At 53.6% G+C, this 57,671-nt stretch carries 53 protein-coding genes and 6 tRNA genes (1 of these 59 running past the window's edge); 14 read left to right on the top strand and 45 right to left on the bottom strand.

Annotated features, from left to right (window positions below; all coding sequences use genetic code 11):
* A protein-coding gene (gene yigL / locus M2374_RS20975) for a sugar/pyridoxal phosphate phosphatase YigL (RefSeq protein ID WP_181688602.1) crosses the window boundary here: on the bottom strand, positions 1 to 101 show its start. The gene continues 700 nt to the left of window position 1, outside the view; the window shows 101 of its 801 coding nt (coding positions 1-101); its start codon is at positions 99 to 101; its stop codon lies off the left edge, out of view.
* Positions 102 to 115: 14 nt separating this feature from the next.
* Positions 116 to 1,132 (bottom strand): lysophospholipase L2, encoded by a 1,017-nt coding sequence (gene pldB, locus M2374_RS20970; protein WP_096758917.1) that lies wholly within the window; start codon positions 1,130 to 1,132, stop codon positions 116 to 118.
* Between the two features lie 111 nt (positions 1,133 to 1,243).
* On the opposite strand from pldB, the gene rhtB reads away from it, so the two are divergent.
* A complete protein-coding gene (gene rhtB, locus M2374_RS20965; RefSeq protein ID WP_096758918.1) occupies positions 1,244 to 1,864 on the top strand; it encodes a homoserine/homoserine lactone efflux protein in 621 nt (206 codons plus the stop codon).
* A 45-nt stretch (positions 1,865 to 1,909) separates the two neighbouring features.
* Here rhtB and rhtC read toward each other — a convergent pair whose 3' ends face one another.
* From rhtC to pldA, 3 genes are all read right to left on the bottom strand, one after another.
* Positions 1,910 to 2,530, bottom strand: a complete 621-nt coding sequence (gene rhtC / locus M2374_RS20960) for a threonine export protein RhtC (protein WP_096758919.1) — start codon at positions 2,528 to 2,530, stop codon at positions 1,910 to 1,912.
* Between the two features lie 62 nt (positions 2,531 to 2,592).
* Entirely contained in the window at positions 2,593 to 4,422 is a 1,830-nt protein-coding gene (recQ, locus tag M2374_RS20955) for an ATP-dependent DNA helicase RecQ (protein ID WP_115259840.1), read from the bottom strand.
* Positions 4,423 to 4,510: 88 nt separating this feature from the next.
* Positions 4,511 to 5,380 (bottom strand): phospholipase A, encoded by an 870-nt coding sequence (gene pldA / locus M2374_RS20950; protein ID WP_096758921.1) that lies wholly within the window; start codon positions 5,378 to 5,380, stop codon positions 4,511 to 4,513.
* Positions 5,381 to 5,545: 165 nt separating this feature from the next.
* Here pldA and yigI point away from each other — a divergent pair, with 165 nt between their 5' ends.
* Both yigI and rarD read left to right on the top strand, forming a co-directional pair.
* The gene (gene yigI / locus M2374_RS20945; protein WP_005133301.1) at positions 5,546 to 6,013 is read left to right on the top strand and encodes an acyl-CoA thioesterase YigI; all 468 of its coding nucleotides are present in this window, start codon (positions 5,546 to 5,548) and stop codon (positions 6,011 to 6,013) included.
* A 51-nt stretch (positions 6,014 to 6,064) separates the two neighbouring features.
* The gene (gene rarD / locus M2374_RS20940; protein WP_096758922.1) at positions 6,065 to 6,961 is read left to right on the top strand and encodes an EamA family transporter RarD; all 897 of its coding nucleotides are present in this window, start codon (positions 6,065 to 6,067) and stop codon (positions 6,959 to 6,961) included.
* A 117-nt stretch (positions 6,962 to 7,078) separates the two neighbouring features.
* Here the strand turns inward: rarD and corA are convergent, their stop codons facing one another.
* The 8 genes from corA to M2374_RS20900 all read right to left on the bottom strand — a co-directional run bounded on the left by corA (position 7,079) and on the right by M2374_RS20900 (position 14,098).
* Positions 7,079 to 8,029: a magnesium/cobalt transporter CorA gene (gene corA / locus M2374_RS20935; protein WP_096758923.1), complete on the bottom strand. Its 951-nt coding sequence runs from the start codon at positions 8,027 to 8,029 to the stop codon at positions 7,079 to 7,081.
* Positions 8,030 to 8,183: 154 nt separating this feature from the next.
* Positions 8,184 to 8,240, bottom strand: a complete 57-nt coding sequence (gene ysgD, locus M2374_RS20930; protein ID WP_212723238.1) for a YsgD/CorL family protein — start codon at positions 8,238 to 8,240, stop codon at positions 8,184 to 8,186.
* Positions 8,241 to 8,487: 247 nt separating this feature from the next.
* Positions 8,488 to 10,650: a DNA helicase II gene (gene uvrD, locus M2374_RS20925; RefSeq protein WP_096758924.1), complete on the bottom strand. Its 2,163-nt coding sequence runs from the start codon at positions 10,648 to 10,650 to the stop codon at positions 8,488 to 8,490.
* A gap of 64 nt (positions 10,651 to 10,714) precedes the next feature.
* Entirely contained in the window at positions 10,715 to 11,431 is a 717-nt protein-coding gene (yigB, locus tag M2374_RS20920) for a 5-amino-6-(5-phospho-D-ribitylamino)uracil phosphatase YigB (protein ID WP_117343796.1), read from the bottom strand.
* Positions 11,431 to 12,333: a tyrosine recombinase XerC gene (gene xerC / locus M2374_RS20915; protein WP_115259842.1), complete on the bottom strand. Its 903-nt coding sequence runs from the start codon at positions 12,331 to 12,333 to the stop codon at positions 11,431 to 11,433. Before xerC ends, yigB begins: the two co-directional genes overlap by 1 nt.
* Positions 12,330 to 13,037 carry a DUF484 domain-containing protein gene (locus M2374_RS20910; protein WP_181688603.1) on the bottom strand — a complete coding sequence of 236 codons (708 nt, stop codon included), beginning with the start codon at positions 13,035 to 13,037 and terminating at the stop codon, positions 12,330 to 12,332. The genes xerC and M2374_RS20910 overlap by 4 nt, the downstream gene beginning before the upstream one ends.
* The gene (gene dapF, locus M2374_RS20905; protein WP_003017933.1) at positions 13,034 to 13,858 is read right to left on the bottom strand and encodes a diaminopimelate epimerase; all 825 of its coding nucleotides are present in this window, start codon (positions 13,856 to 13,858) and stop codon (positions 13,034 to 13,036) included. The genes M2374_RS20910 and dapF overlap by 4 nt, the downstream gene beginning before the upstream one ends.
* Positions 13,859 to 13,894: 36 nt before the next feature.
* Positions 13,895 to 14,098, bottom strand: coding sequence for an LPS translocon maturation chaperone LptM (locus M2374_RS20900; protein ID WP_115259844.1), 204 nt, complete (start codon positions 14,096 to 14,098; stop codon positions 13,895 to 13,897).
* A 139-nt stretch (positions 14,099 to 14,237) separates the two neighbouring features.
* On the opposite strand from M2374_RS20900, the gene cyaY reads away from it, so the two are divergent.
* The gene (cyaY, locus tag M2374_RS20895; protein ID WP_096758930.1) at positions 14,238 to 14,558 is read left to right on the top strand and encodes an iron donor protein CyaY; all 321 of its coding nucleotides are present in this window, start codon (positions 14,238 to 14,240) and stop codon (positions 14,556 to 14,558) included.
* A gap of 95 nt (positions 14,559 to 14,653) precedes the next feature.
* On the opposite strand, the gene cyaA is transcribed toward cyaY, so the two are convergent.
* Positions 14,654 to 17,200, bottom strand: a complete 2,547-nt coding sequence (gene cyaA, locus M2374_RS20890) for a class I adenylate cyclase (protein WP_096758931.1) — start codon at positions 17,198 to 17,200, stop codon at positions 14,654 to 14,656.
* A 394-nt stretch (positions 17,201 to 17,594) separates the two neighbouring features.
* On the opposite strand from cyaA, the gene hemC reads away from it, so the two are divergent.
* From hemC to hemY, 4 genes are read left to right on the top strand one after another with little or no spacing between them, the layout of a single operon-like run.
* Positions 17,595 to 18,536 carry a hydroxymethylbilane synthase gene (gene hemC / locus M2374_RS20885; RefSeq protein ID WP_135912796.1) on the top strand — a complete coding sequence of 314 codons (942 nt, stop codon included), beginning with the start codon at positions 17,595 to 17,597 and terminating at the stop codon, positions 18,534 to 18,536.
* On the top strand, positions 18,533 to 19,273 hold the full coding sequence (gene hemD, locus M2374_RS20880; protein WP_115259847.1) for a uroporphyrinogen-III synthase: 741 nt from the start codon (positions 18,533 to 18,535) through the stop codon (positions 19,271 to 19,273). Before hemC ends, hemD begins: the two co-directional genes overlap by 4 nt.
* Positions 19,274 to 19,294: 21 nt before the next feature.
* The gene (gene hemX / locus M2374_RS20875; RefSeq protein ID WP_137363613.1) at positions 19,295 to 20,488 is read left to right on the top strand and encodes a uroporphyrinogen-III C-methyltransferase; all 1,194 of its coding nucleotides are present in this window, start codon (positions 19,295 to 19,297) and stop codon (positions 20,486 to 20,488) included.
* Positions 20,489 to 20,490: 2 nt separating this feature from the next.
* On the top strand, positions 20,491 to 21,690 hold the full coding sequence (gene hemY / locus M2374_RS20870) for a protoheme IX biogenesis protein HemY (RefSeq protein ID WP_181689149.1): 1,200 nt from the start codon (positions 20,491 to 20,493) through the stop codon (positions 21,688 to 21,690).
* Positions 21,691 to 22,324: 634 nt separating this feature from the next.
* Here the strand turns inward: hemY and M2374_RS20865 are convergent.
* From M2374_RS20865 to trxA, 20 genes are all read right to left on the bottom strand, one after another.
* Positions 22,325 to 22,401: transfer RNA gene (locus tag M2374_RS20865), tRNA-Pro, on the bottom strand.
* A 41-nt stretch (positions 22,402 to 22,442) separates the two neighbouring features.
* A tRNA-Leu gene (locus M2374_RS20860) sits at positions 22,443 to 22,528 on the bottom strand.
* Between the two features lie 20 nt (positions 22,529 to 22,548).
* Positions 22,549 to 22,624 (bottom strand) — tRNA-His (locus M2374_RS20855).
* A gap of 56 nt (positions 22,625 to 22,680) precedes the next feature.
* Positions 22,681 to 22,757, bottom strand: a tRNA-Arg gene (locus M2374_RS20850).
* Positions 22,758 to 22,859: 102 nt separating this feature from the next.
* Complete coding sequence (locus M2374_RS20845; RefSeq protein WP_181688604.1) at positions 22,860 to 24,245, bottom strand: amino acid permease; 1,386 nt, start codon at positions 24,243 to 24,245, stop codon at positions 22,860 to 22,862.
* Between the two features lie 278 nt (positions 24,246 to 24,523).
* The gene (gene wecG / locus M2374_RS20840) at positions 24,524 to 25,264 is read right to left on the bottom strand and encodes a lipopolysaccharide N-acetylmannosaminouronosyltransferase (RefSeq protein ID WP_096758936.1); all 741 of its coding nucleotides are present in this window, start codon (positions 25,262 to 25,264) and stop codon (positions 24,524 to 24,526) included.
* A 2-nt stretch (positions 25,265 to 25,266) separates the two neighbouring features.
* Positions 25,267 to 26,619, bottom strand: coding sequence for an ECA oligosaccharide polymerase (wzyE, locus tag M2374_RS20835; RefSeq protein WP_096758937.1), 1,353 nt, complete (start codon positions 26,617 to 26,619; stop codon positions 25,267 to 25,269).
* Complete coding sequence (locus tag M2374_RS20830; protein WP_115259852.1) at positions 26,616 to 27,695, bottom strand: TDP-N-acetylfucosamine:lipid II N-acetylfucosaminyltransferase; 1,080 nt, start codon at positions 27,693 to 27,695, stop codon at positions 26,616 to 26,618. Before M2374_RS20830 ends, wzyE begins: the two co-directional genes overlap by 4 nt.
* Positions 27,692 to 28,942, bottom strand: coding sequence for a lipid III flippase WzxE (gene wzxE / locus M2374_RS20825; protein WP_117343790.1), 1,251 nt, complete (start codon positions 28,940 to 28,942; stop codon positions 27,692 to 27,694). The genes M2374_RS20830 and wzxE overlap by 4 nt, the downstream gene beginning before the upstream one ends.
* A 1-nt stretch (position 28,943) precedes the next feature.
* Positions 28,944 to 30,074, bottom strand: coding sequence for a dTDP-4-amino-4,6-dideoxygalactose transaminase (rffA, locus tag M2374_RS20820; protein WP_096758940.1), 1,131 nt, complete (start codon positions 30,072 to 30,074; stop codon positions 28,944 to 28,946).
* A gap of 4 nt (positions 30,075 to 30,078) precedes the next feature.
* A complete protein-coding gene (rffC, locus tag M2374_RS20815; protein ID WP_181688605.1) occupies positions 30,079 to 30,756 on the bottom strand; it encodes a dTDP-4-amino-4,6-dideoxy-D-galactose acyltransferase in 678 nt (225 codons plus the stop codon).
* On the bottom strand, positions 30,734 to 31,615 hold the full coding sequence (gene rfbA, locus M2374_RS20810; protein ID WP_096758942.1) for a glucose-1-phosphate thymidylyltransferase RfbA: 882 nt from the start codon (positions 31,613 to 31,615) through the stop codon (positions 30,734 to 30,736). The genes rffC and rfbA overlap by 23 nt, the downstream gene beginning before the upstream one ends.
* A gap of 18 nt (positions 31,616 to 31,633) precedes the next feature.
* Positions 31,634 to 32,701, bottom strand: a complete 1,068-nt coding sequence (gene rffG, locus M2374_RS20805) for a dTDP-glucose 4,6-dehydratase (RefSeq protein ID WP_135912803.1) — start codon at positions 32,699 to 32,701, stop codon at positions 31,634 to 31,636.
* Entirely contained in the window at positions 32,701 to 33,963 is a 1,263-nt protein-coding gene (gene wecC / locus M2374_RS20800; protein ID WP_146716620.1) for a UDP-N-acetyl-D-mannosamine dehydrogenase, read from the bottom strand. Before wecC ends, rffG begins: the two co-directional genes overlap by 1 nt.
* Positions 33,960 to 35,090 (bottom strand): non-hydrolyzing UDP-N-acetylglucosamine 2-epimerase, encoded by a 1,131-nt coding sequence (gene wecB, locus M2374_RS20795; protein ID WP_174361537.1) that lies wholly within the window; start codon positions 35,088 to 35,090, stop codon positions 33,960 to 33,962. The genes wecC and wecB overlap by 4 nt, the downstream gene beginning before the upstream one ends.
* 55 nt (positions 35,091 to 35,145) lie before the next feature.
* Positions 35,146 to 36,192 (bottom strand): ECA polysaccharide chain length modulation protein, encoded by a 1,047-nt coding sequence (gene wzzE / locus M2374_RS20790; RefSeq protein ID WP_174361538.1) that lies wholly within the window; start codon positions 36,190 to 36,192, stop codon positions 35,146 to 35,148.
* A gap of 11 nt (positions 36,193 to 36,203) precedes the next feature.
* Positions 36,204 to 37,334 (bottom strand): UDP-N-acetylglucosamine--undecaprenyl-phosphate N-acetylglucosaminephosphotransferase, encoded by a 1,131-nt coding sequence (gene wecA / locus M2374_RS20785; protein WP_217439117.1) that lies wholly within the window; start codon positions 37,332 to 37,334, stop codon positions 36,204 to 36,206.
* A 191-nt stretch (positions 37,335 to 37,525) separates the two neighbouring features.
* On the bottom strand, positions 37,526 to 38,785 hold the full coding sequence (rho, locus tag M2374_RS20780) for a transcription termination factor Rho (RefSeq protein ID WP_096758948.1): 1,260 nt from the start codon (positions 38,783 to 38,785) through the stop codon (positions 37,526 to 37,528).
* A gap of 78 nt (positions 38,786 to 38,863) precedes the next feature.
* Positions 38,864 to 38,992: a rho operon leader peptide gene (locus M2374_RS20775; RefSeq protein ID WP_102191218.1), complete on the bottom strand. Its 129-nt coding sequence runs from the start codon at positions 38,990 to 38,992 to the stop codon at positions 38,864 to 38,866.
* 132 nt (positions 38,993 to 39,124) lie between these two features.
* The gene (gene trxA / locus M2374_RS20770) at positions 39,125 to 39,454 is read right to left on the bottom strand and encodes a thioredoxin TrxA (protein ID WP_001280776.1); all 330 of its coding nucleotides are present in this window, start codon (positions 39,452 to 39,454) and stop codon (positions 39,125 to 39,127) included.
* A gap of 117 nt (positions 39,455 to 39,571) precedes the next feature.
* Here trxA and rhlB point away from each other — a divergent pair, with 117 nt between their 5' ends.
* Positions 39,572 to 40,840, top strand: coding sequence for an ATP-dependent RNA helicase RhlB (gene rhlB, locus M2374_RS20765; RefSeq protein ID WP_096758950.1), 1,269 nt, complete (start codon positions 39,572 to 39,574; stop codon positions 40,838 to 40,840).
* Positions 40,841 to 40,931: 91 nt separating this feature from the next.
* Positions 40,932 to 42,413 carry a guanosine-5'-triphosphate,3'-diphosphate diphosphatase gene (gppA, locus tag M2374_RS20760; protein WP_115259859.1) on the top strand — a complete coding sequence of 494 codons (1,482 nt, stop codon included), beginning with the start codon at positions 40,932 to 40,934 and terminating at the stop codon, positions 42,411 to 42,413.
* A gap of 47 nt (positions 42,414 to 42,460) precedes the next feature.
* Here gppA and rep read toward each other — a convergent pair whose 3' ends face one another.
* Positions 42,461 to 44,482 carry a DNA helicase Rep gene (gene rep / locus M2374_RS20755; protein ID WP_117343783.1) on the bottom strand — a complete coding sequence of 674 codons (2,022 nt, stop codon included), beginning with the start codon at positions 44,480 to 44,482 and terminating at the stop codon, positions 42,461 to 42,463.
* Between the two features lie 84 nt (positions 44,483 to 44,566).
* On the opposite strand from rep, the gene ppiC reads away from it, so the two are divergent.
* Positions 44,567 to 44,848: a peptidylprolyl isomerase PpiC gene (gene ppiC, locus M2374_RS20750; RefSeq protein ID WP_015960967.1), complete on the top strand. Its 282-nt coding sequence runs from the start codon at positions 44,567 to 44,569 to the stop codon at positions 44,846 to 44,848.
* Between the two features lie 210 nt (positions 44,849 to 45,058).
* On the opposite strand, the gene ilvC is transcribed toward ppiC, so the two are convergent.
* A complete protein-coding gene (ilvC, locus tag M2374_RS20745; protein WP_096758953.1) occupies positions 45,059 to 46,534 on the bottom strand; it encodes a ketol-acid reductoisomerase in 1,476 nt (491 codons plus the stop codon).
* Positions 46,535 to 46,685: 151 nt separating this feature from the next.
* Between ilvC and ilvY the strand changes: the two genes are divergently transcribed.
* Positions 46,686 to 47,576 carry an HTH-type transcriptional activator IlvY gene (gene ilvY / locus M2374_RS20740; RefSeq protein ID WP_115259861.1) on the top strand — a complete coding sequence of 297 codons (891 nt, stop codon included), beginning with the start codon at positions 46,686 to 46,688 and terminating at the stop codon, positions 47,574 to 47,576.
* A 32-nt stretch (positions 47,577 to 47,608) separates the two neighbouring features.
* On the opposite strand, the gene ilvA is transcribed toward ilvY, so the two are convergent.
* From ilvA to ilvL, 6 genes are all read right to left on the bottom strand, one after another.
* A complete protein-coding gene (ilvA, locus tag M2374_RS20735; RefSeq protein WP_096758955.1) occupies positions 47,609 to 49,153 on the bottom strand; it encodes a threonine ammonia-lyase, biosynthetic in 1,545 nt (514 codons plus the stop codon).
* A gap of 4 nt (positions 49,154 to 49,157) precedes the next feature.
* Complete coding sequence (ilvD, locus tag M2374_RS20730) at positions 49,158 to 51,008, bottom strand: dihydroxy-acid dehydratase (protein WP_115259863.1); 1,851 nt, start codon at positions 51,006 to 51,008, stop codon at positions 49,158 to 49,160.
* Positions 51,009 to 51,069: 61 nt separating this feature from the next.
* On the bottom strand, positions 51,070 to 51,999 hold the full coding sequence (locus tag M2374_RS20725; RefSeq protein WP_096758957.1) for a branched-chain amino acid transaminase: 930 nt from the start codon (positions 51,997 to 51,999) through the stop codon (positions 51,070 to 51,072).
* A gap of 17 nt (positions 52,000 to 52,016) precedes the next feature.
* On the bottom strand, positions 52,017 to 52,280 hold the full coding sequence (gene ilvM, locus M2374_RS20720; protein ID WP_096758958.1) for an acetolactate synthase 2 small subunit: 264 nt from the start codon (positions 52,278 to 52,280) through the stop codon (positions 52,017 to 52,019).
* The gene (ilvG, locus tag M2374_RS20715; RefSeq protein WP_181688606.1) at positions 52,277 to 53,923 is read right to left on the bottom strand and encodes an acetolactate synthase 2 catalytic subunit; all 1,647 of its coding nucleotides are present in this window, start codon (positions 53,921 to 53,923) and stop codon (positions 52,277 to 52,279) included. The genes ilvM and ilvG overlap by 4 nt, the downstream gene beginning before the upstream one ends.
* Positions 53,924 to 54,062: 139 nt before the next feature.
* Entirely contained in the window at positions 54,063 to 54,161 is a 99-nt protein-coding gene (gene ilvL / locus M2374_RS20710) for an ilv operon leader peptide (RefSeq protein WP_001311244.1), read from the bottom strand.
* Between the two features lie 353 nt (positions 54,162 to 54,514).
* Here ilvL and M2374_RS20705 point away from each other — a divergent pair, with 353 nt between their 5' ends.
* Positions 54,515 to 56,035, top strand: a complete 1,521-nt coding sequence (locus M2374_RS20705) for a YifB family Mg chelatase-like AAA ATPase (RefSeq protein ID WP_115259865.1) — start codon at positions 54,515 to 54,517, stop codon at positions 56,033 to 56,035.
* Between the two features lie 25 nt (positions 56,036 to 56,060).
* On the opposite strand, the gene maoP is transcribed toward M2374_RS20705, so the two are convergent.
* On the bottom strand, positions 56,061 to 56,399 hold the full coding sequence (maoP, locus tag M2374_RS20700) for a macrodomain Ori organization protein MaoP (protein ID WP_096758961.1): 339 nt from the start codon (positions 56,397 to 56,399) through the stop codon (positions 56,061 to 56,063).
* A gap of 118 nt (positions 56,400 to 56,517) precedes the next feature.
* On the opposite strand from maoP, the gene hdfR reads away from it, so the two are divergent.
* Positions 56,518 to 57,351 (top strand): HTH-type transcriptional regulator HdfR, encoded by an 834-nt coding sequence (gene hdfR, locus M2374_RS20695; RefSeq protein WP_117343779.1) that lies wholly within the window; start codon positions 56,518 to 56,520, stop codon positions 57,349 to 57,351.
* Positions 57,352 to 57,454: 103 nt separating this feature from the next.
* On the opposite strand, the gene M2374_RS20690 is transcribed toward hdfR, so the two are convergent.
* Both M2374_RS20690 and M2374_RS20685 read right to left on the bottom strand, forming a co-directional pair.
* Positions 57,455 to 57,530: transfer RNA gene (locus M2374_RS20690), tRNA-Trp, on the bottom strand.
* Between the two features lie 52 nt (positions 57,531 to 57,582).
* A tRNA-Asp gene (locus M2374_RS20685) sits at positions 57,583 to 57,659 on the bottom strand.
* Between the last annotated feature and the right edge of the window lie 12 nt (positions 57,660 to 57,671).

Below are 57,671 nucleotides of genomic sequence, written 5' to 3'. Positions count from 1 at the left end.
CGAGCCGTCAGCAGTTTCAGCGTCTCTTTGGCATACGGGGACAGGGTATGGTCGGGGGAAAGCAGCGTACCGTCTAAATCAGATGCAACTACCTGATACATAAAAAATTAAACCTCTAAGCAAAGCGGTGTCCGCTGGATGAGTTATGCCTGTCGAAAAATTCAACAATGGCGTTGAGCGCGACTGAGCGCATTGCGTCCTTTTCAAAAAGGATCTCATGGTAGGCGCCTTTTATGACCAGCGGTTGACCTCCTTCTACAGGATGGCCCGCTGCAGCGCGGAGTTCACAAAAACGATAGTGCATGCGGTTATCCACCACACGCTCTTCTTCAGCCTGAATAAGCAACGTCGGGGTCGCATCATCTCCGGCCCCGGCCAACACCTGCTCACCCGCCAGAATGCCTTCACGCACCCAATGATAGGTCGGGCCGCCTACGCGCAACTGCGGATCATCAGCATAGAAGCGCAGATTACGCCGATAGCGCTGTCGGCTATGGGTGAGCGCATTCATCCCAAACGGCAACGCCCGCCAGCGACCGGTCCCCATGGCATAGCCTTCGCGAATGCGCGGATACCCTTCAGCCCAGTCAAGAATATGGCGCACCATCCAGTCAGGAAAGCGCATCACGATCCCGAACATCGGGGCGCTGAGGGCAATAGCATCACACTGATTAGGGTGGCGCTGCAGGAACAGCGTGGCAATAGCGCCTCCCATGGAATGCGCCAGTATATAGCGTTTTCTCCATGGACCTGGCTGCACTTCCTGCTGCCAGAAGGCGGTCAAATCGTCGACATAGTCATTAAAGTTATCCACATGGCCACGGTGCGGATCCGAGAGCATCCGCCCGGAACGCCCCTGGCCACGATGGTCGATAATGAGGACGTCAAAACCAGAATAAAACAGGTCATACGCCAGTTCAGCGTATTTTACGTAGCTTTCTATGCGCCCGGGACAGACGACGATGACGCGATCGTTTTTTTCTGCACGAAAGCGAACAAAGCGTACGGGAACATTATCTACGCCAGTGAATTCCGCTTCCTCCCGCTGACGCCAGAAATCTGTCAGTGGCCCCATGGAAAAAGCGGCAAACGCGTTTTCTCTTGTTTCCCAGTCTTTTTGCTGCTGAAACATCGGGTATCCAGCCTCGTTGACCAAGTAAAATCGTTTTTTTTTGCCGAGCCTGTTACAACGCATCGGCAGTAGCGTATTGTGGCATAAAAATAGACAAGTCGGGAGTTTCTCATGACCTTTGAATGGTGGTTCGCCTACCTGCTGACGTCCATTGTTTTGAGCTTGTCGCCAGGTTCAGGGGCGATCAACACCATGACAACCGCCATCAGCCATGGTTATCGGGGAGCAGCGGCGTCGATTGCCGGTTTGCAGACCGGGCTTGGCATTCATATCGTGCTGGTCGGTGTTGGGCTAGGAACGCTATTCTCACGGTCAGTGATCGCCTTTGAGGTACTGAAGTGGGCGGGGGCAGCCTATCTTATCTGGTTGGGCATTCAGCAATGGCGCGCGGCGGGTGCCATCGACCTGAACACCATCGCCAATACGCAATCACGCAGTCGCCTGTTCAAGCGCGCCGTCTTCGTCAACCTGACCAACCCAAAGAGCATTGTATTTCTCGCCGCCCTGTTCCCGCAGTTCATCATGCCGCAGGAGCCGCAGTTGATGCAGTATGTGGTGCTGGGCGTGACCACCATCGTGGTCGATATTATTGTGATGATCGGTTATGCGACGCTGGCCACCCGCATTGCGGGCTGGATTAAAGGGCCAAAGCAAATGAAGGCGCTGAACAAAGTGTTTGGTTCGCTGTTTATGCTGATAGGTGCCCTGCTGGCGTCAGCACGGCATGCCTGAGATCAGTGCCGGATGACGCTACCGCTTATCCGGCCTACTGGTAAGTTAACGCGAAATAATCAGATGAATGCCGAAGCCCGCGAATAACGCGCCGGCAAAGCCGTCAATCCACTTCGCCAGACGCTGATAGCCACGACGCATTTTCGGCAGCGCAAACAGGCTGGCAACCACGGTAAACCACGCCAGCGTCTCGACGATAATCAGCGCGAAAATACCCCAACGGGCAGCGGTACCGACGTTGTCGCCGACAAACAGCGAAAAGACGGAGCCAAAATAGATAATGGCTTTGGGATTCGCCAGGTTGGTCAGCAGACCTTTTAAAAAACTGCGACCGCTCTGCGCCAGCTCAACCTGCGGCGCGGGTGCCGCAACGTCCTGTTTTTTAAACGCGCCGCGCAGCATCTGATACCCCATCCAGCACAGATACAGACCACCGCCGACCATAATAATAGTGTGCAGCCAGGCCATTTTTTCGATGATCAGATGCAGACCGAGCAGTGCCACGCCCGCCCAGACCATGACGCCGCAGGTAATACCCAGCACACCCATCATCGCCTCTTTGCGCGAGCGGCTAACGGCCGTTTGCGAAACAAAGAAAAAATCGGGGCCAGGACTCATCAGCGCTACGATGTGTACCAACGCAACGGTAAAAAATAGCGTTAACATAAAATGACTCGCGGGGAAATAGTTCAGAGAGTCACCATCCTGGCACTTTTTTGCCTGGCTGACTACTCTTCGTCGTCACCATCAACATGTGCGCGGATAAGTGCCATAAACTCTTTGCCAAAACGCTCAAGTTTACGCATTCCCACGCCGTTGACGCTCAGCATTTCGCTCGGTGACACCGGCATTTGCTCGGCCATTTCAATCAGCGTGGCGTCGTTAAAGACCACATACGGCGGGATATTCTCTTCATCGGCAATGGCTTTACGCAGCTTACGCAGTTTGGCAAACAGCTTACGATCGTAGTTACCGCCAAAGGATTTCTGCATTGCGCGTGGTTTAAGCGCCACAATACGCGGCACGGCAAGCTGTAGCGGCACAACGCCGCGCAGTACCGGACGCGCAGCTTCGGTTAACTGCAACGCGGAGTGGTGGGCAATATTCTGCGTCACCAGTCCGAGGTGAATCAGCTGGCGAATGACGCTAACCCAATGTTCGTGGCTCTGTTCACGACCAATACCGTAGACCGGCAGCTTGTCATGCGCCATCTCACGAATGCGCTGGTTATTCGCCCCGCGCAGAACCTCGACGACATAGCCCATACCAAAACGTTGGTTAACGCGGTAGATCGTCGACAGCGCTTTACGCGCATCCATTAAGCCGTCGTACTGTTTTGGCGGATCGAGACAAATATCGCAGTTGCCGCACGGCTCCTGACGCCCTTCGCCAAAATAGTTCAACAGCACCAGACGGCGACAGGTTTGCGCCTCGGCAAAGGCCCCCATCGCATTGAGCTTGTGACGCTCGATATCCAGCAGCTGTCCGGCGGGTTTCTCTTCGAGACAACGGCGGAGCCACGCCATATCGGCCGGATCGTAAAACAGCATCGCTTCTGCGGGCAGGCCATCACGCCCGGCACGCCCAGTTTCCTGATAGTAGGACTCGATATTACGCGGGATATCAAAATGCACCACGAAGCGCACGTTGGGTTTGTTAATTCCCATGCCAAACGCCACGGTCGCGACAACGATTTGCAGGTCGTCGCGCTGGAATTTCTCCTGCACGTCGGCGCGCACGTTGTTGTCCAACCCGGCATGATAGGCCCCAGCGCTGATCCCACGGCTTTGCAGACGCGCCGCGGTGTCTTCAACCTTCGCGCGGCTGTTACAGTAAATAATGCCGGACTTTCCGCGTTGTTCCTGCACGTAGCGCATCAGCTGATCGAGCGGCTTAAACTTCTCCATTAGCATGTAGCGGATATTGGGACGGTCAAAGCTGCTGATCTGAATGAGGGGATCGTTAAGCCCGAGCAGACGCACAATATCCAGCCGGGTGGTGTCATCGGCGGTGGCAGTGAGCGCCACAAACGGCAGCGCAGGGAAACGCTGACGCAGCTGACCCAGCGCGGCATATTCCGGACGGAAATCATGCCCCCACTGGGAAATACAGTGCGCTTCATCTACCGCCAGCAGTACCGGGTTCCAGTGCGCCAGATTATCAAGGAAGTTATCCAGCATCAGGCGCTCGGGCGCAATGTACAGCAGGCGGATTTGCCCGCTACGGCAGCCTGCCATCACCTCTTGCTGCTGTTCACGGCTCTGGGTGGAGTTCAGACACGCCGCCGCTACACCGTTTGCCAGCAGCTGATCGACCTGGTCTTTCATCAGGGAAATCAGCGGCGAGACAACAACGGTGAGGCCGTTCAGCAATAATGCGGGAATTTGATAACACAGGGATTTACCACCACCGGTTGGCATAACGACCAGGCAGTCGCGGCCAGAGAGCACGGTGTCGATGATTTCTTCCTGACCAGGGCGAAACTGTTGGTAGCCAAAGGTTTCCTGCAAAACCTGTTTAGCGCCCATTTCCAGATTCAACACTTCCGCCTGCGCCACATTAACCCCGTTAACCTTAAATAAAAACAGGCGCTATTTTCAGCGCCTGAGAGAGAAACTGCAATGATTAAAATACTCTCAATGCCGATCAGAAGATATCGTTGAGCATTACGCCCACGCCAACGCGCGTCTGATTAAAGTTATAGTCAATCAGCGACTCGCCATAACCACTGTAGACCTGGGTATAAAGACGAACATGTTTGGTGATGGGGTAGCTGACACCCAACTCAGCGCCGCCGTAGCCGGTATTCCAGTTGTACTGACCTTTCGCGCTTAACACGGCGTCACCGAGGTGGTAACCCAGTTTGAGCTGATAGTAGCCCATATATTTAGTGATATCAGGGTTATCGTCAGTGCTGCCGATGACGTACCACGGCTTCACTTCTACCAGCCAGTTACCGTTTTCTGCCATCAGGCGGGTATACAGGCGGTTCCAGCTGCGCGAGGTCGGTTCGGAACGACCGTTAGAGTCGTGGTTATATCCCATTTCTACATCACGTAGCGTCCAGCCGGCAACGCGGTAATCGGTGGCGAAACCGAGGAACAGTTGTGGTTCGTAGTTAGTTTCGCGAAACGGTGCCGATTCTTCGCTATTAGAAAGCTGCCACCAGGATTTCTGGGTATAGGAACCACCAAGCACGGAGTTCGGGCCTAAAATCCCGCGCCACAGCGGAAACGCCAGGCTCAGCTGAAACTTCACCTCATCTTTACGCGCATTTTCAGACCAGCTATAGCTGCTGATGGCCTCTTTATTCATGTCGCTGGTATTGGTGTAGATGAGGTAGTTGGTGTCATAAGGGTAAAGCGTGAAAGGATTGTCATGCTCTTGCAGCATGTTGGCAATAATACTGCCGCGCACAGCGGGTGCATCATGAATCTCTTTCACTGTCGCTTCCTGCGCATACACGGTCAACGGCAGCATAACTGCTGGTAGTAACCATCCCAGAATCGCCCGCATCGGTCATGTTCTCCTGAACTAAAATATTGATGAATTGTAAGATTTTATTGATAGCATTTTACATACTTAGTGCGCTCTTCGTTAGTTATCCCGTCCCAAAGTAGAAAACAACAATTAAGAAGCATAATATCAACACCTCATTAACTATCGAGAGTTAGGGATTGTATGTCTGCCGTACTGACTGCTGAGCAAGCACTGAAATTAGTGGGCGAAATGTTTGTCTACCATATGCCGTTTAACCGGGCGCTGGGGCTGGAGCTGGAACGTTACGAAAAAGAGTTTGCCCAACTGGCCTTTAATAACCAACCGATGATGGTCGGCAACTGGGCGCAAAGCATCCTGCATGGCGGCGTGATTGCCTCAGCATTGGACGTAGCAGCCGGACTGGTGTGCGTGGGCAGTACGCTGACCCGTCATGAAACCATCAGCGAGGACGAGCTGCGCCAGCGGATGTCGCGCATGGGAACCATCGATCTCCGCGTCGATTATCTGCGCCCAGGCAGGGGGAATCGCTTCACGGCTACCAGCAGTTTGCTGCGGGCAGGCAATAAAGTTGCCGTTGCACGCGTGGAGCTGCATAACGAAGAGCAGCTTTATATCGCCAGCGCCACCGCAACGTATATGGTGGGGTAAGCGCCTGAAACAAGGTAAACTGCCGTTACATTTCTGAAATGAGTTTTCCCGATGGATGCTAAGCAAACGCGGCAGGGCGTATTACTCGCTCTTGCTGCCTATTTTATTTGGGGCATTGCACCCGCATATTTCAAGTTGATTTACTACGTCCCCGCAGACGAGATCCTGACGCACCGTGTGATTTGGTCATTTTTCTTTATGGTGGTGTTGATGAGCATCAGCCGCCAATGGTCAGGGGTCAAAACGCTGCTGCAAACGCCAAAGAAGGTTTTCCTGCTGGCGCTTTCCGCGGTGCTCATCGGCGGAAACTGGCTGCTATTCATTTGGGCGGTCAACAACCACCATATGCTGGAAGCCAGCCTCGGCTACTTTATTAACCCCCTGGTGAATATTGTATTGGGCATGATTTTCCTCGGTGAGCGCTTTCGCCGCATGCAGTGGCTGGCCGTGCTGCTCGCCGCCTGCGGCGTGCTGGTACAGTTGTGGACGTTTGGATCACTGCCAATCATTGCGCTGGGACTGGCCTTCAGCTTTGCTTTTTATGGCCTGGTGCGTAAGAAGATCGCCGTCGAGGCGCAAACCGGCATGCTGATCGAAACCTTGTGGCTGTTACCGATTGCGGCAATCTATCTGTTTGGTATTGCCGACAGCCCAACCAGCCATATGGGACAGAACCCCATGTCGCTCAATCTGTTGCTGATTGCAGCAGGGGTCGTGACCACCATTCCACTGCTGTGCTTTACCGGTGCAGCGACCCGTCTGCGTCTGTCCACGCTGGGCTTTTTCCAGTATATCGGACCGACGCTGATGTTCCTGCTGGCGGTAACATTCTACGGTGAAGTACCGGGCGCAGATAAGATGGTGACGTTCGCCTTTATCTGGGTCGCGCTGGCGATATTCGTGATGGATGCGATTTATACCCTACGCAGAACGCGAAGGGGGTTGTGATTGCGCCTGATGGCACTGATTTTGTAGGCCGGATAAGACGGTTACGTCGCCATCCGGCATCTTTCTGCCTGATGGCGCTGCGCTTATCAGGCCTACGGGAGCGTTAATAATTCTCTGCTACAGCCAGTTCTTGCGCTTAAAGTACAAATACGGTGCCAGGCCCGCGAGCATCATAAAGACAATCGCTCCGGGATAACCGAAGCTCCAGTGCAGTTCCGGCATGAACTCAAAGTTCATGCCGTAGCTGGATGCCACCAGCGTCGGCGGCAGGAACACCACGGAAACCACCGAGAAGATCTTGATGATGCGGTTCTGTTCGATGTTGATAAAGCCCATCGCCGCCTGCATCAGGAAGTTAACCTTCTGGAACAGGGATTCATTGTGCGGCAGCAGGGATTCGATATCGCGCAGGATCTCGCGCGCCTGCTCCAGCTGACCGCCCGGCAGTCGCGCCTTACGCACCAGGAAGTTTAATGCGCGCTGGGTATCCATCAGACACAGACGAACTTTCCAGCCGATATCTTCCAGTTCCGCCAGCGTGGAGAGCGCTTCGTCATATTCATCGCCCTGACGCCCTTCCATAATCACGCGGCTGAGTTTTTCCAGATCGCTGTAGATATTCTCTATTTCATCCGCCAGCTGTTCAATTTTCGTTTCGAACAGGTCGAGTAGCAACTCGTAAGCGTTGCCGTCGACCATCGACTGGCTGCGCGCACGCATACGGTACAGGCGAAACGCCGGCAGTTCGCGCTCGCGCAGGGTAAACAGACGACCTTCGCGAATGGTGAATGCCACGGTTGAGTTGCCCGCATGATCGTCGGCATCTTCATAGAAGAAGAAGGAGTGGATGTGCAGGCCGTCTTCGTCTTCAAAAAAACGTGCGGATGCTTCGATGTCTTCCAGTTCAGGGCGCGTAGCCAGGTTCTGGCCCAAGTCCTTTTGCACACGGTTTCGTTCATCGTCATCCGGCTCGACTAAATCGACCCAAACCGAACTGGCGAGATGATCAATTTCATCCGCCTCAAGACGTATTAAACGATTGTTTTCCAGTTGAAATGCGCTCAGCATGACCGGGACTCCCAATGCAAAAAATTATCGGACAGTTCGGTGGGCACACAGAAACAAATTGGGTTTCAGACCATTAAACAGCCTGACTCGGCGCGACGAGAAAAAACAGAAGGTCGCTGACAACCGCGAAGGCTATCAGCAAAAAGGGATAGCCTTAGGAGTTGATCCTGGATGACAGGATAATGAGCCAGTATCTACTGGGTGTGTCCAAGGCGAATGTCCTCTTAGCGTAATCGTGCGCGCATGTTACGCCAGCAAAATTTTGACGTCAACACGCAACAGATGGCGAAAAAGTAATAATTTCCCCTCATGCTGCAAGGTTAGCAGAACGGGGGGATTTATCTATGATTTCAGAATATTAACCGAAAGATTGCCGGATGGTGGCTTCGCCTTATCCGGCCTACAAATCATAATATTAAGCGACATGCAGGCCTGATAAGCGTAGCGCCATCAGGCGATCAAACGGTTTCTAGCCTGGCGTAGGCGGCAACCAGCCATTTGATCCCTTGCCCCTGGAACGCGACCTGCAAACGACTGTGTTCACCGCTACCTTCCAGGTTGACGATGGTGCCCTCGCCAAATTTGGCGTGACGCACACGCTGACCGAGCTTATAGCCGGTGTCGTTCTCCGCCATCGGCGTACCCATCCGTTGATGACTTACCGGACGGCTGACCGTGGCGCGCAGGCGAACCTCTTCCACGCAGGTCTCTGGTAATTCACCAATAAACCGGGATGGACGGTGGTAAACCTCTTTGCCGTACAGGCGACGCGTTTCGGCGTAGGTCAACGTCAGTTTCTGCATCGCACGGGTAACGCCCACATAGGCCAGGCGGCGTTCCTCTTCGAGGCGCCCACCTTCATCGAGTGACATCTGGCTGGGGAACATGCCCTCTTCCATTCCGACGATAAACACCTGCGGGAACTCCAGACCTTTGGCCGAGTGCAAGGTCATTAGCTGGACCGCATCCTGCCAGGTATCCGCCTGCCCTTCGCCCGCTTCCAGCGCCGCGTGGGAGAGGAACGCCTGTAGCGGCATCAAGTCTTCGTCTTCTTCGTTGTAGCTGAACTGGCGCGTTGCCGTCACCAGTTCCTCTAAGTTTTCGATACGCGTCTGGCCCTTCTCACCTTTTTCCTGCTCGTACATCATGCGCAGGCCGGAGTCTTTTATTACCCGGTCGGTCTGCACGTGCAGCGGCATATCGGCGGTTTCCTGCGCCAGTGCGTCGATAAGTTCCATAAAGCGCTGTAGTGCGCTGGCGGCACGCCCGGCCAGGGCTTTTTCCTGCAGCAGTTCACGACACGCCTGCCACATTGTCAGCTGGCGGTCGCGCGAGGTCTGCCGCACCACGTCCAGCGTACGATCGCCGATACCGCGCGTGGGGGTATTCACCACACGCTCGAACGCGGCGTCGTCGTTACGATTAGCTATCAGACGCAGGTAAGAGAGCGCGTCTTTGATTTCCTGACGCTCGAAGAAGCGCATTCCACCGTAAATACGGTACGGCATACTAGCCTGCAACAGCGCTTCTTCCAGCACGCGCGACTGGGCGTTGCTGCGATAAAGAATGGCGCACTGTGTCAACTGACCGCCATTGTCCTGCCAGGCTTTGATGCGGTTAACCACAAAACGCGCTTCATCGAGTTCGTTGAACGCGCAATAGAGTGAGATCGGCTCACCGTCGACGCCCTCGGTCCACAGCTTTTTACCCAAACGCCCGTTATTGTTTTCAATCAGGGCGTTAGCCGCGCTAAGGATATTATTGGTCGAGCGGTAGTTCTGCTCCAGACGAATAGTTTCGGCACCGGGGAAGTCGTTGAGGAAGCGCTGGATGTTTTCCACCTGCGCCCCGCGCCAACCGTAGATTGACTGATCATCATCGCCGACGATCATCACCTTGCCGGTGTCACCCGCCAGCAGGCGGATCCAGGCGTACTGGATATTGTTCGTATCCTGGAATTCGTCCACCAGGATGTTGGTAAAACGTTCGCGGTAGTGCTGCAGAATGTGCGGTTTGTTGAGCCACAGTTCATGCGCGCGCAGCAGCAGCTCGGCGAAATCCACCAGCCCGGCGCGATCGCACGCTTCCTGGTAGGCCTGGTAAACCTTCTGCCAGGTTTGCTCGACCGGATTGCCGTAGCTCTGCAAATGGTGCGGGCGCAGCCCTTCGTCTTTCTGGCTGTTGATAAACCACATTGCCTGGCGCGCTGGCCACTGCTTCTCATCGAGGTTCATCGCTTTGATCAGACGCTTCAGCAGGCGCAGCTGGTCTTCGCTGTCGAGGATCTGGAAATCCTGCGGCAGGTTGGCATCCATATGGTGCGCACGCAGCAGGCGGTGTGCCAGTCCGTGGAAGGTACCGACCCACATACCGCCCTGGCTGGTTCCCATGATCTGACCAATACGGTGGCGCATTTCTGCCGCCGCTTTGTTGGTAAAGGTCACCGCCATAATCGAGTATGGCGAGTTGTTTTCAACCGTCAGTAACCAGGCGATGCGGTGTACCAGCACGCGCGTTTTACCACTCCCCGCGCCTGCCAGAACCAGCATGTTGCTGCGTGGCGCGGCCACAGCCTGGCGCTGTTCGTCATTGAGGCTATCGAGCAGGTAAGAAACGTCCATTGGCACCGCCGGAATCAACAGGGCCCAGCCGGACCCCTGGGAATTTATACAGAGTTGTTGATGATTATATCAGCGAGGTCAGAGATGCCAACTGTGAAATTTCGATATGCGGCAGTAAACGGCTGTCAGCGGTTTGCATCAGGTCGGCATTTTCCGGCTTGATCCAGCAGGCCTGCATGCCGCAGCGGATGGCCCCGGCGACATCTGTCGTCAGGTCGTCACCGACGTGCAGGATCTCACCCATGGACATATTCAGTTTTTCCGCCGCCAGCAAATACATGTCGCTGAACGGTTTTGATCGCCCATCGGGGCCGGCACGCAGCACAAACTCAAAATATTCGCCCAGACCAAACAGCTCCGGCTGCGCGTTACCGTTGGTGATCGCCACCAGCGGCCACTTGCGGGCCAGTACCTTCAACGTGTCATGCGTAGATTGCGGGACGTCGATGCGGCTGCGCCATTTGGCGAAGTTCATCATCGCCGCGTTCGCCCCCATTTTCGCCTCTGCCGCCGACAGGCCAGCCTCCAGCATAGCGCGCTCTACGGCACGATGACGCCATTGGGTGACGTCATGGTAAATATCCGGCTCGGCGTCGCGCACAGCCTGGCGCAGGCGCTGCAGGTCGGTATTTTGTAAGGAGCTCAGCGCCGGGTGATAATTTTGCACAAACGCGAGCGCTTCCTGCTCGGTGCGCGTGATAACGGGACGGTTATCGTAAAGGGTGTCATCAAGGTCAAAGGTGAGCGCAGAAATACGCCCCAAAGGCCGGTAAAAACGCATTATTTCCCCCGTTTGGCGCGCGGATGCGCCGCATCGTACACTGAAGCCAGGTGTTGAAAATCAAGATGGGTATAGATTTGCGTGGTAGAGAGGTTGGCGTGTCCCAACAGCTCTTGTACCCCGCGCAGGTCGCCGCTCGACTCCAGCATATGCGTCGCAAACGAGTGGCGCAGTTTATGGGGATGCACATGGCTATTCAGCCCCTGCTTGATACCCCATTCGGCAAAACGTTTCTGCACGTTACGCGCGGAGATACGTTTGCCCAGTTTTGACAGAAAAAGCGCGTCTTCGTCACTGCCGAAAAGCCCGCGCAGATCCAGCCAGTGTTCAATCCAAGCCACCGCATTGCGGCCAATTGGCAGGCGGCGCTCTTTGCTGCCTTTACCCATCACCCACACTTCGCCGGTGTCGAGATCGAGATGTTTAATATCCAGGCCAACCAGTTCCGACAAACGCAGTCCCGCGCCGTACATCACCTCCAGCATAGCCCGGTCGCGCACGGCGAGGGGATCGTTGAGATCGATATCCAGCAGTCGGTTAACGTCATCCACATCAATATTTTTCGGCAGATGCCGCGGTGCCTTCGGCGCAGAAATACCTTTTGCCGGGTTGGCTTTCAGCTCACCCTGATTCACCAGCCAGTCGAAGAAACTGCGTAAGGCGGAGAGGCGCAATGCCAGACTCGCCGGTCCCAGACCGTTGCGGCGACTGCGCACAGCAACACTGCGCACCCTTGCAGCATCACATTGTTGCCAGCTTTGCAGGCCGGTTTCTTCGGCTATCGCGATGATGGCATCCAGCTGACGCCGATAATTGAGCAACGTGATGGGACTAAGCTGACGCTCCACGCCCAGATAGCGTAAGAAGCGTGCAACGTCCTGAGAAAGCGGTGAGTCGGTCATACGCGTTCAATCCAGCGCTCCAGCAGTTCCGGCAACATCAGCGAGATTTCCTGCAATAGCTGCGTGCCCTGCCCTTGCTGGTAATGATTAACATCACGGCTGCTGAACAGCATGACGCCAAGGGAACCATCTTGCCCCAGCATCGACATGGCTACCGAACCAATCGCTTTCGCCTCCGGCATCATCACCAGCAGTTCCGGGCCATTGAGCGGACCCAGATAGTGCTGTGACTGCCAGAGACGCTGGATACGCAGCGGCTCGAAGGCCTGACGACTTAATGCCAGATGGGTAAACTTTGAAGGGGCGCCAAGCCGCCAGCGATCCGGGAACAGACGAACCGTCGCGCCTGCCAGCCCCAGCTCACGTGCCCAGCGATGAAATCGCATCAGCATATCGTCGAGGCTGCTGGCCGCCGCCAGCCGTCCTTGCAGATTTAACAGGCGATAAAACAGGCTTTCGTTAGCGTTAGCCTGTTCCATCAATAACGTCATGTTCTCTTCAAGCACGTTGATATGATTACGCGCCCGAGCCATATGCCATTCAACTAAAGAGATCGTACCCCGCACCGGGTGCGGGACACGCATCGCTTCAACCGCTTGCGCATTACGGATAAAAAACTCAGGGTGACGTTGTAGATATTCGACGACCGCCCGATCGTCAAGCTCCATGAGCGTTTCCTGTAGTTCTTCCCCTGGTTGCTTCATAGATGAATAAATCCGTCGTAGACATGTGCCGCCGGGCCAGTCATATACAACGGATGACCCGGGCCTTTCCAGGCGATATCAAGGCGACCGCCCGGTAGTTCCACGCGCACTTCTTCTGCCAGCAGGCCCTGCTGAATACCGACAGCGACAGCAGCACACGCTCCGCTGCCACAGGCCTGCGTTTCACCCGCCCCACGTTCATAGACGCGCAGCCGGATGTGCTCGCGTTTCACCACTTGCATAAATCCAATATTGGCGCGCTCAGGAAAGCGTTCATGGCTTTCCAGAACCGGTCCCAGCGTTTCCACCGTGGCCGTATCCACATCATCAACCTGAATGACGCAGTGTGGATTCCCCATTGATACCACGCCGCACAATACTGTCTGCTCGGCCGCCCGCATAATATAGGTCTTCTCTGCTTTATTGGCGCGAAAAGGCACCTGCGAGGGTTCAAAATTGGGCTCGCCCATATTGACCCGCACCAGCTCATCGTCCGTCACAGTTAATACCATGCGGCCATTCGCCGTACTGACGCGGATATCACGTTTATTGGTCAGCCCTTTCAGGCGTACAAAACGCGCAAAACAACGGGCACCGTTACCGCACTGCGACACTTCGCTACCGTCAGCATTAAAGATACGGTAATGGAAATCCAGCTCCGGATCATACGGAGGCTCAACCACCAGCAGCTGATCAAATCCCACACCAAGATGCCTGTCGGCCAGGCGGCGGATCAGCTCAGGTGAAAAAAAGACATTCTGCGTTACCGCGTCGACGACCATAAAATCGTTGCCAAGGCCATGCATTTTAGAGAATTGCATCGTTCACTCCGTTCACGCGGGTACAGAGACTTCGCTTTAGTAGTTTACCTGGGAAGGCCCATCTCCCGTTGCTCGATCGTTTCGATCGGGCACTGTGGACTGCGATTGCGTTTCAACTGGCTTCGTCGGTGGCGGCGCGGTTTTATCTGCTGGCGGGAAATAGAGTGGACCTTTCAGACCACAGCCCGTCAGGCTGAACAGAGTAAGAAGTACAGCGAGTGCCTGAAACACGTTTTTCATTATGGATTGCCCGTAAAGTTCATACTTTCTGTTTTCTATCATCGCAGGAGAAGACGTAAAAGCAAGAGTTTGGCTAAAACTGCAACGTGAATTCTTTCAGGTTATACTCTCGCCATCATGAAAAAACGGAAAAACACCAATGAACGACAGTGAATTTCACCGCCTTGCCGACACCCTGTGGATGACCATTGAAGAGCGTCTGGACGACTGGGACGGCGACAGCGATATCGACTGTGAGATCAACGGCGGCGTGCTGACCATCAGCTTTGAAAACGGCAGCAAGATTATTATTAACCGTCAGGAGCCACTGCATCAGGTGTGGCTGGCGACCAAACAGGGTGGCTACCATTTTAACTTGAAAGGTGACGAATGGATTTGCGACCGTAGCGGTGAACGCTTCTGGGATCTGCTGGAGCAGGCTGCAACGCAACAGGCGGGAGAAGCCGTGAGCTTCCGTTGAGGTCTTGTGCCGGATGCGCTTTGCTTATCCGGCCTACCCGTTTCGCGTCAATTGTAGGCCGGATAAGGTGTTTACACCGCCATCCGGCACAATAATCACGAAAAATACTGCTGCAACATCGGCGTGTCATTATCCTGATTAGCCGGCGGGACCGGGTTAATCGGCTGGGTACGGAACGGGATAACCTGCGCGCGACCATCGGTTTTCACAATCTGATAGAACTGCGGCAGATTAAAGTTAATGAAGCTGGAGCCGTAGGTAAAGCGATCGTGCGACGAGGAGTAGAAGCGGCTAACATCGCGAACCAGCTCTTCTTTGCTGCCTTCGCAATGGTGATACACCTCGACCCGATTACTCTCGTCCAGAATGTAGATATTAAAGCCCTGCTCATCACCCGTTTCTTCGAAAAAGAACTGGATGATCCCTTCACTGGCAAAACCATCCACTACAGACGGTAATTTCACGTGATTGGTCTCAACCTGAACGGAAAGACCGTGCAGCTTGTTGTGTGAAATTGCGCCGTAGAATTCAATGGCGTTTTCCAGTTTCTGTACCGACACATTCAAACGCTCAAAGAACAGTCCCCACGTCTGCCCGGCAACGCGCAGCGCTTTGAAGCGACCGGTTTCATGGCGTGTACTGGAAAGGCGCAGCTCAATGCACTCGGACACCAGTTGCTGGACGCGTGTACGGATCAGGCCACGTAAATGCTGGCTATAACAGAAGACCTCGACGCTGTCCGGCGGTGCCGCATCTTGATGCATTTTGCCAAGAATCGTTTTTAACGCTTCAATCATCGCCTGCTCGCCGTTGAAGTGCAGCGTACGTACTTCGTTCCACGAGTTGCGGTACAGCAGGTCTACGCTACCGACCAGGCAATTTTGTTCTTCGCCAAAGCTGAAGACGTCCAGCTTACGGAAATCAAAATGCACCACCTGATTGCGGAATGCCGCCGTCGGGTCGTATTCAAGGTTGACGATAATCGCCAGATGGCGAATCTCACACGGGCTGTACAGCGCTTTCGGTGTAGGTGCCGGCAAGCGCAGCGGGAAGTGGTGCGATACGTCAGCGACCATCTCCTGCAGCTTCGGCAGATCGACAATGCCGTTGCCCTTAATAAACAAATGCGTACGTGATGTCAGCAGACCGTTAAACCACGCCCACGCCACCAGTTTGTTCAGGTAGCGGTTATATTCCAGCGGCTGATGGCTGATGATCGAATCCATGTTGGGCGCACGGTTGTAGAGATACCAACCTGAACGGTTAGCACGACCCGGCGGCACATGGATAAAGGTCAGATACGGTTCCGAGAGGTCCGGTGAGATCTGCGGGTTCACCAGCGTCACTTTGCCCGGCAGGGCCTCAAACGCAGCGTAAAGCTTACGGGTCAGCACGCCAATGTCCTGCGGGCTGGCGCTGACGCTGAGGTTGTTACGACGCGCAAAGCGGATCAGGTTACGGTAGCTCTGCATCATCGCATCGAGCAGTTCGTTGTGCGCTTCACGAACCTGGTCAATCTTCCAGTTGGCGCGGTTATCCAGCATGGTAAGACGGGCGTCGTCCCAGCCCCACTCTTTCACTAACTGACTTAGCACTTCACGACGCCAGCCCACACAGGCGCGCTCGCGGCTCAGTTTCTCGCACACTTTTAAGTAGAAACATCGACGAACTAAATCGAGGCGCGTCGGATCTTCGATTGCCGTGAGGTACTCGGTCACGCGCTCCAGCATCATGCAGTACGGATCGAGACCAAAAGAGACGATCTCGCCGTCGTGCAGGCGCTGTTTAATGTCTTTCGCCAACAGGCGTGGATTGGGGTATTCCCAGGAATACGCTTCCAACAGCAGCGTTTTCAGCACCGCTTTGTACGGGGAGTCGATACTCTTGTACAACTGCCAAAGGCTGGCGCCAAAGTACTCTTCGGCGGAAAGCGAGCTGAGCCCACCCAGATCCAGCCATTCGTTTGGCGTTAACACCCCCTGTGCGTAGAGCGTCATAACGTAATCGTCGTAATGCTCTTCTTCGTCGCCCGGCACCATATTCCATAGAATACGTTTGCCCGCGAGGCGCACGGCGGTGCGATAAAATTCATCAAGCAACAGGATGTGCTGCGTTGAGCCACAGTCTTCACCACCCAGACTGCCGCTTTCATTGTGACGGAAACGGTTTTCATCAATCAGGAAGAAACTGACTTCCACGCCCAGCGAGGCGGCCCAGCTTTCCAGCAGGCTGCATTTACGCTGCAGCAACTGGCGCTCTTCGCTATCCAGCCAGGATTGATGGCAGACCCAGATATCCAGGTCAGAGGAACAGCTTTGCCCGACTGAAGAGGTGCTGCCCATCGAGTAAACGCCGGTAATCGGCAGCTCACCCTTCGGGGGGTCCTGCGGCGACATGCCGCGGTACAGCTCCAGCTCATTCAGGTAGTGACGTTGGGTTTCATCAGGCGTGTAAAAGCATATGCCTTTGGGAACGTTACCATCGAGGTAACCCGGCATCAGCGGATGGTGGTAGTGCAATAATGTCGGCAGCAGACTGTATACCTGCTGGAAAGCAGGGCCCATGGCAGCAAGCGCGCGATCGACACGCAGTTGATTTATGGCATCCAGTCTCTGTTTCAGAGTCTCAATATAGAGGTACAAGACGTATCGCCTGATTTTGCTATCCGTCATGGTGTCGACTGCTGCAGCGCATGCGCTTACCAACACTCTTCAGCAATTCGGATAAACCGTATGTCAAAAATAACCGTTACCTTTTTTTCTCCGCACTTTTTTTAGGGAGTACAGCCGAAAAAATGGTCTAAAACGTGATCAATTTAACACCTTGCTCATTGACCGTAAAGAAAGATGCGCTACATACAAGTGTAGCACCGTTCGTTGCGTGTAAATTCCTTCATACGGTCGGGAGGTATCTCGTCATTAATCACTGCCAGTGATGATGCAGCGCCTTTTCGTCTCACTACGTTTGAGCGTAACGCTGACATCCCTTTGATAAGGATGTTAGGATGGTTAATGATTGATAATGACGGTAACAAGCATGTTAGACAATGTTTTGAGAATTGCCACACGCCAAAGCCCCCTTGCGCTCTGGCAGGCACATTATGTCAAAGACGCTTTAATGGCAAATCACCCCGGTCTGGTCGTTGAACTGGTCCCTATGGTGACCCGTGGCGACGTGATCCTGGATACCCCGCTGGCGAAAGTCGGGGGGAAAGGTTTATTTGTCAAAGAGCTGGAAGTCGCGCTGTTAGAAAAACGCGCCGATATCGCCGTGCATTCCATGAAGGATGTGCCGGTCGAGTTCCCTGAAGGACTTGGGCTGGTTACTATCTGTGAACGCGAAGATCCACGCGATGCGTTTGTCTCAAATAAATTTAACTCACTGGATGACCTCCCGGAAGGCAGCATCGTTGGGACGTCGAGCCTACGTCGCCAGTGCCAATTGGCGAAGCAGCGCCCGGATCTTGTTATCCGCTCATTGCGTGGCAACGTGGGCACACGCCTGAGCAAACTGGATAACGGCGACTATGACGCCATTATTCTTGCCGTCGCCGGGCTAAAGCGTTTAGGGCTTGAGTCACGCGTCCGGACCGCGCTGCCGCCAGAGGTCTCTCTGCCAGCTGTCGGGCAAGGTGCTGTGGGCATAGAATGTCGACTTGACGATCTACGTACCCAGGCGCTGCTGGCCCCGCTCAACCATGAAGAAACCGCCCTGCGCGTCAAAGCGGAACGCGCCATGAACACCCGCCTGGAAGGAGGCTGTCAGGTGCCTATTGGCAGCTATGCAGAACTCATCAACGGTGAGATTTGGCTACGAGCGCTGGTCGGTGCACCTGACGGGTCGCAGATGGTGTGTGGAGAGCGTCGTGGTGCACCGCAGGATGCCGAACAAATGGGCATTTCCCTGGCGGAAGAACTGTTAGAGAACGGTGCGCGCACCATTCTGGCTGACGTTTATAACGGAGAAGCACCGGCATGAGTATTCTGGTCACCCGCCCGTCTCCCGCAGGGGAAGAGTTAGTGAGCCGTCTGCGCACACTGGGGCAGGTGGCCTGGAGTTTTCCGCTTATCGAGTTTTCGCCCGGTCGGGAACTGGCAACGCTAGCCTCCCGGCTGTCGGCGCTCACGGAAAACGATCTGGTCTTTGCTCTCTCGCAGCATGCCGTCACCTTTGCCGACGCCGAGCTTTCGCAGCAGGGGGCAAACTGGCCCACTCTCCCGCGCTATTTTGCTATCGGTCGCACAACAGCGCTGGCATTGCATACCGTGAGCGGATGCAATATTCACTATCCGCTGGATCGGGAAATCAGCGAAGTCTTGCTACAATTACCTGAATTACAAAATATTGCGGGAAAACGCGCGCTTATTTTACGCGGCAACGGCGGTCGTGAGCTGATAGGCGAAACCTTAACAGCTCGTGGTGCAGATGTTGATTTTTGTGAATGTTATCAACGCAGTGCAAAACATTACGATGGTGCAGAAGAGGCGATGCGCTGGCATTCACGCGGTGTGACGACGGTGGTTATCACCAGCGGAGAGATGCTGCAACAGCTCTGGTCTCTTATTCCGCAGTGGTATCGTGAGCACTGGTTACTACGCTGTCGGCTGCTGGTCGTCAGTGAGCGTCTGGCGCACCTCGCCCGGGAACTGGGCTGGCAAGATATTAAGGTCGCTGATAACGCCGACAACGATGCGCTACTGCGCGCATTACAATAACTCTCATAATGGGATGCCATAATGACGGAACAAGAAAAATCCTCCGCCGTGGTTGAAGAGACCAGGGAGGCCGTGGAAACAACACCACAGCCAGTCAAAGCAGAAAAAAAGAACCACAACAACACCGCACTGATCCTGAGCGCAGTGGCAATTGCGATTGCACTGGCGGCGGGCGTGGGTCTGTATGGCTGGGCGAAACAGCAGGCAACAACGCAAACAGCAACCAGCGATGCGCTGGCGACTCAGCTCATCGCGCTACAAAAAGCGCAGGAAAGTCAGAAGAGCGAGCTGGAAGGCATTATTAAACAGCAGGCCACACAGCTGGATGAAGCCAGTCGACAGCAGGCCGCGCTGGTCAAACAGCTTGATGAAGTCCAGCAGAAGGTCGCCACCATCTCCGGCAGTGATGCAAAAACCTGGCTGCTGGCACAGGCTGATTTCCTGGTGAAACTGGCCGGACGTAAATTATGGAGCGATCAGGACGTTACGTCTGCGGCAGCGCTGCTGAAAAGCGCCGATGCCAGCCTGGCAGACATGAACGATCCCAGTTTGATTACCGCCCGTCGCGCCATCACCGATGATATCGCCAGCCTGTCTGCGGTTTCACAGGTCGACTACGACGGCATTATCCTCAAGGTAAATCAGCTCTCCAACCAGATTGATAACCTACGCCTGGCGGACAACAACACCGACGATTCACCGATGGATTCCGACAGCAGTGAGCTTTCCAGCTCTATTAGCGAATGGCGCGTCAATCTGCAAAAAAGCTGGCAGAACTTTATGGACAGCTTTATTACCATTCGCCGTCGCGATGAAACTGCCGTTCCGCTACTGGCACCAAATCAGGACGTTTACCTGCGTGAAAATATCCGTTCTCGCCTGTTAGTCGCCGCACAAGCCGTGCCACGTCATCAGGAAGAAACCTATCGCCAGGCGCTGGAGAATGTCTCCACCTGGGTACGCGCCTATTACGACACCGACGATGCAACCACCAAAGCGTTTCTTGATGAAGTGGATCAGCTAAGCCAGCAAAGCATCAGTATGAACGTGCCGGACACGTTGCAGAGCCAGACCATTCTCGAGAAGCTCATGCAAACCCGCGTGCGTAATTTACTGGCACAGCCAACAACCTCTCCAGCCGAGGCTGAAACTGCACCTGCACCTGCACCTGCACCTCAGGCTGACACGCCGGCAACCGCGCCGCAGGGAGAATAATGATGCTAAAAGTATTATTGCTCTTTGTGCTGCTGATCGCCGGGATCGTCGTCGGCCCAATGATCGCCGGTCATCAGGGATACGTGCTGATCCAAACAGACAACTACAACATTGAAACCAGCGTGACGGGTCTGGTGATCATCCTGATCGTCGCCATGGTCATTCTGTTTGCGATTGAATGGCTGCTGCGCCGTATTTTCCGCACCGGTGCGCATACGCGCGGCTGGTTTGTGGGTCGCAAGCGCCGCCGTGCACGTAAGCAGACCGAGCAGGCTCTGCTCAAGCTGGCAGAAGGCGACTATCAGCAGGTTGAAAAACTGATGTCGAAAAATGCCGATCACGCGGAACAGCCGGTAGTCAATTATCTTCTGGCAGCAGAAGCGGCTCAGCAGCGTGGTGATGAAGCTCGCGCTAATCAGCACCTTGAACGTGCAGCTGAACTGGCCGGGAACGATACAATCCCGGTGGACATCACCCGTGTTCGCCTACAGTTGGCCCGCAATGAGGACCACGCCGCGCGCCACAGCGTCGACAAGCTGCTGGAAGTGACGCCGCGTCACCCGGAAGTTCTGCGTCTGGCTGAGCAGGCTTACATTCGCACCGATGCATGGAGTTCCTTACTGGATATCATTCCTTCTATGGCCAAAGCACGCGTGGGTGATGAAGAACACCGTGCCATGCTGGAACAACAAGCCTGGGTGGGCCTGATGGATCAGGTTCGCGCCGATCAGGGTAGTGAGGGTCTACGCGCATGGTGGAAAAACCAGAACCGTAAAACCCGTCATCAGGTTGCCCTGCAGGTCGCCATGGCTGAGCATCTGATTGAGTGCGACGATCATGATACGGCACAGCAAATCATCATTGAGGGTCTGAAACGCCAGTATGACGACCGCCTGGTACTGCCTATCCCGCGTCTGAAAACCAACAACCCTGAGCAGATAGAAAAAGTGCTGCGCCAGCAGATTAAAGCCGTGGGCGATCGCCCGCTTCTGTGGAGTACGCTTGGTCAGTCGTTGATGAAGCACGGTGAATGGCAGGAGGCAACGATCGCCTTCCGTGCGGCCCTTAAACAGCGTCCGGATGCCTACGACTACGCCTGGCTGGCCGACGCGCTGGACAGACTGCATCAACCGGAAGAAGCCGCCACGATGCGTCGTGATGGCCTGATGCTGACGCTACAGAACAACACTCCTTCGCAGTGATTCCCTCTTGCCCGGTGGCACTTCGCTTACCGGGCAATCGTATACACAAAATCATTCAAGATGCATCAAGGCGGCAAGTCTGGGAATCCCCAGGAGCTTACATAAGTAAGTGACTGGGGTGACAAATCTGTCAGGAACAGATTTGAACGCTGTTTGCGGCGGCCCCGTAGGGGTGAGGCCCAAGGATGGGCCGAATAACCCAGGCGTAGCCAACAAAGAGGCAGCTTGAAGGATGACGTGTATATGCATAAAAAAACGCCCGCTCTTTTGGAGCAGGCGTTAAACAGGTCTGTATGACAACATAAATGGGTGCTTCACTCAACGTTATGTCCATGGTGTTTGATGAGGCTAACGCGACATCTGTCAGTGGACGATAAGCACCGGAAACGGCTCTGCGTCATTCCTGAGTTTATGAGGCCAGATGGCGAACATAAGAGATGGAATGAGCATCTACACGCATATTATTGCACAAGGCATGCCATGATTGCACTGCAAAAACTAGGTATTCGGACTTTTTAAGACATCAGGTAATTCGGGACATGGCAGCGATATCACACAGGTCTTTCTTTGTGTAAGTGCCTGAAAGAAGAGAAAATCAGAAAACAAAAAACCCCGCCGAAGCGGGGTTCAAAATTGGTCGGCGAGAGAGGATTCGAACCTCCGACCCACTGGTCCCAAACCAGTTGCGCTACCAAGCTGCGCTACTCGCCGTTTTACTGCTTTTTGAATTTTTAGTTCAATTCTTTAAGTCGTGGTGCGAGGGGGGGGACTCGAACCCCCACATCCTAAGGACACTAACACCTGAAGCTAGCGCGTCTACCAATTCCGCCACCTTCGCATTTCACAACTTTAAATTAATGGGGTGGCTAATGGGATTCGAACCCACGACAACTGGAATCACAATCCAGGGCTCTACCAACTGAGCTATAGCCACCACTGCAAATCTTTTACGCGGTATTAAAACCACCGCAGCTCTGGCACCCTACTAAATGGTGCGCCCGACAGGATTCGAACCTGAGACCTCTGCCTCCGGAGGGCAGCGCTCTATCCAGCTGAGCTACGGGCGCTTAGCGCCGTTGCGAGGCTGGATATTACGGAGGTCTCGGTCTGCTGTCTAGTGCTTTTTTAAAATAAATTATCTTTTGGTCACGGAATGTGCGTTTTGTCGCTTATTCCTCCAATTTTTGGCTTTCCCCATGCCGATTCAGACCAAAAACCTTATAAATGAGCGTCACAGCCAGTATGAAGCCCATACCCACAAACAGCGACATTCGGGTATCTTCATTAAAATACATGCCGATCAATACGCAAATCAGGAACGCCATCGTCAAATAATTCGCCCACGGGAACAGAATGGAGCGGAAAGGATGGCTGGCAATCGCCTCTTTGTGTGCCTGACGAAAACGCAGCTGGCTAATCAGGATAACAAACCACGGTACCATCCCCGGCAACACACTGGCGCTATAGACATACACAAAGACACGCTGCGGATTCGGAATAACGTAATTCAGGCATGAGCCAATCAGCAAGATGGCGATAGAAATCGCTATGCCAGCAACCGGCACGCCATGACGAGAGACTTTTCCAACAACGGCAGGTAGTTGACGGTTCTTCGCCAGCGCGTACAGCATACGACCACAGCTATACATCCCGCTGTTGCAGCCAGACAGTGCGGCGGTCAGGACCACGAAGTTGATAATCCCGGCCGCAGCGGTAATTCCAATTTTGGCAAACGTGAGAACGAACGGGCTGCCGTTGCTGCCAATCTCATTCCACGGGAAGATAGTGACGATCACAAATATCGCGCCGACGTAGAAAATCAGGATACGCCAAAGCACTTTCCCTACCGCGCTACGCAATGTGACCTGCGGATTTTTGGCTTCACCCGCCGTGATGCCGATCAGCTCCACCCCCTGGTAGGAGGCCACCACGATACATAACGCGGTCAGGAAGCCTTTCCAGCCACCGGCAAAAAAGCCGCCGTGCTCGGTCAAGTTGCCGAAACCAATCGCCTGACCGCCATTACCAAAGCCAAAGAAGATAACGCCGACCCCAATGACGATCATCACAATGATGGTGGTCACTTTGATCATCGCAAACCAGAACTCAATTTCACCGTACAGCCGAACCGCCGCCAGGTTTGCCAACGCCACTAACCCGACTGCAATCAGCGCGGGTATCCACTGTGCCATATCCGGGAACCAGAACTGCACGTAGACGCCAATGGCGGTAATTTCCGAGATCCCCACCGCCATCCACATAAACCAGTACGACCAGGCAGTGAGATAACCAAAGAAGGGGCTCATATAACGGTGGGCATACACCGCGAATGAACCGGCAACCGGCTCCAGAAACAGCATCTCGCCCATGGAACGCATAATGAAAAAGACGAACAGCCCGGCGACAATATAGGCCAACAGAACTGATGGCCCCGCCCATTTGAGGGTGCTGGCGGCGCCCATAAACAATCCAACGCCAATAGTGCCCCCAAGGGCAATTAATTCGATATGACGAGCCTCCAGCCCACGCTGTAGCTCAGGTTTACTTTCTGCCATAAATCCTCTTGTTGTGTTTGTATGCTTTCCGGTATGACCGGTTATCGTTATGGGTACATCGTTTTTTGCCATAACAGGCCATACGGCGCCGACCGCTTGACGGTTGGCACCCAAAACACCACGGCACTATCATGATTGTTGCGAATGGTTTCCTAAAATCACTTAAATGGCAATTAAAGCATTCAAAAAATGAATAGATTGTTTGAGAAAGCAGCGATTATGTTGTGAATAAGTAGCGCACTCAGCAGAATGCGCTACATACCAAAGAAGGGAGGAAATCAGAGATTGCCGGTATAGTGCCAGCGCAGATAACGTAATAAGCGAAGTTGACGCGTGATACGGCTCGGCTGCGACAGCAAGCGGTATAGCCACTCCAGCCCGAGGTTTTGCCAGACTTTAGGCGCACGCTTTACATGGCCAGTAAAGACGTCGTAGGTGCCACCCACGCCCATATACAGCGCATCGGGATGAACCTGGCGGCAATCACGCATAAAGATTTCTTGTTTCGGTGACCCCATCGCTACGGTAACAATCTGCGCACCGCTGGCGTGAATCCGCTCGAACAGCGCCTGACGCTGCTGCGGCGTAAAATAGCCGTCCTGGCTGCCCACAATGTTCACGTTCCATTGTGTACGCAGTTTTGCTTCCGTCTGCGCCAGCACCTCCGGCTTGCCGCCAATCAGGAAGACCGGCGTTCCTTCCCGGCCTGCTCGTGCCATTAAGGCCTCCCACAGATCGGCACCGGCCACACGTGAAACCTGGGCCTGTGGAAATTTTTTTCGCACGGAACGCACGACGCTGATCCCATCAGCGTATTTGAACTCAGCGGCATCGATCAGCGCGCGTACCTCAGGGTTATCTTCCGCTGTCAGCAACTTCTCAGCATTGATCGCCACCAGCGTCCCCTGCCTAAGATGCCCTTCTGCAAACAGGTAATTCAGCGCATGCTGCATATCGCGCCAGCCAATCAGTTGTAATCCGCGCAGTGAATACAACGGCGCAGTGGTGTTATCAGTCATTACTATCCTTCAACCTGTGTCCGGGGCAGCGATTTTATGCGTTTATGAATCAGTCCGGCACTGTCAAACAGCCAGAACAACAGTTTTGCCACCAGCAAACAGACACCAAAAATCACGAGGAAAAAGACCACTCGCGAGACAAACGAATCCAGTCCTTCACGTGCTAACACGATCATATTGAAAATGGCACCGAAACAGAAACTGTGCAAAATCGCCGACTTGTAGCGGTTTGTTTCCCGGTTACCTAACTCGTACAGCCAGTCGAACCATTTGATGATAAGTCCAACCACAATCGCGCCTAACGGGATAAACAACGCCCCGCCCATCACCACCAGCGAGCCAATTAATGTTGGCGAGATAGCCAGCCCCGAGTGGTTGTTCAACACTTCCCAGGTAAAGTAGTTCGCCGAATTGAGTACGATGCTCGGTCGCCCAGGCCACAGCCAACTGGGGATAAACACATAGAAGTCACGCACGATCGGCGCCAGACCCTGGAACTCAATATTGTGGTAATTCTGCAGCAACAATGCCAGGTTTTCCCACGGCGAGAAGGTGTCGCGCGTCAGATACAGGAAAGTATAGAACGCTTCGTCTCCGCTGACGTTCATGCCGTAGCGCTTCAGCGCCAGCCAGAACATCCCCACAATGCCCAGCACGCCAGCGGCCGCCAGCATCCACAGCGAAATCCAGCCGCGAATAATGCCGATAAACAGGAAGATGGCAAAGGCGATGATGATATTGGCGCGCGTGCCGCCGACAATCATATAGGTCAGCAAGCCAAACGCGACGGTGCTTACCAGAAAAAACAGCCACGCTTTACTGTCCTGACGCAGGAAGTACACCACCAGCATCGCTGGGATGAAGAAGTAGAAGAAGCGCTTCAACGCCACACCGGAAACTTCACTGGAGAAGATCTGGCTGTAGGACTGCAGTCTGAACAGCAGGAAGCCGTTGTGCATAAAGAATATGCCCACGCTCACTAGCGCAATCGCCATCAATATTATCCACGTCAGATGAGCCTCAACGCGGTTGATAGTAAACAGTGGCTTACGCGGTCTTTCCGCCGTTCGCCTGCGTAAACGGGTTTTATAGGTCACGTAATAGACAGCATAGAAACAGGCGGCTGACAGCAGCGCCTGCAGCAGAATTTCCGGCGGGGCCACCGCCACGTCGAAGCGGAATACCAGCACGCTGGTCAGCGGAAAGCCAAAGAAAAACGTCAATAAAAACAGCAATGAGAAGAACACATTGAAGTTAAAGCGTACCCGTCGGAACTCAAACCAGGTCAACGTGGCGATAAACAGTGTGGAGAGCAGCCACACCACCAGCAGACCGCTGAATTGCATCAGGCTCATACCGTTTCTCCGGAAGCAATTTTCAGCGCGTTATGCCACGGCTGTAGGTAATTCGGGCTAAAGAAGGTAATGGCGCTCTTATCGACCGAGGCCAGCTGACGCTGCGCTTCGCGCACAATACCTTCATTGAGTTCATCGGTGGTAAACAATACCGGCAAGTTTTGCTCTGCCATATCCTGCCAGAAGGGGTTTTCGCGGTTAAGCACACACGGAATACCGGCCTGGATCAACAGACACAAGGTGCCGATCCCCTGCTGACGAGCAAAAATAAAGTAGCCCAAATCGCACTGACGCAGTAACGCCAGATAAGCCTCAAATTCCAGCTTTTCGCTGAGAATGTGCAGGTTTTCCGCACGAAATAATGCCAGTCCAGCCTGACGAACGTCATCGATATACGCCGCATTATTGGCAGGGTAACCCATGGGCACAATCACGTTCACCGTATCGCCAAACTGCTGATGCACGGCGCGCAGCGCGGCAATATGTTCATTGCTGCGGTCGCCGGAGTTTCCCACCAGAATGGTCATTTTCCCGCTGCGTTCACGCCCGTCGCTCATCGTATTGAGCGATGGATCCATGCGCGTCGGGAAATACAGCAGCTCACCGCGCACGCGCGGATGCAGCCCAGCGAAATAGCGCAAATCACCCCGCGTGGCAAACACGCAGCCCACGCGGTTTTGCGCCAGCCGACGAAGCGGATAAAACAGGCGGAATTTCAGTCCACTGGAGACTTCATACAGATCGGCGCCCCAGATGTGCCAATAAAACTGCTCGGGTTTAATTCCCCCACTCAGCAGTGCCAGCCATAAGCTGGTATTGAACTGACCGTGAAAGAAGAAACGCTGTTGACGATCCGCTTTCGCTTTCTTAATAACCGCCTCTGCCAGCGCCTTTTTCCCGCTATAGAAACTCAGCGATAACGCCGGGCAGCTTTCGCTGAATCCCGCATCCTGACCGGCAACCATAAACACGCGCGCGTGCTCGCTCGTCGCAGCCAGCGAGTCGTTGAAAAACCGCAATACGGTTTGGTTATGGTGAGGGATATCCGATCCCAGAACGTGAATCAGTACTGTCATGCCCGCCTACGCCAGAGTAAAAATACGCCGCAACAGAGAGAAAAATAGACCACATAGGTTGCCATATATGCCTGGGCTGCTCCCAGAGCGCCATGCGCAGGGATCAGCCAGTGGGCAAATGCCGTCAATAACGTGAACTGGCTAATTTCAGCCAAAATATAAAACCGTAGCGACGCTTTCGCGATCACCAAATAGCCAAAAACGTAAGCCCCTACTTTCAGGACATCGCCCACCAGCTGCCAGGCAAATAGATCGCGCATCGCGGTAAATTTAGCCGAAAACAGCAGCCAGATAGCAAAGTCACGCAGCAGCCAGACGGTGAAACTCGCGGCAGCAACCGCCGGTAGCACAAACTTCAGCGACTTTACGACCTCGCGCGAAATGTCATGCTTTTCAGTTAAGCGCGACAGCGTCGGCAGCAAGTAAACGCTGAATGAGGCGGTGATAAATTGCAGATACGCATCGGAAATACTGCTCACCCCCTGCCAGATCCCCACGTCATCCCAGCTGTAATGGGCTGCCAGCAGGTTTCGCATCATTACGTACGCCACCGGCAGCGTCACGGAGGTGACCAACGCCATCAGCGTGAACTTGCTTAACTGCCCGGCCAGACCGTTATCCCAGCAGGGTTTCAGGTAGCGCAGTGGGATAGTTCCACGCTTAATCAACATCGCAGCAGCGGGGATCACTACCAGCGCAGGCACCAGCGCCAGCCCTAACAACGCACCTTCGTAACCCCCGAGACGATAGCAACCATAATAGGCCACCACGCCCACCAGGCTACCGACAATCAGCGATAGCGCATTGCCGGCAGCATCGCGAAAACCTTTCATCAGCGCCAGCAGCAGGTTCGCCCAGGCTATGCCCATCTGTACCAGTGCAACCAGCCGCACTAACCCTTGATAATGCGTATGACCAAATAAACCCTGGCTGATCGGCGCTGCTGCCAGCAGAAAAAGGGCGGCCATCAGCGTGGAGAATCCCAGCACCATCGCCGAAGAGGTACCGACCACACGGCGTAACTGCGCCGGATCGTCATGATGCTGTGCGACGTACTTCGTGACGCCGTTGAATATTCCGGCCCCCGCCAGTACACCGAGCACGGTAACCATCTGGCGGAAGTTACCCGCCTGCCCCACACCCGCCGGACCAAATGAAACCGCCAGCAGTTTCACCACCAGCAGGCCCGCACCAATTTTTACCAGCGTACTGGCTGCCGTCCACAGGGACGCTTTAGCAAGCGACATATCAGGCGAAGTAGTTCAGTAAGGTCGTAATCACTGTGCGCTGGTTGACCGGCGACAGATTGTAAAACAGCGGCAGGCGCAGCAGACGTTCGCTCTCCTGAGTGGTGTAACGATCAACTCCGGCAAACTCACCAAATTTATCGCCAGCCGGGCAATCGTGCAGCGGGATATAATGGAATACCGCCATGATTTCGGCTTCTTTCAGGAAGTTGATCAGCGCACTGCGATCGTCGATATCGCGCAGCTTGATGTAAAACATATGGGCATTTTGCACGCAATCCTGCGGTATGGAAGGCAGTTCAATACGCCCGGCGCGTGCCAGCGGTTCCAGCGCATCATAATAATTCTGCCACAGCGCCAGACGCTGCTGGTTGATACGATCCGCCGCTTCCAGCTGCGCCCACAGATAGGCGGCCTGCAGATCGGACATCAAATAGCTGGAACCAATATCTCGCCAGGTGTATTTATCCACTTGGCCACGGAAGAACTGGCTACGGTTGGTCCCTTTTTCGCGGATGATCTCAGCACGTTCGATTAATTTTTTATCATTAATCAGCGTGGCTCCACCTTCGCCACCCGCGGTGTAATTTTTGGTTTCGTGGAAGCTAAAGCAGCCAATATGACCAATTGTTCCCAGCGCGCGGCCTTTGTAGGTCGACATCACGCCCTGAGCGGCATCTTCCACCACGAACAGGTTGTACTTAGCCGCCAGTGCCATAATGGTGTCCATTTCGCAGGCAACGCCCGCGTAATGCACCGGCACGATAGCGCGGGTTTTGTCGGTGATCGCCGCTTCAATCAGCGTTTCGTCAATGTTCATGGTATCCGGGCGGATATCGACAAAGACGACTTTGGCCCCACGCAGCACGAAGGCGTTGGCGGTGGAGACAAAGGTGTAGCTCGGCATGATCACTTCATCGCCAGCCTGGATATCAAGCAGCAATGCCGCCATCTCAAGCGAGGCGGTACAGGAGGGTGTCAGCAGCACTTTCGCGCTGCCAAAATGTTGCTCCAGCCACTGCTGGCAACGACGGGTAAAACCGCCGTCACCGCACAGTTTTCCGCTGCTCATCGCAGACTGCATGTATTCAAGCTCGGTGCCCACCACCGGCGGTGCGTTAAATGGGATCATGTTGTCACCTGTATAACCAGTACGCGGTGCTTTCTACATTGGCACCGCTCTGTATGTAACGTTTAAGCGCGGCGATATTGCCCATCTGGGTCGCCACGCGCAATGTTGTTTTACCGCGAGCCTGCGCCCAGCACAGCGCAGCCTGCATCAGTTCTGCGCCCGCACCGCGACCAGCCAGTAGGCCAATACGCGCGTCGGTCTCATTCAGTTCACGCAGTGAGACATAGCCACGAATATCGCCAGCCTGTGTGCGAAAAACGAGACACTGATGGTCGAACGTGCCCAGTACGGCATTTTCAATCCACTGCGCGTAGAAACGCGCGCTGGCATCTGGCGCATACCACGGCGCACGAAAACGGCTTTGCGCGAACGCCTGCCCCGCCAACTGGCGTAACGCCTGGATATCTGCAGTTTGTGCGACCTGCGCGCTGGGATTGTCATAAACGCCCGTGACCGACAGCGCTAAATCCACTTCCCCTTCGACCAGCGAGAAACCCAGCTGCTGCAATGCATCTAACTCCTGGGCGTTCGCCGCAGGAATTTTCGCCTGTACCCGCTCCCAGGGCTGCAACGAATCCGCAGTCAGAACCGGCGCATGCGGGTCAACACGCACAATGGCGCTCTTCACGCCAAAGAACGTATTCTCCCAATTCAGCGGCTCAATACTGGCGCGGACGAGCACGGAGTAGCTCCAGCAGATATTGACCATAACCGGTTTTAGCCAGAGAACTGGCGGCACGCTTCACGCCTTCATCATCCAGCCAGCCGTTGCGCCAGGCGATTTCTTCCAGGCAGGCAATTTTAAAGCCCTGACGTTTCTCAACCGTCTGTACGAACATACTCGCTTCAATCAGGCTGTCATGCGTACCGGTATCCAGCCAGGCAAAACCACGGCCGAGCAGTTCCACCGTCAGGTTACCCGCGTCAAGATACATCTGGTTGATGGAGGTAATCTCCAGCTCTCCACGCTCGGAAGGCTTCACGCGTTTTGCGTACTCCACCACCTTGCTGTCGTAGAAATAGAGTCCCGTCACCGCCCAGTTAGATTTCGGTTCTTTCGGCTTCTCTTCCAGCGAGACGGCGCGGAAATTGTCGTCAAACTCCACCACGCCGAAACGCTCAGGATCCATAACCTGATAGCCAAATACCGTCGCCCCTTCCGTTCGGGCAGCAACGTGGCGCAGTTTTGGACTAAATCCCTGCCCAAAGAAGATGTTGTCACCTAAAACCAGACAGGAAGGCTCACCGTTAAGGAACGTTTCCCCGATGATAAACGCCTGCGCCAGTCCGTCCGGGCTGGGCTGCTCGGCATAATGCAACTCAATGCCAAACTCAGAGCCATCGCCCAGCAAACGCTGGAAATAGCCTTTATCTTCCGGCGTGGTGATAATCAGGATTTCACGGATCCCCGCCAACATCAGCACCGATAGCGGGTAGTAAATCATCGGCTTGTCGTAAATCGGTAATAGCTGTTTCGATACGCCACGCGTAATGGGGTACAGGCGAGAACCCGACCCTCCCGCCAAAATGATACCTTTCATGCGTAACTCCTCCGGAAATTAACCCTTCAGACCTAAACGTTCACCCTGGTAGCTGCCATCCTGCACGGGCTTCCACCACGCCTCATTCGCCAGATACCATTGCACGGTTTTGCGCATGCCACTCTCAAACGTTTCCTGCGGCATCCAGCCAAGTTCACGTGCAATCTTCGACGCATCAATGGCGTAACGTTGATCGTGGCCAGGACGATCGTCAACAAAGGTGATCAGTGAGCGGTACTGCGCAAGGCCCTGTGGCTTGTTGGGGGCCAGTTCTTCCAGCAGGCAGCAAATCGTCTCGACTACGTCCAGATTCTTACGCTCGTTGTGCCCGCCGATATTATATGTTTCCCCCACGGCCCCGGTGGTCGCTACGCAATACAACGCGCGGGCATGATCCTCCACGTACAGCCAGTCGCGGATCTGCTGCCCGTTGCCGTATACCGGCAGCGGTTTGCCAGCCAGCGCGTTAAGAATCGTCAGTGGGATCAGCTTTTCCGGGAAGTGGTACGGGCCGTAGTTGTTGGAGCAGTTGGTAATCAGCGTAGGTAAACCGTACGTACGTAGCCAGGCACGGACCAGATGGTCGCTACTGGCTTTCGATGCGGAATAAGGGCTGCTTGGTGCATACGGCGTGGTTTCAGTGAAAAAATCATCCGTAGAATGAAGATCGCCATACACTTCATCGGTCGAAATATGATGGAAACGAAACGCCGATTTTTTCTCATCGGTTAATACGTTCCAGTAAGCGCGCGCCGCTTCCAGCAGGGTGTAGGTACCCACAATATTGGTTTCGATAAACGCAGCCGGACCATCAATGGAACGATCAACGTGGCTTTCCGCCGCCAGGTGCATGACGCAGTCTGGCTGATACTGTTGAAAGACAGCGTCAAGCGCAGCCCGATCGCAGATATCAACTTTCTCAAAGGCAAAACGGTCATTCTGTGCGACCGGCGTTAGCGACATCAGGTTGCCGGCATAGGTCAGTTTATCGACCACCACCACAGCATCCTGCGTCTCGTTAATGATATGCCGTACAACCGCGGAGCCGATAAATCCGGCGCCACCGGTGACCAGAATTCGTTTCATTATCGCCAGACTCCTTTGGTATCAACCACGTACTGCTGGTGTACCGCATCGCCTTTAATCGCTTTAAATTCATTATGGTCGACCAGCATCACCAGCACATCAGCGCTTGCCAGTGCGTCGTCCAGTTTCGCCAACATACACAGGCCATCCAGTTTTTTTGGCAGTTGATGAACATTCGGTTCCACCACCAGCGTTTCACCGCCGTGCCACTGGGCGATACTCAGCGCGATACCCATCGCCGGGCTTTCACGTAAATCGTCAATATTCGGTTTAAATGCCAGGCCAAAACAGGCAATTTTTACCTCGCTGGCGCGTTTGTTTGTCTTCGCCAGACAATCCGCTACGGCGGCTTTTACCCGATCAACAACCCAGTGAGGTTTGCCATCATTGACTTCACGGGCGGTGCGGATCAATTTCGCCTGCTGCGGGTTCTGCGCCACAATAAACCATGGATCGACTGCAATACAGTGACCGCCAACGCCGGGGCCAGGTTGCAGGATATTGACGCGCGGGTGTCGGTTCGCCAGGCGAATCAGTTCCCAGACGTTAATCTCCTGTTCGGCGCAAATCAGCGACAGTTCATTGGCAAAGGCGATATTCACGTCGCGGAAGCTATTTTCAGTAAGTTTACACATTTCCGCCGTGCGGGCGTTAGTCACCACACATTCACCTTCAAGGAAGATGTTGTACAGCTCGCTGGCGCGCGCGGAACAGACGGGCGTCATCCCGCCAATCACGCGATCGTTTTTAATCAGCTCGACCATCACCTGGCCCGGCAGCACGCGCTCTGGACAATAGGCAATATTGACGTCTGCCTGTTCCCCAGCCTGTTGCGGGAACGTCAGATCAGGCCGAATTTCGGCAAGCCATGCGGCCATCTGCTCGGTCGCCCCGACGGGTGACGTTGACTCGAGGATCACCAGCGCGCCTTTTTTAAGCACCGGTGCCACTGACTTCGCCGCCGCTTCGACGTACACCATATCGGGTTCATGCTCCCCTTTGAACGGGGTAGGCACAGCGATTAAATACGCATCCGCTTCCGTGGGTTTGGTGGTCGCCCGAAGATACCCCTCTTCTACAGCTGTTTTCACCACCGCACCGAGGTCGGGTTCAACGATATGGATCTCACCACGGTTAATGGTGTCCACCGCATGCTGATTAACATCTACGCCAATCACGTGTTTTTGACGGGAAGCAAAAGCAGCTGCGGTTGGCAGCCCGATATAACCCAGCCCAATGACAGAAATGGTCGTAAAACTCATAGCGATATCCGATTGTTTTTTAACGCGTCTAAAATGCGACCACACGCTTGCCCATCGCCATACGGATTATGGGCTCGGCTCATGGCCTGATATTCATCTTCGTCATGCAGCAAGCGCGTGACTTCTTCCACAATACGCTGCGGATCGGTCCCCACCAGCCGCACCGTGCCTGCAGTAATGGCCTCCGGGCGCTCCGTCGTTTCGCGCATCACCAGCACTGGCTTGCCCAGAGATGGGGCTTCTTCCTGGATACCGCCAGAATCGGTCAGGATCAGCCAGGCGTGGTTCATCAGCCAGACAAACGGCAGGTACTCCTGCGGCTCGATCAAAATCACATTGTCAACGTGACCCAGGATGCGATTAACCGGTTCGCTGACGTTAGGGTTCAGGTGCACCGGGTAGACAATCTGCACATCCTGATTCGCCGCTGCAATTTCTGCCAGCGCATGGCAGATTTGCTCAAAACCGCGACCAAAGCTTTCCCGACGATGACCGGTCACCAGGATCATCTTTTTATCCGCGCTCAGGAAAGGATAATGCTCAGCCAGTTCGGCCCGCAGTTCATCCCTCGCCAGTACGCGATCGCGAACCCATATCAACGCATCAATCACCGTATTGCCGGTGACAAAAATGCGGTTATCGGCAATGTTTTCGCGTAACAGGTTCTGCCGCGAGTTTTCAGTAGGTGCAAAATGATACATCGCCAGACGCCCGGTCAGCGTGCGGTTTGCCTCTTCCGGCCAGGGAGAATAGAGATCGCCGGTTCGCAACCCAGCCTCAACATGTCCGACAGGAATACGCTGATAAAACGCGGCCAGACTGGTGGCAATGGTCGTCGTCGTATCACCGTGTACCAGTACGACATCCGGTTTAAACTCAGCCAGAATCGGCTTTAACCCTTCAAGGATTCGGCAGGTAATTTCGGTGAGTCCCTGACCGGGCTGCATAATATTGAGATCGTAGTCAGGCACAATGGAAAAGAGGTTCAACACCTGATCAAGCATCTCCCGATGCTGCGCGGTGACGCAAACTTTCGCCTCAAAATCAGGATCTTTTGCCAGCGCATGAACCAGAGGTGCCATCTTGATGGCCTCCGGTCGCGTGCCAAATACAGTCAGTACTTTCACATCGATTCTCTTCGGATTGGCAGCGAGGGCCCAGCCCCTCACTGCAACGGTATTGCTAAATCGGGCGGCGACGGGTTAACGCGACACCGGCACCGATCAAGGCCCCAACAATGCCCCACATAATCATCAGGAAGGCACGGCGCGGGCTATCACGTTTTACCGGTTCTTCCGGCGTCCGCAAATAACGATAGGTCTGAAAACGTGGGTCCAGAGTAGGACCGACGTTCAGCGTATTGAGCATGGCTCTGTTTTGGAAATAATCCAGATCGAACTCTGGACCAACGGCCTGCAAGTTTTCGAGTCGCGCCTGCAGCATAGGACGTCCGAGCAAAAACAGCTCAGAGTCCGGTAATTCTTCCGCAGGTACATCGGTTGAAGTGCGAGAAATATTATGTTGCTCGGCTATTTTGAGCGCCTGTTCAATGTTGTGAGCCCGACGAGAAAAGAGTGATTTCGCCACCTCTTCCTGGCGTTTAACCTGCGCTTTCATCTGTACCGTGCGCGCAGCCCACGCGCCTTTTAACTCATCGTTCAGATGGCGTGCTGCACGCTGGCTGGCAAATGCCACATACTGGCGCAGCAGGTTGTTAGCATCTGGCGCCGTTTCCGCAATCAGCTTCACGCTGTCATTGGTGTTGCGCTGTGCATCACCAGGCATAAATTGAATGTTATTAATCAGCTCATCCAACAATGCCGCATCGGCTTTACTGTTGCCGACCATCCGTTGCTTAAAGTAATCGGTCTGCTGCCAAAACTCACGGCGCGTATCCCACGAGGCAACCTGCATGACAAATTCTTTATACGCTTCGTCCATCACTGACGGTTGATCCGCGGGAGCCAGGCTAGCCTTAATATCCAGGTTACGTAAAAACTGCTGCTGAGAGTAATAGCCCCCCAACATATTCACCGTAGGCCGGTCAGAAATGGCGGTCGCACTCCACTCCTGCCGCGCAAAAAACGTATAAGCGAGAGCAACAAGCGCAAAGACGAGGGCCATACCGACAATCCATGCCTTCCCTGCCCACAAGGTCCGAAACAACCCACGGATGTCCAGTTCATTTTCAGTGTTCACGGCACGCTCTCCCGGTAATGGCTGTGTCATCGCATCCTCATTTACTTGGTTAAGTTTGGTTTGTTTTCGCGGTTTCTTCGCAGTCTACGCTTCACTCGCTTAATAAATCTTGCCACCTTCCATGCTCGCTTAATGCAGTAACCATAAAGCCCAAACGCCAGTAAAAATAATAACAGCATGGCCCATTCTGGGACTAAACGAAAATACTCTGTCAGTACGCCAATAGCGGCCAGAATAGCCGCTGCTAATGTAATCAGAACAAATGCCTGCCGGGAAGTAAACCCGGCACGCATCACCAAATGATGAATATGCTGGCGATCGGCGGAGAAAGGACTCATACCTTTACGCAAACGGCGGTACATGATGGCCACCATGTCCATCAAGGGAATGGCGATAATCCACAGCGCAGTGACTGGGCTAATAGGATGGGTTTTACCCTGTGTAGTTTCCAGCAAAATCCAGATAACGGTAAAACCAATCAGCGTACTACCCGCATCGCCCATAAACACTTTGTAGCGACGACCTAACACGCCGAGGTTGAGCAGAATATACGGCAGAATGGCGGCAATCATCGCAAAGCACCAGATTGCCAGGCTAGTTTGTCCATCAAACCACAGGATGAATCCCATCGCTGCAAAGGACACACTGGACAGTCCACCTAACAAGCCATCAATACCATCAACCATATTGAAAGCGTTAATCGCAGCCCAGACTGCGAAAAGAGTCAGGAAATAACCAAAAGGACCAAGTAGCAACTCCCAGGGGCCAAAGATAAATCCCAGACTACTCAGATACAGATTGCCTTTTATCATCATCACAATAGCAATCGCAGCTTGAACAACAGCGCGTATTTTTACGCTTATGTCAAAACGATCGTCCAGTGCACCAACGAATACCAGCACACCAGCACAAAAGAGGTATAACGAGGCATGTGGAATGTAATAGTCCGAAAGACCAAACATAAAATTGATTCCTGCGAACACAGAAATCCCGCCCACTAAAGGAATGATGCCTTGGTGCCGTTTACGGAAATTTGGCTTATCCACCAACCCTATTTTTATGGCTACTTTTCGCGCAAAAAAAATAAAAATTGTGGTGAATAAAAAGATACTGATTAACTCAGAAAAAGCAGCGAGTAAATTCACAGCGCATGTGCTCTCAGCATATATCATTTCCTTAAAGTATAATGCGTTACGACGATCCCTTGAAGAGACCATTTAAAACATTACACTACTGACCCACTTGTTGTTCATGTTGCTCATTGTGAGCGCCATATCATGACAAGTTTATCTGGCCAGGCATTAGGATGAATCGTAAAAGCAAAACGCCACGTAAAACGTGGCGTTTTCAGAGGATGCCCGACTTAAGAGCGCTTCATCATATCGAAGAAGTCGTCGTTGGTCTTGGTCATCGCCAGCTTGTTAATGAGGAATTCCATCGCGTCGATTTCACCCATCGGATGAATGATTTTGCGCAGGATCCACATTTTCTGCAGCTCTTCCTGAGTGGTGAGCAGCTCTTCTTTACGGGTACCGGAACGGTTGTAGTCGATAGCCGGGAAGACGCGTTTTTCAGCAATCTTACGCGAGAGGTGCAGTTCCATGTTGCCGGTACCTTTAAACTCTTCATAGATAACTTCATCCATTTTAGAGCCGGTATCGACCAGCGCAGTCGCGATGATGGTCAGGCTGCCGCCCTCTTCCACGTTACGTGCCGCACCGAAGAAACGCTTCGGACGGTGCAGGGCGTTGGCATCAACACCACCAGTCAACACTTTACCGGAAGCCGGTACCACTGTGTTGTAGGCACGCGCCAGACGGGTGATGGAATCAAGCAGGATGATAACGTCTTTCTTGTGCTCAACCAGACGTTTCGCTTTCTCGATAACCATTTCCGCAACCTGAACGTGGCGAGATGCGGGTTCGTCAAAGGTGGAAGCAATCACTTCACCTTTAACCAGACGCTGCATCTCAGTCACTTCTTCCGGACGTTCGTCGATCAGCAGTACCATCAACACGCAGTCTGGGTGGTTGTACGCGATGCTCTGTGCAATGTTCTGCAGCAGCATGGTTTTACCGGCTTTCGGTGGTGCCACAATCAGACCACGTTGGCCGCGACCGATCGGAGACGCCAGATCCAGGACACGAGCCGTTAAGTCTTCTGTAGAACCGTTACCACGTTCCATACGCAGACGTGAGTTTGCGTGCAGCGGGGTTAAGTTCTCGAACAGAATCTTATTACGCGCGTTTTCCGGCTTGTCGTAGTTAACTTCGTTAACTTTCAACAATGCAAAGTAACGCTCACCCTCTTTAGGAGGACGAATCTTACCGGAAATGGTGTCACCAGTGCGGAGGTTGAAACGGCGGATTTGGCTAGGGGATACGTAGATGTCGTCTGGGCCTGCGAGGTAGGAACTGTCTCCAGAACGAAGGAAACCAAATCCATCCTGCAATATCTCCAGCACACCGTCACCAAAGATATCTTCGCCACTCTTTGCGTGCTGCTTCAGGATGGCAAAAATAATGTCCTGCTTGCGCATACGAGCCAGGTTTTCCAGGCCCATATTTTCGCCGAGAGTGATCAGCTCAGAAACCGGCGTATTCTTTAATTCGGTAAGATTCATAATGGTGTGAGTTCTTAAACTTGGGGTAAATCTCGAACTTAATGTTGTGAATGGTATGGCAGGGTCATCCATGCCTGTTTACGGCCATCGACTCATGTCTGTTCGCTGTCTGGTCACAGGAAAGTACGCAGAACTGAAACGACAAGACGGATTGAGCGACAAGCCAGGAATCTGTCCACTTCTCGCGCGAGAAACAACGGGAAGCATTGGATAAACAAGATTCAAACTTAATAAGGTATGTTTAATACGAAGTCAACACTAACTTAGCACGACTCAAGTCGGGCGTCCAGTCATCCGAAGAATTTTGGAATCAGGTCGCCCGAACTTGATAATTCCATCTTACGCCAGGTTAGCGTCGAGGAACTCTTTTAGCTGACCTTTGGACAGTGCGCCGACTTTTGTCGCCGCAACTTCGCCGTTTTTAAACAGCAGCAGGGTCGGGATACCACGGATACCATATTTCGGTGCGGTGCCTGGGTTTTGGTCAATGTTCAGTTTCGCAACCGTCAATTTACCCTGATACTCGTCAGCGATTTCATCCAGAATTGGAGCGATCATTTTGCACGGACCGCACCACTCTGCCCAGAAATCAACGAGGATAGCTCCGTCCGCTTTGAGTACATCCGTGTCAAAACTGTCGTCTGTCAGGTGAATAATTTTATCGCTCATAATAACTCCACAGGAAAAAGCCTGGTGTGTTGGTGTAGCATTAACCAACTAAAGGTTGACTTTATTTCACCGTATACGCTTTCGTAAAGCAATAGTAAGCTGATATTCTACCACACTATGAGCAAAACACATTTAACAGAACAGAAGTTTTCCGACTTCGCACTGCACCCACAGGTGATAGAAGCCCTTGAAAATAAAGGGTTTCATAATTGCACGCCCATTCAGGCACTGGCCCTCCCGCTAACGCTGGCAGGTCGTGATGTCGCAGGACAGGCGCAAACCGGAACCGGGAAAACGATGGCGTTTCTGACGTCAACGTTTCATTATCTTCTCTCTCATCCCGCGATTGCCGATCGCAAGGTGAACCAACCGCGTGCGCTAATTATGGCGCCAACGCGTGAGTTAGCCGTGCAGATCCATGCCGATGCGGAACCGCTGGCGCAAACTACCGGTCTGAAATTAGGCCTGGCTTATGGCGGCGACGGTTACGACAAACAGCTGAAAGTGCTGGAAAGCGGCGTCGATATCCTTATCGGCACCACGGGCCGTCTCATTGACTACGCAAAACAGAACCACATCAACCTGGGTGCCATTCAGGTCGTGGTACTGGATGAAGCCGATCGCATGTACGATCTGGGCTTTATTAAAGATATCCGCTGGCTGTTCCGTCGGATGCCGCCAACCAACCAGCGTCTGAATATGCTGTTTTCCGCGACCCTCTCTTACCGCGTTCGCGAACTGGCGTTCGAACAAATGAACAACGCCGAGTACGTAGAAGTCGAACCGGAACAGAAGACGGGCCACCGTATCAAAGAAGAGCTCTTCTATCCTTCAAACGAAGAGAAAATGCGTTTACTGCAAACGCTGATCGAAGAAGAGTGGCCAGATCGCGCCATTGTTTTTGCAAACACCAAGCACCGTTGCGAAGATATTTGGGGCAGCCTTGCCGCTGACGGTCATCGCGTCGGTCTGCTGACCGGTGACGTGGCACAGAAAAAACGTCTGCGCATTCTGGAAGAGTTCACCCGTGGCGATCTCGACATTCTGGTTGCAACCGACGTTGCCGCGCGTGGTCTGCATATTCCGGCTGTTACGCATGTATTTAACTATGACCTGCCGGATGACTGCGAAGACTACGTACACCGTATTGGTCGTACCGGTCGTGCAGGCGCAAGCGGACACTCCATCAGCCTGGCCTGCGAAGAGTACGCGTTGAATTTACCTGCTATCGAGACCTATATCGGCCACTCGATTCCGGTCAGCAAGTATAACCCGGATGCACTGATGACCGATTTGCCGAAGCCGCTTCGCCTGACGCGAACGCGCCCTGGTAATGGCCCACGCCGCACCGGTGGTGCTCCGCGTAATCGTCGTCGTTCAGGTTAAGAAACGTTATGCCATACACAAAATCATTCAGCCTGTATCAAGGCGGTGAGAAAACGCAGCCAACACAGATACAGGTTGAAGGATGAAGTGTATGAATTCTACCTCGTTGTATGCAGCAATCGATCTCGGCTCCAATAGTTTTCATATGCTGGTTGTACGCGAGGTAGCGGGAAGCATCCAGACGCTCACGCGGATTAAACGCAAAGTGCGTCTGGCCGCTGGCCTGAATAGTGATAATGCGCTCTCTGCTGAAGCCATGGAGCGCGGTTGGCAGTGTCTACGGCTGTTTGCAGAGCGCCTGCAGGATATTCCTCAGCCACAAATTCGCGTGGTTGCCACGGCAACACTGCGTATCGCCACCAATGCCGACATTTTTATTGCCAAAGCGCAAGAGATCCTCGGCTGTGCCGTTCAGGTTATTAGCGGTGAAGAAGAAGCCCGGCTGATTTATCAGGGGGTTGCCCACACCACCGGCGGTGCCGATCAGCGTCTGGTCGTCGATATCGGCGGAGCCAGTACCGAACTGGTCACCGGCTCAGGTGCACAAACCACCTCCTTGTTTAGCCTGTCAATGGGCTGCGTCACGTGGCTCGAACGGTACTTTACCGATCGAAATCTGGCGCAGGAAAACTTTGACGAGGCAGAGAAGGCGGCGCGTGAAGTCTTGCGTCCTGTCGCTGACAATCTACGTTTTCACGGCTGGAAAGTGTGTGTCGGGGCTTCTGGCACCGTACAGGCACTGCAGGAAATCATGATGGCGCAGGGCATGGACGAGCGCATTACGCTGGCAAAACTTCAGCAATTAAAGCAGCGCGCCATTCATTGCGGACGTCTTGAAGAGCTGGAAATCGAAGGGTTAACGCTGGAACGTGCGCTGGTGTTCCCCAGCGGACTGGCAATCCTGATCGCCATTTTCACTGAGCTCAATATCCAGTGTATGACCCTTGCTGGCGGCGCATTACGTGAAGGTTTGGTCTATGGCATGCTGCATCTGGCCGTGGACCAGGACATTCGCAGTCGCACGTTGAGAAATATTCAGCGTCGATTTATGGTCGATACCGATCAGGCGCATCGTGTCGCTAACCTGGCAAGTAAGTTCCTCGATCAAGTAGATAAAAAGTGGCATTTGGAAGCTATCAGCCGCGAACTACTGATTAGTGCCTGTCAGTTGCATGAAATTGGACTTAGCGTCGATTTTAAGCAAGCGCCGCAGCATGCGGCCTATCTGGTGCGCAATCTCGATCTTCCGGGATTTACCCCCGCACAGAAAAAACTGTTAGCCACGCTGTTACTCAACCAAACCAACCCGGTCGATCTCTCTTCGCTCCACCAGCAAAACGCGGTGCCGCCGCGTATTGCGGAACATCTTTGCCGTTTGCTCCGTCTGGCGATCATTTTTGCCAGCCGTCGCCGGGACGATTTAGTTCCGGAAATTCATCTCGAAGCAAAGAATGAACATCTTACGATAACGCTGCCTGAAGGCTGGCTGGTGCATCATCCGCTGGGTAAAGAGCTTATCGATCAGGAAAGCCAGTGGCAAAGCTATGTCCATTGGCCTTTAGAAGTGCACTAACCCTCAAGTATTGCCGGATAGCCTACGCTTATCCGGCCTACAAAAACCTACTTCTCTTTTGCTTTCGCCATCATTGCCCGAATATTCGCGATGCTGGCTTGCCCTTTCTGCATCCGCTCCTCAGCGCTGACCACTTTTCGCTCCTGCTCCCAGATAATATCGTCCTGCGGTAATTCCAGCAGAAAACGACTCGGCTCCGGGCGCACCAGTTCACCGTACTGACGACGCTCTTTACACAGTGTAAAAATCAGTTCTTTCTGCGCGCGAGTGATGCCAACATAGGCCAGACGACGTTCTTCATCGATGTTATCTTCATCAATGCTGCTCTGATGTGGCAAAAATCCTTCTTCCATGCCCACCATAAACACGTACGGGAACTCCAGTCCTTTGGAGGCATGTAACGTCATGAGTTGTACCTGATCCAACTCTTCTTCACTCTCGCCACGTTCCATCATGTCGCGCAGGGTAAAGCGGGTAACAACCTGGGTCAGCGTCATCGGTTCATCAATATCACTACCCTCCAGCATTTCCGTCATCCAACTGAAGAGTGTATTGACGTTTTTCATACGCATTTCGGCAGCTTTCGGGCTGGGTGAGGTTTCATAGAGCCACGATTCGTAGTCAATGCCGTGGATCAGATCGCGCACAGCCGCAATCGGGTCACGCTCGGCCAGGCGCTGAATTTCACCCAACCACTGTGTAAAGCGGGTCAGCGACTCATAGCCACGCCCGGTTAGCGTCTGGCTAAGCCCCATATCAAAGCTGGCGGTGAACAAGCTTTTATTACGCGTCATCGCCCACTCGCCCAGTTTTTGCAGCGTCGCTGGACCAATTTCACGTTTTGGCGTATTCACAATACGCAGAAATGCGCTGTCATCATCCGGGTTACTCAGTACCCGCAGATAGGCCAGCAGATCTTTAATCTCCGGACGGGAGAAAAACGACGTGCCGCCAGAAATTTTGTACGGGATGCGGTTCTGCATCAGGAATTTTTCGAACACCCGCGACTGATGATTACCGCGGTACAGAATCGCGTAATCTTTATACTGCGTCTTGTTAACAAAGTGGTGGGCAATCAGTTCGCCGGTCACGCGCTCTGCTTCATGTTCTTCGTTATTGGCGCTTAATACCTTAAGTTCGACACCGTAACCCAGCTCAGAAAAAAGTCGTTTTTCAAAAACATGTGGGTTGTTGGCAATGAGGATGTTTGCCGCTTTCAGGATACGTCCGGAAGAACGGTAGTTCTGTTCCAGCTTAACCACCTGCAACGCCGGGAAATCTTTGCTCAGCAGCACCAGGTTTTGCGGACGTGCACCGCGCCAGGAATAGATAGACTGGTCGTCATCGCCCACCACGGTAAAACGCGCACGGCTACCCACAAGCAGTTTTACCAGCTCGTACTGGCTGGTGTTGGTATCCTGATATTCATCCACCAGCAGATAACGAATCTTGTTCTGCCAGCGTTCACGGACCTCTTCATTGCGCTGAAGCAGCAGCGTAGGCAGCAAAATCAGATCGTCAAAATCGAGGACGTTACACGCTTTCATGTGCGCGTCGTACAAACCGTAGCAGTGGGCAAAAATACGATCGCGCTCGCCTTTGGCGCTGGCTGCCGCCTGTGAAGGCGTCATCAGATCGTTTTTCCAGTTGGAGATCGTCGAGATCAGCTGTTGGAGGATCAACTTATCGTCTTCGATGAGCCCTTCGGTCAACTCCTTCAGCAACGCCACCTGGTCGGTGTCATCGAACAATGAAAAGTTCGACTTCATGCCCAGCGCTGCGTATTCACGCTTGATAATGTCCAGCCCCAGGGTGTGGAAGGTGGAGATCATCAGCCCGCGCGCCTCTTTACGGCCCAACGTCTGCGCCACACGCTCTTTCATCTCACGCGCGGCCTTGTTGGTAAAGGTCACCGCCGCAATATGCCGTGCCTGATAGCCGCAAACGCGGATTAGGTGCGCAATTTTGTTGGTGATCACGCGGGTTTTGCCGGAGCCAGCACCCGCCAGCACCAGGCAGGGTCCGGTGACGAATTCGACGGCTTGTTGTTGTCCGGGGTTTAAACGCATAAAGATCACTCAATGAAAGTCGGGAGGGGAGATTTAGAGCATGGTAGTATAGCCAGCCTCAACCACCCCACTCAAGGCACGATCATGGCAAAAACAGCAGCAGCACTGCATATCCTTGTTAAAGAAGAGAAACTGGCACTGGATCTTCTGGAGCAAATTAAAAATGGTGCCGACTTCGAGAAGCTGGCGAAGAAACACTCCACCTGCCCGTCAGGTAAGAAAGGCGGCCATCTGGGTGAATTCCGTCAGGGCCAGATGGTTCCGGCGTTTGATAAAGTGGTCTTCTCCTGCCCGGTGCTGGAGCCAACAGGCCCGCTGCACACCCAGTTCGGTTACCACATCATTAAAGTGCTGTACCGCAACTAATAGAAAGCCCGGAGTATAAACCTCCGGGCTTTTTTGCCTGATGACGCTTCGCTTATCAGGCCTACTAAATTCTATAAATATGACATTCTTCTATGCATTTCGTCTTAGCGGAAGGCGGCAAGGAAGTTCATCTCCAGTCACATAGATAACTATGTGACTGGGGTGTACGAATGTAGCCAACGCATCAACAAGTTGAAAGACGACGGGGAGTTAGCCTGCGACAGCGATACGCTTCATGTCAGTCATGTAGCCGCGCAGTTTCTGGCCAACTTCTTCAATCGCATGGCTACGAATAGCATCGTTGACGTCACGCAGCTGAGCATTATCTACCGCACCTTCAGCAATGGCTTTGCCCAGGTCACCAGTTTGCAGCGTGGTCATGAACTCTTTCAGCAGCGGTACGCAAGCGTAAGAGAACAGGTAGTTACCGTACTCAGCGGTATCGGAGATTACCACGTTCATTTCATACAGACGCTTACGGGCGATAGTGTTGGCAATCAGCGGCAGCTCATGCAGTGATTCGTAGTAAGCCGACTCTTCGATGATGCCGGAATCCACCATGGTTTCGAATGCCAGCTCAACGCCCGCTTTCACCATCGCGATCATCAGAACGCCTTTATCGAAGTACTCCTGCTCGCCGATTTTACCGTCGAACTGGGCAGCGGTTTCGAACGCGGTTTTACCGGTCTCTTCACGCCAGGTCAGCAGTTTCTTATCGTCGTTAGCCCAGTCAGCCATCATGCCGGAAGAGAATTCGCCGGAGATGATGTCGTCCATATGTTTCTGGAACAGCGGCGCCATGATTTCTTTCAGCTGTTCGGACAGCGCGTAAGCACGCAGCTTAGCTGGGTTAGACAGACGGTCCATCATCAGGGTGATGCCGCCCTGCTTCAGCGCTTCGGTGATGGTTTCCCAGCCGAACTGAATCAGTTTTTCCGCGTATGCCGGATCAGTTCCTTCTTCCACCAGCTTGTCGAAGCACAGCAGAGAACCGGCCTGCAGCATACCGCACAGGATAGTCTGCTCGCCCATCAGGTCAGATTTCACTTCCGCGACGAAAGAGGATTCCAGCACACCCGCACGGTGACCGCCGGTTGCGGCTGCCCAGGCTTTAGCAATTGCCATGCCTTCGCCTTTCGGATCGTTTTCCGGGTGAACCGCGATAAGCGTCGGTACGCCGAAACCGCGTTTGTACTCTTCACGCACTTCGGTACCCGGGCACTTCGGCGCAACCATCACGACGGTAATGTCTTTACGGATCTGTTCGCCCACTTCCACGATGTTGAAACCGTGGGAATAGCCCAGCGCAGCGCCGTCTTTCATCAGCGGCTGTACGGAACGCACCACGTCGGAGTGCTGTTTGTCTGGCGTCAGGTTAACCACCAGGTCAGCCTGCGGAACCAGCTCTTCGTAGGTACCGACTTTAAAGCCGTTTTCGGTCGCTTTACGCCATGAGGCGCGCTTCTCAGCAATCGCCTCTTTACGCAGTGCGTAGGCGATATCCAGACCGGAGTCACGCATGTTCAGGCCTTGGTTCAGACCCTGAGCGCCACAGCCGATGATGACCACTTTTTTACCCTGAAGGTAGCTCGCGCCATCGGCGAATTCATCGCGGCCCATAAAGCGACATTTACCCAGCTGTGCCAGCTGCTGGCGCAGGTTCAGTGTATTAAAGTAGTTAGCCATGATGGTGTACTCCGTGATGTTGTGTGTCTTATTGTTCGGTTCGCTTTTGCGAGAATGAACCCACTATATGACAGGAAATTTATTGCGGAAATTGATATATTCACAACGTCACGTTGCAATTTATGCAATGTAAAATCGAGGAGTACGAGCCGTGGATTTACGCGATCTAAAAACCTTCCTGCACCTGGCGGAAAGCCGCCACTTTGGCCGCAGCGCGCGGGCGATGCACGTCAGCCCCTCTACGCTTTCCCGGCAAATTCAACGGCTGGAAGAGGATCTTGGCCAGGCACTGTTCGTGCGGGATAACCGCACGGTCACGCTGACCGAAGCGGGCGAAGAGCTGCGCATTTTTGCCCAGCAGACGTTATTGCAGTATCAGCAACTGCGCCACACCCTCGATCAGCAGGGACCCTCGCTGTCGGGCGAGCTGCATATCTTCTGTTCGGTCACCGCCGCCTACAGCCATCTGCCGCCAATCCTTGATCGCTTTCGCGCAGAACACCCGTCGGTCGAAATTAAACTGTCTACCGGCGATGCCGCCGATGCGATGGAAAAAGTGGTCACCGGAGAAGCGGATCTGGCAATAGCCGGGAAACCGGAAACCCTGCCTGGTGCGGTGGCATTCTCAATGCTGGAAAATCTGGCGGTGGTGTTAATTGCTCCGGCATTGCCGTGCCCGGTACGCAATCAGGTGTCCATCGATGATCCCGACTGGTCCACTGTGCCGTTTATCATGGCCGACCAGGGCCCGGTACGCCGCCGCATTGAGCTGTGGTTCCGCCGTCATAAAATCAGTAATCCATCAATCTATGCCACGGTCGGCGGTCACGAGGCGATGGTCTCGATGGTGGCGCTGGGCTGCGGCGTGGCGCTGCTGCCGGAAGTAGTGCTGGAAAACAGTCCGGAGCCGGTGCGTAACCGCGTGATGATTTTAGAACGTAGCGACGAGAAAACGCCGTTTGAGCTGGGCGTTTGCGTACAAAAAAAGCGGCTGCATGAGCCGCTGATTGAGGCATTCTGGAGCTTGCTGCCTGGCCACTAATGCCGGATGGCGGCACAAGCGCCTTATCCGGCCTACCCTGCCAGAAAGAACCTGAACGCCGGGTTATGACTCTCATCATGGCAGTCGTAGCCCAGTTCGTTGATCCGCGTTTCAAAATCCGGCTCATGATCGCCCAATTCAAACGCCGCCAGCACGCGACCATAGTCGGTGCCGTGACTGCGATAATGGAACAACGAGATATTCCAGTGGGTCCCTAAGGTATGCAGGAATTTCAGCAGCGCCCCTGGCGACTCGGGGAACTCAAAGCTGTAAAGACGTTCCTGTAGCGGTTTCGATGGGCGTCCACCGACCATATAGCGCACGTGTAGCTTGGCCATTTCATCATCGGACAGATCCACCACGCTGTAACCGCCGTCGCTAAGCAACTGGAGGATTTCTTTGCGCTCTTCCAGACCGCGGCTCAGGCGTACGCCGACAAAAATGCAGGCATCTTTCGCATCGGCAAACCGGTAGTTAAATTCGGTCACCGAACGTCCACCCAACAGCTGGCAGAATTTCAGGAAACTCCCCTTTTCTTCCGGGATGGTCACCGCCAGCAGCGCTTCACGTTGTTCACCCAGCTCGCAGCGTTCAGACACATAGCGCAGGCCGTGGAAATTGACGTTGGCACCGGACAGCACGTGCGCCAGACGTTCACCACGAATATTGTGCTGGGCGATGTATTTTTTCATCCCCGCCAGCGCCAGTGCGCCAGACGGCTCCGCCACCGCACGCACGTCTTCGAACAAGTCTTTCATCGCCGCGCAGATTGCATCGCTATCAACGGTGATAATGTCGTCGAGGTATTCCTGACACAGGCGGAAGGTTTCATCACCGATGCGTTTCACCGCCACGCCTTCAGCAAACAGGCCTACGCGCGGCAGATCGACCGGGTGGCCCGCATCCAGTGCCGCCTTCAGGCAGGCTGAGTCTTCGGCTTCCACGGCAATAACTTTGATTTGTGGCATCAGCTGTTTAATCAGCACCGCCACACCCGCCGCCAGACCGCCGCCGCCAACCGGAACAAATATCCGATCGAGATGCGCATCCTGCTGCAGCAGCTCAAGCGCCAGTGTGCCCTGCCCGGCAATCACCATCGGGTGATCGAATGGCGGAACCCAAGTGAAACCTTGTTGCTGTGCCAGTTCAATCGCTTTGGCTTTCGCTTCATCAAAATTGGCACCGTGCAGCAGCACTTCGCCACCGAAACTGCGAACGGCATCGACTTTGATATCCGCGGTAGCCGTTGGCATGACGATCAGCGCCTTCACCCCAAGGCGCGCAGAGGAGAAGGCCACGCCCTGAGCATGGTTTCCTGCCGACGCGGTGATCACGCCCTGCGCTTTTTGCGCTTCAGTCAGGCCCGCCATCATCGCGTAGGCCCCGCGCAGCTTGAAACTGTGTACCGGCTGTCGGTCTTCGCGCTTCACCAGGACCACGTTATCGAGGCGCGAAGAGAGTTTTTCCATTTTTTGCAGCGGCGTAACCTGCACCGCTTCATAGACCGGCGCACGCAGCACCGCCCTGAGATATTCTGCCCCCTCAGGGGAGCCGGACAGGGGTTGTGAATCAGCCATGGTATTAGCCCCCCAGCTTCGATTTATCGCGCACCGCGCCTTTGTCAGCGCTGGTTGCCAGGCTGGCATAGGCACGCAGCGCGAAGGAGACCTGACGCTGGCGATCTTTTGGCGTCCAGGCTTTGTCACCGCGAGCATCCTGCGCTTCACGACGGGCCGCGATCTCCGCATCGCTCAACAACAGCTCAATGCCACGATTCGGGATATCAATCGCAATCATGTCGCCATCTTCAATAATCGCGATGTTACCGCCGCTCGCCGCTTCCGGAGAAACGTGACCGATAGACAGACCTGACGTCCCGCCGGAGAAACGACCGTCGGTGATCAAGGCACAGGCTTTACCCAGCCCCATGGATTTCAGGAAGGTAGTTGGGTAGAGCATTTCCTGCATCCCTGGTCCGCCTTTCGGTCCTTCATAGCGAATCACCACCACATCACCAGCAACCACTTTGCCACCGAGGATAGCTTCAACGGCATCATCCTGACTTTCGTAGACTTTCGCCGGGCCGGTGAATTTCAGGATACTGTCATCCACGCCTGCGGTTTTCACGATACAGCCGTTTTCCGCAAAGTTACCGTACAGTACCGCCAGACCGCCGTCTTTGCTGTAAGCGTGTTCCAGCGAGCGAATACAGCCTTCAGCGCGATCGTCATCCAGCGTGTCCCAGCGACAATCCTGCGAGAACGCCTGGGTGGTACGAACGCCAGCCGGGCCGGCGCGGAACATGTTTTTCACCGCCTCATCCTGGGTCAGCATGACATCATAGCGATCCAGGGTTTGTGGCAGGGTCAACCCCAGCACGTTTTTCACATCACGATTCAATAACTCGGCACGATCCAACTCGCCTAAAATCCCCAGCACACCGCCCGCGCGGTGAACATCTTCCATATGGTATTTCTGGGTGCTCGGCGCGACTTTACACAGCTGCGGCACTTTGCGGGACAGCTTGTCGATATCACTCATGGTGAAGTCGATTTCGGCTTCCTGTGCAGCCGCCAGCAGGTGCAGAACGGTGTTCGTGGACCCCCCCATGGCGATATCCAGGGTCATGGCATTTTCAAACGCCGCCTTGTTGGCAATATTGCGCGGCAGCGCAGAATCATCATTCTGTTCGTAATAGCGTTTGGTCAGCTCAACGATACGTGAACCCGCATTGAGGAACAGCTGTTTACGATCGGCGTGGGTGGCCAGCAGCGAACCGTTACCCGGCTGCGACAGGCCCAGCGCTTCAGTCAGGCAGTTCATCGAGTTAGCGGTGAACATCCCCGAACAGGAACCACAGGTCGGACAGGCGGAGCGCTCAATCTGATCGCTTTGCGAATCAGAGACTTTCGGGTCCGCACCCTGAATCATCGCATCCACCAGATCGAGTTTGATTATCTGATCTGAGAGTTTGGTTTTACCGGCTTCCATCGGGCCACCGGACACAAAGATCACCGGGATGTTCAGGCGCAGGGAAGCCATTAACATCCCCGGGGTGATTTTGTCGCAGTTAGAGATACAGACCATCGCATCGGCGCAGTGGGCGTTCACCATGTACTCCACCGAATCGGCGATCAGCTCACGTGACGGCAGGGAATACAGCATGCCCCCGTGGCCCATGGCGATACCGTCATCCACGGCGATAGTATTAAACTCTTTGGCTACGCCGCCGGAGGCTTCGATCTGTTCGGCAACCAGCTTACCGAGATCGCGCAGATGCACGTGGCCCGGCACGAACTGGGTAAACGAGTTTACGACGGCGATAATCGGCTTACCGAAGTCATCGTCAGTCATCCCGGTGGCGCGCCACAGCGCGCGGGCTCCCGCCATATTGCGGCCATGTGTTGTTGTGGCGGAACGATACTTAGGCATGCTTTATTTACTCCCGTCTGACTATTTAAATGGGACGGTGCGTGCCGTCCCAAATTTATACTTAGTGATTAACCTGATCCAACCAGCCGTATTTATCTTCCGTTTCACCGGTGAAGAGGCCAAAGAAGGCCTGCTGAATGCGCTTAGTGACCGGGCCACAACGGCCTTCACCCACCTGGATACCGTCAACGCTGCGCACCGGGGTAATTTCTGCCGCCGTACCGGACATGAACACTTCATCGGCCAGATACAACGACTCGCGAGACAGCACCTGTTCACGCACTTCGATATCGAGGTCTTTCGCCAGTTTGATAATCGCATCACGTGTGATGCCCGGCAGCGCGGAAGAGGTAAACGGTGGAGTAAACAGAATGCCGTCTTTAACTTCAAACAGGTTTTCACCCGCGCCTTCGGAGATGTAGCCGTTCACATCCAGCGCAATACCTTCCTGATAACCATGACGACGCGCTTCGCTACCCACCAGCAGTGAAGACAGGTAGTTACCACCCGCCTTGGCGGCGGTAGGAATGGTGTTGGGTGCGACACGGTTCCAGGAAGAAACCATCGCGTCGATCCCCTGATCCAGGGCATCAGCACCCAGGTAAGCCCCCCACGGGAACGCAGCAATGATCACATCCGTGGTGTATCCCGCCGGTGGGTTAACGCCCATGCCGACATCGCCAACAAACACCAGCGGGCGGATGTACGCACTGGTCAGGTTATTTTTACGGATCACCGCACGGCAAGCTTCCATCAACTCATCAACGCTCTGAGAAACCGGAAAACGATAAATTTTGGCTGAATCACGCAGACGCTGCATGTGCTCGCGATGACGGAACACCACCGGCCCTTTGTGAGAATCATAGCAACGGATACCTTCAAATACTGATGTACCGTAGTGCAGCGCATGGGACATCACGTGAACCTTCGCGTCTTCCCAACGAATCATCTCGCCATTAGACCAAATGAAATCAGCTTTTTTCGTCGTCATTTCTCTTCCTTTTGCGCTCAGGCGCGAATTTGTTGTGATGTGGTTGTGCTCTGGCAGATAGCAACATGTGCAACATCGACCAGTTTACTTAACTGACTAAACAGTAAGTCGACCGACCGTGGGCTGGCAACGGTCAATTCAATATTTATATTCTGCGCATCGCTGGCAGCATTCATATTCATGGAGCACACCTGAAAACCACGATGGCGTACCACGCGCAAAACACGTTCTAACGTTTCCGGATTGAAACGAGCCTCAACGGCGACCTGATGTTGCATCATAATGATTTCTCCAGCATTTCTGAGTTACTGGCACCAGGAGGTACCAGAGGCCAGACATTCTCAAGTTCGTCGATTGAGACATGAAGCAGGTATGGCCCATTACTGTTCAGCATGGTGTCGAGAGCCGCTTCAACCTGGTCTTTACGGGTGATGTGTTGGCCAGGGATGCCGAAGGCGCCGGCCAACATAAGGAAATCGGGATTATCGGTCAGGGTAGTTTCGCTATAGCGTTCCTGGAAAAACAGCTGCTGCCATTGTCGCACCATGCCTAACCGCTGGTTGTCGAGTAAGACGATTTTCAGCGGCAACTGCTTGCGTTTTACGGTGCCCAGCTCCTGCACATTCATCATGAAGGAGCCATCACCGGAGATACAGATGACCGTATCATTCGGACGGGCCACCTGCGCCCCCACTGCTGCAGGTAAGCCAAAGCCCATCGTCCCTAGGCCGCTGGAGGTGATGAAGTTCTCCGGGCGAGTGTAGGTCATGTGTTGTGCTGACCACATCTGATGCTGACCAACATCCGTCGTCACCACGCTATCCTTATGTTTCCTTTCGGACAGCTGTTTTAACAACAGCGGAGCGTAAATAGCCTCCCCCGGATGATCATAGCGCCAGGCATGTTCTGCACGCATGTCGGCGGCATACTGGCACCATTCGTTGATGGCCAGCGGTTGTTGCAATGCAGGTAACAGCGTATTTAAATCGCCTTGCAGCGCAACGTGTGCCAGGCGCAGTTTGTTCATCTCGGCCGGATCGATATCCATGTGGATCACGCTGGCATTGGGGGCGAAAGTGTTCAGCTTGCCAGTCACCCGGTCATCAAAACGCGCACCGACGGCGATCAGCAAATCGCACTCCTGCACCGCAAAGTTTGCCGCTTTGGTGCCATGCATGCCCAGCATACCCAGATAGTACGGGTAATCTGCATCCACAGCGCCAAGGCCTTTCAACGTACAAACCACCGGCACATGCGTTGCGGCAATAAACTCACGCAGCGCTGGAACTGCCTGCGCCATCCCTACGCCACCACCTACGTACAGTACGGGTTTCTGTGCCTTCGCCAACATCTTGCGGGCTTGTTCAATCTCAGCATGTGGGAAAGCTACTGCGTTTTCGACGGTGGTGAAATAGGGCTCCAGCGTACCGCTGGCTAACTGAATGTCTTTCGGGATATCAACCAGAACCGGACCCGGACGACCAGAGTTCGCCACGTCGAAGGCCTCGGCCATGATACGCGGCAGCTCTTCCAGCGACTGCACCAGGAAACTATGTTTGGTACATGACAGCGACATGCCGAGTACATCCACTTCCTGGAACGCATCGGTGCCGATAAACGGGGAAGAGACTTGACCAGTGATCGCCACAACGGGAACGGAATCTAACAGCGCATCTGCCAGGCCGGTGATCAGATTGGTTGCACCAGGACCGGAAGTCGCGATACAGACACCGGTTTTACCGGTTGAGCGGGCATAGCCAATAGCCGCCATCGCCGCCCCCTGCTCGTGTCGACACAACAGGTGTTCTACGCCGCCGTCGTACAACGCATCGTAAACCGGCATAATTGCGCCACCGGGATAGCCAAAGACGGTTTTCACCCCTTGTGCACGCAACGCATGTACCACCCACTGTGCCCCATTCATAGTTACATCCCCGCCGTAAATCTTGAGAAACAGAATTTTATGCTAGTGTTCACTTTCTGCTCCTCGTTTAAGTTTTTAAGGTCAAAAAAAACCCCCGAACCTTTCGGTGCGGGGGTCTTAGTTCGTTAAGGCTTGTTTTTTAAGCCTTTCCTCGTCCAAGTGCAGCCCCGCACGGTGGGATAATAATCACCACCACGCTAATCACGACCAGGCTAATCACTCGTAGAAGGGCTGTCATTTTTGTATTTTCTTGCATCTTGTTCGAAGGAATACCTAAAGAGTTACCATAGAGTTTCACTATGGCACAAGATATTTCTGCATTCATTTTTCTGACACGGTTAACGGTTTCTATAAATCGCGTTGTTTTTTATACAAAAAATAGAAAATGAAAATATTTCACGTTATTCAGTAAACACGATCATGTTTTCCCTCTGCAGGCGGCACTTTGAGCGGCGCTTGTGAGCGTTGTTCCAGAGGTTACATAAAATATTAACCCTTGCATAAAAATACATGAATCAGCATCTAAAAGTATCAATCAAGCAAGATATCGTCGCCATCTATTAAGACATAATGCCTGCATCAGGAGGGGTTATGTCACTGTCGATAGTCCACACGCGCGCCGCATTAGGCGTCAATGCACCACCCATTACTATTGAAGTCCATATTAGTAATGGCTTGCCCGGTTTAACCATGGTTGGACTACCCGAAACCACCGTGAAAGAGGCTCGAGATCGAGTTCGCAGTGCGATTATTAATAGCGGGTATGAATTTCCGGCCAAGAAGATAACCATCAACCTTGCCCCGGCAGATCTGCCTAAAGAAGGAGGGAGATATGATTTACCTATCGCCATTGCGCTTCTGGCTGCGTCAGAGCAGCTTACAACACATAATCTCGATACTTATGAGTTAGTCGGTGAACTAGCGCTTACAGGTGCTCTACGTGGCGTTCCCGGAGCAATATCCAGCGCAACTGAAGCAATTCGCGCAGGTAGGCGAATTATTGTCGCAAAAGAGAACGCTGCAGAAGTGGGGCTAATACACGGCGAGGGCTGCCTGATTGCCGATCACCTGCAAGCCGTGTGCGCATTTCTCGAAGGTAAGCATGAATTAGAAAGGCCTGTTTGCGTAGAGATTCCACCTTCAGGCTCATCTGATGACCTCAGTGACGTCATCGGCCAGGAACAGGGCAAGCGAGGGCTGGAGATTACCGCTGCAGGCGGCCACAATCTCTTGCTCATCGGCCCGCCGGGTACGGGAAAAACGATGCTTGCCAGTCGCCTTCGCGGATTGTTACCACCGTTAAGTAATGATGAGGCTCTGGAAAGCGCGGCAATTCTCAGCCTGGTCAATTCCGACACCATACAAAAACAGTGGAAGCAACGCCCCTTTCGCTCACCCCATCACAGCGCGTCCTTAACCGCAATGGTAGGAGGAGGATCGATACCGGCACCGGGTGAGATTTCTCTGGCACATAACGGCATATTATTTCTGGATGAATTGCCCGAGTTTGAACGCCGTACGCTGGATGCCCTGCGTGAGCCTATTGAATCCGGACAGATTCATTTATCACGCACCCGGGCAAAAATAACCTACCCGGCACGCTTTCAATTGATAGCAGCAATGAATCCAAGCCCAACAGGGCACTATCAGGGAAACCACAACCGTTGTACCCCAGAGCAAACGCTACGTTACCTCAATCGCTTATCTGGCCCTTTTCTCGACCGCTTCGATTTGTCCCTCGAAATACCCCTTCCACCGCCCGGTATACTCAGTCAGCGAGCAGCAAAGGGAGAAGACAGTGAGACGGTGAAGAAACGGGTTATGGCAGCGCGTGAGCGCCAGTATCAGCGGCAGAATAAGTTAAATGCGCATCTGGGCAGCCAGGATATACATCAATTCTGCGTCTTACACAGGGATGACGCACGCTGGCTGGAGGAAACGTTAGCACATCTTGGATTGTCCATCCGCGCATGGCTGCGCTTGATAAAGGTCGCTCGCACAATTGCGGATATTGAGCAATGTGACCAGATCACCCGTCAACATTTACAGGAAGCCGTTGGCTATCGGGCAATAGACAGGTTGTTAATCCATTTACAGAAACTACTGGCATAAAAAAAGGGCTTTCGCCCTTTTTTTATTAATCCTCTGACTCGGTGTAATCTTCTGCACCTTCCACCTGAGGTTTGCCGCCAGACAGCGTGTGGAAACGTTTTGGACGCTTAATACGCGTCATGTATTTAGACCACACACGTTCCGCTTCGGTAACCGGCTCACGTTCACCACGGCATACCGCCACAAACAACTTCTCTTCTTCAGTTACCGGCTCACGCTTGCCCAGATCCAGCTCATTAAAGGCATAGCCGTGACGCTCAAGCAGCTGTGCCTCTTTAATGGTGAAATCACCATGACGGGAGAATCCGCGGGGATAATATTTATTGTCGAAATATCGATTAGTCGTCGTAAAGCTTTCCGCCATCCTGCACGCTCCTAATTCTTTGGCCGAGCTATTTATGGCGCGGAGTATTAGTTACGCTTGACAGAGCGTCAAACAAAAGATTTAAATCATAACGACAAATAATTTTATGGAGTGAGTTGTGGATACGGAATTGTTAAAGACTTTCCTGGAAGTTAGCCGAACGCGCCACTTTGGCCGGGCAGCTGAAGCGCTCTATTTGACCCAATCGGCGGTCAGTTTTCGCATCAGACAACTGGAAAATCAACTGGGTGTGAACCTCTTCACCCGACACAGAAACAATATCCGTTTAACCGCTGCGGGTGAAAAATTATTGCCATATGCTGAAACGCTGATGAATACGTGGCAAGCAGCACGTAAGGAGGTCGCAAATACCTCACGCCATAATGAGTTCTCTATCGGTGCCAGCGCTTCCCTTTGGGAATGCATGCTCAATAGCTGGCTGGGTCGTTTATATCAGTCGCAGGTGCCGCAAACCAGCCTGCAGTTTGAAGCCAGGATCGCGCAGCGCCAGTCGCTAGTAAAGCAACTCCATGAACGACAGCTTGATCTGCTGATTACTACTGAATCCCCAAAAATGGACGAATTTAGCAGTCAACTACTGGGGTATTTCACGCTGGCGCTCTATTGCAGCGCTCCATCACAAACAAAAGATGAACTGAATTATCTGCGTCTGGAGTGGGGACCTGATTTTCAACAACACGAAGCGGGATTAGTTGCCGGCGACGAAGTTCCTGTGCTAACCACCAGTTCTGCTGAGCTAGCAAGACAGCAACTTCCTGTACTGAAGGGTTTTAGTTGGCTTCCCGTGTGTTGGGCGAAAACAAAAAGCGATCTCCATATAGTTTCTGACAGCACGACACTTTCACGTCCGTTGTATGCGGTCTGGCTGCAAAATAGCGATAAACATACGCTTATCTGCGATCTGCTGAAAACGAACATTCTTGATGATTAAAATGGACGCTGGCAAGGATGCCAGAAACAGGAAATAAACAGTATGAAGGTGGCGTGATTTTCAGATAAAAAAAATCCTTAGCAAAAATGCTAAGGATTGTTTCTGGCAGGGGCGGAGAGACTCGAACTCGCGACACCCGGTTTTGGAGACCGGTGCTCTACCAACTGAGCTACGCCCCTATATTTCTTATCATTAAGCCTGCTAAGGTAGCAGGCTTAATTTTCTAATAAGTGGCGGAACGGACGGGACTCGAACCCGCGACCCCCTGCGTGACAGGCAGGTATTCTAACCAACTGAACTACCGCTCCACCGAATTTCTT

The sequence above is a fragment of the Citrobacter sp. JUb117 genome (assembly GCF_024809055.1).
In the GTDB taxonomy this organism is placed as follows: domain Bacteria; phylum Pseudomonadota; class Gammaproteobacteria; order Enterobacterales; family Enterobacteriaceae; genus Citrobacter; species Citrobacter gillenii.
This window is presented reverse-complemented; position numbering and strand designations above follow the sequence as displayed.

Excerpts from the sequence above, each read along its gene's own strand:
- pldB (WP_096758917.1), bottom strand. The coding sequence starts at position 1,132 with ATGTTTCAGCAGCAAAAAGACTGGGAAACAAGAGAAAACGCGTTTGCC.
- rhtB (WP_096758918.1), top strand. The coding sequence starts at position 1,244 with ATGACCTTTGAATGGTGGTTCGCCTACCTGCTGACGTCCATTGTTTTG.
- rhtC (WP_096758919.1), bottom strand. The coding sequence starts at position 2,530 with ATGTTAACGCTATTTTTTACCGTTGCGTTGGTACACATCGTAGCGCTG.
- pldA (WP_096758921.1), bottom strand. The coding sequence starts at position 5,380 with ATGCGGGCGATTCTGGGATGGTTACTACCAGCAGTTATGCTGCCGTTG.
- yigI (WP_005133301.1), top strand. The coding sequence starts at position 5,546 with ATGTCTGCCGTACTGACTGCTGAGCAAGCACTGAAATTAGTGGGCGAA.
- rarD (WP_096758922.1), top strand. The coding sequence starts at position 6,065 with ATGGATGCTAAGCAAACGCGGCAGGGCGTATTACTCGCTCTTGCTGCC.
- corA (WP_096758923.1), bottom strand. The coding sequence starts at position 8,029 with ATGCTGAGCGCATTTCAACTGGAAAACAATCGTTTAATACGTCTTGAG.
- uvrD (WP_096758924.1), bottom strand. The coding sequence starts at position 10,650 with ATGGACGTTTCTTACCTGCTCGATAGCCTCAATGACGAACAGCGCCAG.
- yigB (WP_117343796.1), bottom strand. The coding sequence starts at position 11,431 with ATGCGTTTTTACCGGCCTTTGGGGCGTATTTCTGCGCTCACCTTTGAC.
- xerC (WP_115259842.1), bottom strand. The coding sequence starts at position 12,333 with ATGACCGACTCACCGCTTTCTCAGGACGTTGCACGCTTCTTACGCTAT.
- M2374_RS20910 (WP_181688603.1), bottom strand. The coding sequence starts at position 13,037 with ATGAAGCAACCAGGGGAAGAACTACAGGAAACGCTCATGGAGCTTGAC.
- dapF (WP_003017933.1), bottom strand. The coding sequence starts at position 13,858 with ATGCAATTCTCTAAAATGCATGGCCTTGGCAACGATTTTATGGTCGTC.
- M2374_RS20900 (WP_115259844.1), bottom strand. The coding sequence starts at position 14,098 with ATGAAAAACGTGTTTCAGGCACTCGCTGTACTTCTTACTCTGTTCAGC.
- cyaY (WP_096758930.1), top strand. The coding sequence starts at position 14,238 with ATGAACGACAGTGAATTTCACCGCCTTGCCGACACCCTGTGGATGACC.
- hemC (WP_135912796.1), top strand. The coding sequence starts at position 17,595 with ATGTTAGACAATGTTTTGAGAATTGCCACACGCCAAAGCCCCCTTGCG.
- hemD (WP_115259847.1), top strand. The coding sequence starts at position 18,533 with ATGAGTATTCTGGTCACCCGCCCGTCTCCCGCAGGGGAAGAGTTAGTG.
- hemX (WP_137363613.1), top strand. The coding sequence starts at position 19,295 with ATGACGGAACAAGAAAAATCCTCCGCCGTGGTTGAAGAGACCAGGGAG.
- hemY (WP_181689149.1), top strand. The coding sequence starts at position 20,491 with ATGCTAAAAGTATTATTGCTCTTTGTGCTGCTGATCGCCGGGATCGTC.
- M2374_RS20845 (WP_181688604.1), bottom strand. The coding sequence starts at position 24,245 with ATGGCAGAAAGTAAACCTGAGCTACAGCGTGGGCTGGAGGCTCGTCAT.
- wecG (WP_096758936.1), bottom strand. The coding sequence starts at position 25,264 with ATGACTGATAACACCACTGCGCCGTTGTATTCACTGCGCGGATTACAA.
- wzyE (WP_096758937.1), bottom strand. The coding sequence starts at position 26,619 with ATGAGCCTGATGCAATTCAGCGGTCTGCTGGTGGTGTGGCTGCTCTCC.
- M2374_RS20830 (WP_115259852.1), bottom strand. The coding sequence starts at position 27,695 with ATGACAGTACTGATTCACGTTCTGGGATCGGATATCCCTCACCATAAC.
- wzxE (WP_117343790.1), bottom strand. The coding sequence starts at position 28,942 with ATGTCGCTTGCTAAAGCGTCCCTGTGGACGGCAGCCAGTACGCTGGTA.
- rffA (WP_096758940.1), bottom strand. The coding sequence starts at position 30,074 with ATGATCCCATTTAACGCACCGCCGGTGGTGGGCACCGAGCTTGAATAC.
- rfbA (WP_096758942.1), bottom strand. The coding sequence starts at position 31,615 with ATGAAAGGTATCATTTTGGCGGGAGGGTCGGGTTCTCGCCTGTACCCC.
- rffG (WP_135912803.1), bottom strand. The coding sequence starts at position 32,701 with ATGAAACGAATTCTGGTCACCGGTGGCGCCGGATTTATCGGCTCCGCG.
- wecC (WP_146716620.1), bottom strand. The coding sequence starts at position 33,963 with ATGAGTTTTACGACCATTTCTGTCATTGGGCTGGGTTATATCGGGCTG.
- wzzE (WP_174361538.1), bottom strand. The coding sequence starts at position 36,192 with ATGACACAGCCATTACCGGGAGAGCGTGCCGTGAACACTGAAAATGAA.
- wecA (WP_217439117.1), bottom strand. The coding sequence starts at position 37,334 with ATGATATATGCTGAGAGCACATGCGCTGTGAATTTACTCGCTGCTTTT.
- rho (WP_096758948.1), bottom strand. The coding sequence starts at position 38,785 with ATGAATCTTACCGAATTAAAGAATACGCCGGTTTCTGAGCTGATCACT.
- M2374_RS20775 (WP_102191218.1), bottom strand. The coding sequence starts at position 38,992 with ATGCTTCCCGTTGTTTCTCGCGCGAGAAGTGGACAGATTCCTGGCTTG.
- trxA (WP_001280776.1), bottom strand. The coding sequence starts at position 39,454 with ATGAGCGATAAAATTATTCACCTGACAGACGACAGTTTTGACACGGAT.
- rhlB (WP_096758950.1), top strand. The coding sequence starts at position 39,572 with ATGAGCAAAACACATTTAACAGAACAGAAGTTTTCCGACTTCGCACTG.
- gppA (WP_115259859.1), top strand. The coding sequence starts at position 40,932 with ATGAATTCTACCTCGTTGTATGCAGCAATCGATCTCGGCTCCAATAGT.
- rep (WP_117343783.1), bottom strand. The coding sequence starts at position 44,482 with ATGCGTTTAAACCCCGGACAACAACAAGCCGTCGAATTCGTCACCGGA.
- ppiC (WP_015960967.1), top strand. The coding sequence starts at position 44,567 with ATGGCAAAAACAGCAGCAGCACTGCATATCCTTGTTAAAGAAGAGAAA.
- ilvC (WP_096758953.1), bottom strand. The coding sequence starts at position 46,534 with ATGGCTAACTACTTTAATACACTGAACCTGCGCCAGCAGCTGGCACAG.
- ilvA (WP_096758955.1), bottom strand. The coding sequence starts at position 49,153 with ATGGCTGATTCACAACCCCTGTCCGGCTCCCCTGAGGGGGCAGAATAT.
- ilvD (WP_115259863.1), bottom strand. The coding sequence starts at position 51,008 with ATGCCTAAGTATCGTTCCGCCACAACAACACATGGCCGCAATATGGCG.
- M2374_RS20725 (WP_096758957.1), bottom strand. The coding sequence starts at position 51,999 with ATGACGACGAAAAAAGCTGATTTCATTTGGTCTAATGGCGAGATGATT.
- ilvM (WP_096758958.1), bottom strand. The coding sequence starts at position 52,280 with ATGATGCAACATCAGGTCGCCGTTGAGGCTCGTTTCAATCCGGAAACG.
- ilvG (WP_181688606.1), bottom strand. The coding sequence starts at position 53,923 with ATGAATGGGGCACAGTGGGTGGTACATGCGTTGCGTGCACAAGGGGTG.
- ilvL (WP_001311244.1), bottom strand. The coding sequence starts at position 54,161 with ATGACAGCCCTTCTACGAGTGATTAGCCTGGTCGTGATTAGCGTGGTG.
- M2374_RS20705 (WP_115259865.1), top strand. The coding sequence starts at position 54,515 with ATGTCACTGTCGATAGTCCACACGCGCGCCGCATTAGGCGTCAATGCA.
- maoP (WP_096758961.1), bottom strand. The coding sequence starts at position 56,399 with ATGGCGGAAAGCTTTACGACGACTAATCGATATTTCGACAATAAATAT.